This window comes from Halanaerobium congolense (assembly GCF_004366375.1).
In the GTDB taxonomy this organism is placed as follows: Bacteria; Bacillota; Halanaerobiia; order Halanaerobiales; family Halanaerobiaceae; genus Halanaerobium; species Halanaerobium congolense.
Genome location: NZ_SOEF01000019.1, coordinates 1 through 57671 on the forward strand (window position 1 = coordinate 1; position 57671 = coordinate 57671).

The 57671-nt window shown below is 30.7% G+C and carries 58 protein-coding genes (1 of these 58 running past the window's edge); 9 read left to right on the plus strand and 49 right to left on the minus strand.

Annotated features, from left to right (window positions below):
- Positions 1-433: 433 nt before the first annotated feature.
- From C7954_RS07865 to C7954_RS07915, 11 genes are all read right to left on the minus strand, one after another.
- The gene (locus tag C7954_RS07865; protein ID WP_134059346.1) at positions 434-1423 is read right to left on the minus strand and encodes a sugar phosphate isomerase/epimerase family protein; all 990 of its coding nucleotides are present in this window, start codon (positions 1421-1423) and stop codon (positions 434-436) included.
- Between the two features lie 57 nt (positions 1424-1480).
- Positions 1481-2626, minus strand: coding sequence for a Gfo/Idh/MocA family protein (locus C7954_RS07870; RefSeq protein ID WP_134059347.1), 1146 nt, complete (start codon positions 2624-2626; stop codon positions 1481-1483).
- Positions 2627-2694: 68 nt separating this feature from the next.
- Positions 2695-3642 (minus strand): ABC transporter permease, encoded by a 948-nt coding sequence (locus tag C7954_RS07875; RefSeq protein WP_134059349.1) that lies wholly within the window; start codon positions 3640-3642, stop codon positions 2695-2697.
- Complete coding sequence (locus C7954_RS07880) at positions 3626-5131, minus strand: sugar ABC transporter ATP-binding protein (RefSeq protein WP_134059352.1); 1506 nt, start codon at positions 5129-5131, stop codon at positions 3626-3628. The genes C7954_RS07875 and C7954_RS07880 overlap by 17 nt, the downstream gene beginning before the upstream one ends.
- Before the next feature lie 60 nt (positions 5132-5191).
- On the minus strand, positions 5192-6352 hold the full coding sequence (locus C7954_RS07885) for a levoglucosan dehydrogenase (protein ID WP_134059355.1): 1161 nt from the start codon (positions 6350-6352) through the stop codon (positions 5192-5194).
- A gap of 51 nt (positions 6353-6403) precedes the next feature.
- Positions 6404-7510, minus strand: a complete 1107-nt coding sequence (locus C7954_RS07890) for a substrate-binding domain-containing protein (protein ID WP_134059357.1) — start codon at positions 7508-7510, stop codon at positions 6404-6406.
- A gap of 24 nt (positions 7511-7534) precedes the next feature.
- Positions 7535-8350, minus strand: a complete 816-nt coding sequence (locus C7954_RS07895) for a sugar phosphate isomerase/epimerase family protein (protein ID WP_134059474.1) — start codon at positions 8348-8350, stop codon at positions 7535-7537.
- Between the two features lie 209 nt (positions 8351-8559).
- Positions 8560-9054: a hypothetical protein gene (locus tag C7954_RS07900; RefSeq protein ID WP_089723062.1), complete on the minus strand. Its 495-nt coding sequence runs from the start codon at positions 9052-9054 to the stop codon at positions 8560-8562.
- 16 nt (positions 9055-9070) lie between these two features.
- On the minus strand, positions 9071-10072 hold the full coding sequence (locus tag C7954_RS07905; protein WP_089723061.1) for a LacI family DNA-binding transcriptional regulator: 1002 nt from the start codon (positions 10070-10072) through the stop codon (positions 9071-9073).
- Positions 10073-10390: 318 nt separating this feature from the next.
- Positions 10391-10702: a hypothetical protein gene (locus tag C7954_RS07910; RefSeq protein WP_089723060.1), complete on the minus strand. Its 312-nt coding sequence runs from the start codon at positions 10700-10702 to the stop codon at positions 10391-10393.
- Between the two features lie 158 nt (positions 10703-10860).
- On the minus strand, positions 10861-12099 hold the full coding sequence (locus C7954_RS07915; RefSeq protein ID WP_134059363.1) for a hypothetical protein: 1239 nt from the start codon (positions 12097-12099) through the stop codon (positions 10861-10863).
- Positions 12100-12413: 314 nt separating this feature from the next.
- Between C7954_RS07915 and C7954_RS07920 the strand changes: the two genes are divergently transcribed.
- The 4 genes from C7954_RS07920 to C7954_RS07935 are packed head-to-tail and all read left to right on the plus strand — an operon-like array spanning position 12414 to position 16537.
- Positions 12414-13217, plus strand: a complete 804-nt coding sequence (locus C7954_RS07920; protein WP_243833660.1) for a tyrosine-protein phosphatase — start codon at positions 12414-12416, stop codon at positions 13215-13217.
- A 17-nt stretch (positions 13218-13234) separates the two neighbouring features.
- On the plus strand, positions 13235-14347 hold the full coding sequence (locus tag C7954_RS07925; protein WP_134059366.1) for a polysaccharide biosynthesis/export family protein: 1113 nt from the start codon (positions 13235-13237) through the stop codon (positions 14345-14347).
- Positions 14348-14358: 11 nt separating this feature from the next.
- A complete protein-coding gene (locus C7954_RS07930) occupies positions 14359-15840 on the plus strand; it encodes a GumC family protein (protein ID WP_134059369.1) in 1482 nt (493 codons plus the stop codon).
- Positions 15821-16537: a CpsD/CapB family tyrosine-protein kinase gene (locus C7954_RS07935; protein ID WP_134059372.1), complete on the plus strand. Its 717-nt coding sequence runs from the start codon at positions 15821-15823 to the stop codon at positions 16535-16537. Before C7954_RS07930 ends, C7954_RS07935 begins: the two co-directional genes overlap by 20 nt.
- A gap of 172 nt (positions 16538-16709) precedes the next feature.
- Here the strand turns inward: C7954_RS07935 and C7954_RS07940 are convergent, their stop codons facing one another.
- Positions 16710-17726 (minus strand): hypothetical protein, encoded by a 1017-nt coding sequence (locus C7954_RS07940; protein ID WP_134059375.1) that lies wholly within the window; start codon positions 17724-17726, stop codon positions 16710-16712.
- A gap of 249 nt (positions 17727-17975) precedes the next feature.
- Between C7954_RS07940 and C7954_RS07945 the strand changes: the two genes are divergently transcribed.
- Positions 17976-18230 (plus strand): AbrB/MazE/SpoVT family DNA-binding domain-containing protein, encoded by a 255-nt coding sequence (locus C7954_RS07945; protein ID WP_073160842.1) that lies wholly within the window; start codon positions 17976-17978, stop codon positions 18228-18230.
- A complete protein-coding gene (locus C7954_RS07950) occupies positions 18223-18537 on the plus strand; it encodes a type II toxin-antitoxin system RelE family toxin (RefSeq protein WP_134059378.1) in 315 nt (104 codons plus the stop codon). The genes C7954_RS07945 and C7954_RS07950 overlap by 8 nt, the downstream gene beginning before the upstream one ends.
- A gap of 19 nt (positions 18538-18556) precedes the next feature.
- Here C7954_RS07950 and C7954_RS07955 read toward each other — a convergent pair whose 3' ends face one another.
- The 8 genes from C7954_RS07955 to C7954_RS07990 all read right to left on the minus strand — a co-directional run bounded on the left by C7954_RS07955 (position 18557) and on the right by C7954_RS07990 (position 23435).
- Entirely contained in the window at positions 18557-18979 is a 423-nt protein-coding gene (locus tag C7954_RS07955) for a hypothetical protein (protein ID WP_089717048.1), read from the minus strand.
- Positions 18980-19001: 22 nt separating this feature from the next.
- Positions 19002-19775 (minus strand): type II TA system antitoxin MqsA family protein, encoded by a 774-nt coding sequence (locus C7954_RS07960; RefSeq protein WP_134059381.1) that lies wholly within the window; start codon positions 19773-19775, stop codon positions 19002-19004.
- Positions 19776-19802: 27 nt separating this feature from the next.
- Positions 19803-20174 (minus strand): type II toxin-antitoxin system MqsR family toxin, encoded by a 372-nt coding sequence (locus C7954_RS07965; protein WP_134059383.1) that lies wholly within the window; start codon positions 20172-20174, stop codon positions 19803-19805.
- A 275-nt stretch (positions 20175-20449) separates the two neighbouring features.
- A complete protein-coding gene (locus C7954_RS07970; RefSeq protein WP_133618123.1) occupies positions 20450-20599 on the minus strand; it encodes a hypothetical protein in 150 nt (49 codons plus the stop codon).
- 5 nt (positions 20600-20604) lie between these two features.
- The gene (locus C7954_RS07975) at positions 20605-20805 is read right to left on the minus strand and encodes a hypothetical protein (RefSeq protein ID WP_133618122.1); all 201 of its coding nucleotides are present in this window, start codon (positions 20803-20805) and stop codon (positions 20605-20607) included.
- 44 nt (positions 20806-20849) lie between these two features.
- The gene (locus C7954_RS07980; protein WP_133618121.1) at positions 20850-21062 is read right to left on the minus strand and encodes a hypothetical protein; all 213 of its coding nucleotides are present in this window, start codon (positions 21060-21062) and stop codon (positions 20850-20852) included.
- Between the two features lie 182 nt (positions 21063-21244).
- Positions 21245-22384, minus strand: a complete 1140-nt coding sequence (locus tag C7954_RS07985) for a YecA family protein (protein ID WP_089717044.1) — start codon at positions 22382-22384, stop codon at positions 21245-21247.
- 187 nt (positions 22385-22571) lie between these two features.
- Positions 22572-23435 (minus strand): hypothetical protein, encoded by an 864-nt coding sequence (locus C7954_RS07990; RefSeq protein WP_134059385.1) that lies wholly within the window; start codon positions 23433-23435, stop codon positions 22572-22574.
- Between the two features lie 481 nt (positions 23436-23916).
- Here C7954_RS07990 and C7954_RS07995 point away from each other — a divergent pair, with 481 nt between their 5' ends.
- The 3 genes from C7954_RS07995 to C7954_RS08005 are packed head-to-tail and all read left to right on the plus strand — an operon-like array spanning position 23917 to position 25807.
- Complete coding sequence (locus C7954_RS07995; RefSeq protein WP_134059387.1) at positions 23917-24936, plus strand: hypothetical protein; 1020 nt, start codon at positions 23917-23919, stop codon at positions 24934-24936.
- Positions 24923-25462, plus strand: coding sequence for a replicative helicase loader/inhibitor (locus tag C7954_RS08000; RefSeq protein WP_134059389.1), 540 nt, complete (start codon positions 24923-24925; stop codon positions 25460-25462). Before C7954_RS07995 ends, C7954_RS08000 begins: the two co-directional genes overlap by 14 nt.
- A 3-nt stretch (positions 25463-25465) precedes the next feature.
- A complete protein-coding gene (locus C7954_RS08005) occupies positions 25466-25807 on the plus strand; it encodes a hypothetical protein (protein WP_134059391.1) in 342 nt (113 codons plus the stop codon).
- 41 nt (positions 25808-25848) lie between these two features.
- Here C7954_RS08005 and C7954_RS08010 read toward each other — a convergent pair whose 3' ends face one another.
- From C7954_RS08010 to gatY, 29 genes are all read right to left on the minus strand, one after another.
- Positions 25849-26028 carry a YvrJ family protein gene (locus C7954_RS08010; RefSeq protein WP_089723294.1) on the minus strand — a complete coding sequence of 60 codons (180 nt, stop codon included), beginning with the start codon at positions 26026-26028 and terminating at the stop codon, positions 25849-25851.
- A 176-nt stretch (positions 26029-26204) separates the two neighbouring features.
- Entirely contained in the window at positions 26205-26342 is a 138-nt protein-coding gene (locus C7954_RS13660; RefSeq protein ID WP_166667697.1) for a hypothetical protein, read from the minus strand.
- Positions 26343-26576: 234 nt separating this feature from the next.
- On the minus strand, positions 26577-27491 hold the full coding sequence (locus tag C7954_RS08015) for an NAD-dependent epimerase/dehydratase family protein (RefSeq protein ID WP_134059394.1): 915 nt from the start codon (positions 27489-27491) through the stop codon (positions 26577-26579).
- Between the two features lie 62 nt (positions 27492-27553).
- Complete coding sequence (locus C7954_RS08020; RefSeq protein ID WP_134059397.1) at positions 27554-28825, minus strand: MraY family glycosyltransferase; 1272 nt, start codon at positions 28823-28825, stop codon at positions 27554-27556.
- Positions 28826-28835: 10 nt separating this feature from the next.
- The gene (locus tag C7954_RS08025; RefSeq protein WP_134059400.1) at positions 28836-29459 is read right to left on the minus strand and encodes a sugar transferase; all 624 of its coding nucleotides are present in this window, start codon (positions 29457-29459) and stop codon (positions 28836-28838) included.
- A gap of 59 nt (positions 29460-29518) precedes the next feature.
- Complete coding sequence (locus C7954_RS08030; RefSeq protein ID WP_166667698.1) at positions 29519-30688, minus strand: glycosyltransferase family 4 protein; 1170 nt, start codon at positions 30686-30688, stop codon at positions 29519-29521.
- 40 nt (positions 30689-30728) lie between these two features.
- Positions 30729-31673 carry an NAD-dependent epimerase/dehydratase family protein gene (locus C7954_RS08035; RefSeq protein ID WP_134059406.1) on the minus strand — a complete coding sequence of 315 codons (945 nt, stop codon included), beginning with the start codon at positions 31671-31673 and terminating at the stop codon, positions 30729-30731.
- Positions 31674-31693: 20 nt separating this feature from the next.
- Complete coding sequence (locus C7954_RS08040) at positions 31694-32761, minus strand: hypothetical protein (protein WP_134059409.1); 1068 nt, start codon at positions 32759-32761, stop codon at positions 31694-31696.
- Between the two features lie 305 nt (positions 32762-33066).
- A complete protein-coding gene (gene asnB, locus C7954_RS08045) occupies positions 33067-34944 on the minus strand; it encodes an asparagine synthase (glutamine-hydrolyzing) (protein ID WP_134059412.1) in 1878 nt (625 codons plus the stop codon).
- Positions 34945-35005: 61 nt separating this feature from the next.
- Complete coding sequence (locus C7954_RS08050) at positions 35006-36115, minus strand: glycosyltransferase (RefSeq protein WP_134059416.1); 1110 nt, start codon at positions 36113-36115, stop codon at positions 35006-35008.
- A gap of 511 nt (positions 36116-36626) precedes the next feature.
- Positions 36627-37571: a glycosyltransferase family 2 protein gene (locus C7954_RS08055; protein WP_134059419.1), complete on the minus strand. Its 945-nt coding sequence runs from the start codon at positions 37569-37571 to the stop codon at positions 36627-36629.
- A gap of 11 nt (positions 37572-37582) precedes the next feature.
- Positions 37583-38884, minus strand: a complete 1302-nt coding sequence (locus tag C7954_RS08060; protein ID WP_134059422.1) for a nucleotide sugar dehydrogenase — start codon at positions 38882-38884, stop codon at positions 37583-37585.
- 50 nt (positions 38885-38934) lie between these two features.
- Positions 38935-40635: a UvrD-helicase domain-containing protein gene (locus C7954_RS08065; RefSeq protein ID WP_134059425.1), complete on the minus strand. Its 1701-nt coding sequence runs from the start codon at positions 40633-40635 to the stop codon at positions 38935-38937.
- On the minus strand, positions 40614-42662 hold the full coding sequence (locus C7954_RS08070; protein ID WP_134059428.1) for an ATP-dependent nuclease: 2049 nt from the start codon (positions 42660-42662) through the stop codon (positions 40614-40616). Before C7954_RS08070 ends, C7954_RS08065 begins: the two co-directional genes overlap by 22 nt.
- Before the next feature lie 73 nt (positions 42663-42735).
- Complete coding sequence (locus C7954_RS08075; RefSeq protein WP_134059431.1) at positions 42736-43068, minus strand: hypothetical protein; 333 nt, start codon at positions 43066-43068, stop codon at positions 42736-42738.
- 95 nt (positions 43069-43163) lie between these two features.
- Positions 43164-43463 carry a hypothetical protein gene (locus C7954_RS08080; protein ID WP_208320678.1) on the minus strand — a complete coding sequence of 100 codons (300 nt, stop codon included), beginning with the start codon at positions 43461-43463 and terminating at the stop codon, positions 43164-43166.
- Positions 43464-43473: 10 nt separating this feature from the next.
- Positions 43474-43938, minus strand: coding sequence for a hypothetical protein (locus C7954_RS08085; protein ID WP_134059437.1), 465 nt, complete (start codon positions 43936-43938; stop codon positions 43474-43476).
- 105 nt (positions 43939-44043) lie between these two features.
- The gene (locus C7954_RS08090; RefSeq protein ID WP_134059440.1) at positions 44044-44331 is read right to left on the minus strand and encodes a hypothetical protein; all 288 of its coding nucleotides are present in this window, start codon (positions 44329-44331) and stop codon (positions 44044-44046) included.
- A gap of 97 nt (positions 44332-44428) precedes the next feature.
- Positions 44429-46228 (minus strand): hypothetical protein, encoded by a 1800-nt coding sequence (locus C7954_RS08095; protein WP_134059443.1) that lies wholly within the window; start codon positions 46226-46228, stop codon positions 44429-44431.
- Positions 46229-46253: 25 nt separating this feature from the next.
- On the minus strand, positions 46254-47411 hold the full coding sequence (locus C7954_RS08100) for an FRG domain-containing protein (protein WP_134059446.1): 1158 nt from the start codon (positions 47409-47411) through the stop codon (positions 46254-46256).
- A gap of 18 nt (positions 47412-47429) precedes the next feature.
- Complete coding sequence (locus C7954_RS08105; RefSeq protein WP_134059449.1) at positions 47430-48878, minus strand: MOP flippase family protein; 1449 nt, start codon at positions 48876-48878, stop codon at positions 47430-47432.
- Between the two features lie 19 nt (positions 48879-48897).
- Positions 48898-49755 carry a sulfotransferase domain-containing protein gene (locus tag C7954_RS08110; RefSeq protein WP_134059452.1) on the minus strand — a complete coding sequence of 286 codons (858 nt, stop codon included), beginning with the start codon at positions 49753-49755 and terminating at the stop codon, positions 48898-48900.
- Positions 49739-50878, minus strand: a complete 1140-nt coding sequence (gene rffA, locus C7954_RS08115) for a dTDP-4-amino-4,6-dideoxygalactose transaminase (protein WP_134059454.1) — start codon at positions 50876-50878, stop codon at positions 49739-49741. Before rffA ends, C7954_RS08110 begins: the two co-directional genes overlap by 17 nt.
- Before the next feature lie 18 nt (positions 50879-50896).
- Positions 50897-51964, minus strand: a complete 1068-nt coding sequence (locus C7954_RS08120) for a TDP-N-acetylfucosamine:lipid II N-acetylfucosaminyltransferase family protein (protein WP_134059456.1) — start codon at positions 51962-51964, stop codon at positions 50897-50899.
- Complete coding sequence (locus tag C7954_RS08125; RefSeq protein ID WP_134059458.1) at positions 51961-52674, minus strand: GNAT family N-acetyltransferase; 714 nt, start codon at positions 52672-52674, stop codon at positions 51961-51963. The genes C7954_RS08120 and C7954_RS08125 overlap by 4 nt, the downstream gene beginning before the upstream one ends.
- Complete coding sequence (gene rfbA / locus C7954_RS08130; RefSeq protein WP_134059460.1) at positions 52674-53561, minus strand: glucose-1-phosphate thymidylyltransferase RfbA; 888 nt, start codon at positions 53559-53561, stop codon at positions 52674-52676. The genes C7954_RS08125 and rfbA overlap by 1 nt, the downstream gene beginning before the upstream one ends.
- An 18-nt stretch (positions 53562-53579) precedes the next feature.
- Positions 53580-54686: a dTDP-glucose 4,6-dehydratase gene (rfbB, locus tag C7954_RS08135; protein WP_134059462.1), complete on the minus strand. Its 1107-nt coding sequence runs from the start codon at positions 54684-54686 to the stop codon at positions 53580-53582.
- Between the two features lie 1243 nt (positions 54687-55929).
- Positions 55930-56862 (minus strand): 1-phosphofructokinase, encoded by a 933-nt coding sequence (pfkB, locus tag C7954_RS08145; protein ID WP_089723369.1) that lies wholly within the window; start codon positions 56860-56862, stop codon positions 55930-55932.
- Positions 56859-57671 carry the 3' portion of a tagatose-bisphosphate aldolase subunit GatY gene (gene gatY, locus C7954_RS08150; protein ID WP_134059480.1) on the minus strand. 51 nt of this gene lie beyond the right edge of the window, so 813 of the gene's 864 nt are visible here — the last part of the coding sequence; its start codon lies beyond the right edge, outside the window; it ends in the stop codon at positions 56859-56861. The genes pfkB and gatY overlap by 4 nt, the downstream gene beginning before the upstream one ends.

The window sequence follows — 57671 nt, forward strand, 5'->3', positions numbered from 1 at the left end:
ATCTTGGTTTTCCCGTTCAGGTTATACCGCGACTTACTAAAACTAGTTTTAGTTTTAGACAAATACAGAACTCCTCCGGTCAATTATTCCATCTTGCTGTCATTCCAACCCTAATCACATCTGCAAATCCAGCCTAGATTGCATGGTTGTTATGCCGGCATTGAGCTTCTTCGTTTCTTAGGCGAATCGCCATTTACAGATGCCACCTCTGGTTCACATAATGTTTTGGACTAACAGCACGTCTCAGACTCTTCAGATTCCACCTCACGGTGAACACCCTGTCATTGTTGACTTCTACATGATACATGCCACAACATAGATAGGACTTTCACCTATTATCAGAATAATTTACGGAGCACACCAAAAAAAGCAGTTAGCGAAGCGATCAACTAACTGCTTTAGAATTAATTATTAATTTTTAAAAATTGAAAAATTACTTCTCCATCGAATCATCAAAGGCCAGATTAGAAGGATCAAAGTCAACATTGCGGACAAAGCGGAGAGCTTCTTCAGCTCCATAGATCCGATCCATACCGCTGTCTTCCCATTCAACAGAAAGAGGACCTGTATAATCCATCTTATTTAACTCTCTAATAATTTCATCAAAATCTACAGTCCCATGACCCAGAGATCTAAAATCCCAGCCGCGGCGGCGGTCACCAAAGGGAAGATGAGATCCTAAGATTCCTTCCCTTCCATTTAAGCTGACAGCAGCATCTTTCATATGCACATGATAAATTCTTTCACTAAAATCTCTCAAGAATAGGTGAGGGGTCATTCCCTGCCAGATTAAATGACTGGGATCAAAATTAATCCCAAACTCAGGCCGCCAATCAAATTTATCTAAAAGTTTTTCTGTGGTGTAAAAATCAAAGGCAATCTCAGTTGGGTGGACCTCTAAGGCAAATTTAACTCCATTTTCTTTAAATACATCTAAAATTGGATTCCAGAGCTCAACTATCTGCTCAAAACCTTCTTCAATCATCGCTTCTGTTGTCTGAGGAAAAGAATAAAAAAACTTCCAGATTGGTGAGCCTGTAAAACCAGTTACTACCTCAACCCCTAAATTTTTGGCAGCAACCGCTGTTAATTTCATCTCTTCTACCGCCCATTTTCTTATCTCTTCCGGCTGACCTGCATATTTTTCCGGAGCAAAATTGTCGAGCCGAGGGTCATAACGATCACCAACACACTGACCGGCTAAATGATTACCAATAGCCCAGACTCCCAAGTTATTTTTCGCCAATATTTCAAGCTTTTCTTCAACATAAGAGCTGTCTTCGGCTGCTTTTTGAACATCTAAATGGTCACCCCAGCAGGCAATCTCTAAACCATCATAACCAATTCCACTCATTATTTGGGCCAGTTCTGAAAATGATAGATCTGCCCACTGACCTGTAAAAATAGTTACTTTACGTCCCATTTTCCACACCCCTTAAATAAAATTATCATTTATCGTCTTATAGTTTTTAAGCTTCTCTTAGACTTCAACCCATTTTTCTTCTCTGGAACTTTTTAAAATTGCTTCAGTAATTTTGACTTCCAAGGCTCCATCAGCAAAAGTAGCAAAATCATAATCAGCAGGGTCTCCTGCCGCTAAAATACAGTTATAAAAATCCTTAATCGAATTTTTTAATCCTTCTGACCAACCTTCAATATGACCGCCCGGATAATAACAATCTTTTTTAACCTTTTCAGATAAAATTCCAGGATCTTTTAGTAAAATTTCATTTGCTTTATCTCTATGACCAATAAATAATTGATTGGCATTTTCTTGCGACCAGGAATAAGTATTTTCACTTCCATTAATTTCAACAAATAAATCATTTTTATGGCCGGCACTAACCTGAGAAACTGTGAAATTTCCAACAGCTCCATTTTCTAATTCTAATAAAACAGAACCATAATCTTCTGTGTTCACACTTATTTTGTCAAATTTAGCTTCTTTGGATTTATTTTTTTCAAATGTTTTGTTTTCACCTGCAGGCTTTTTTCTATATGGGTGAATGATTTTTAGGTTAGAAAATACTTTTTTTATTTTTGAGTCAGTTAAAAACTGAACTAAATCACACCAATGTGATCCAATATCTGCAATTGCTCTTGATTCTCCACCAGCTTCAGAATTAACTCTCCAATTATAATCTGTATCGTATAATAACCAGTCCTGAAGATAATAACCCTGTACAATATTAATATTTCCAGCTTCATTCTTAATCTTATTTTTCATTTCTTTAACTAATGGATAATGTCTGTAATTAAAATTAACTCCATTATAAACATCACTATCTTCTGCAACCTGGGTCAGCTCTTTTGCCTGTTTATAACTGACAGCAAGAGGTTTTTCAGAAAAAACATTTTTATTAGCTTTCATAGCAGCTATATTAATTTCACAATGCAAAAAGTTTGGAGTACAATTGTGAATTGCATCAATTTCTTCATTTTTAAGTAATTCTTTGTAATCTCCATAATATCCAGGAATATTTAATTCTTCAGCTCGTTTTTTGGCAAGAGCAACATCATTTTCTGCTAAAGCGATCACTTCAATAAAATTCAATCTTCTCATAGCCTCAATATGAGCCTCTCCAATAAATCCACTACCAATAATCCCGACTTTTATTTTTTTCATATTGAAAAATCCTTTCTTAAAAAATATTAATTTATCTATTTTTGAAAGTTAATTGATATTTAGTTTCACTATTTCTTTTTACCTAAGGCTACAGCAAGAATAATAATTAATCCTCTAATAATCATTTGTTGACTAACATCAAGCCCAGCAATTATCAAACCATTATTAATTACTCCCATCAGTAAAGCTCCTACTAAAGTACCAATGATTGTACCCATTCCTCCAAACAAACTAGTACCACCAAGAATAACTGCAGCTATTACTGAAAGTTCATCTCCTTCTCCAAAAGTATATCTTCCTGACTGCATTCTCCCGGCATATAACATACCGGCTAAGCCAGCCATTAAACCAGATAATGCCATAACCTTAAATTTAATTAGGGAAGTTTTAACACCAGTATATTTTGCTGCTTTCTCGTTTCCCCCTACTGCCAGAGTATGTCTTCCAAAAGTGGTTTTATTATAAACTACATATCCTATTAAACCGATTAATATCATCCAGAAAAATAATATCGGTATTAGTCCTATATTACCAGAACCAAACCAAAAATTATAAGTATCATTTAAAATAGGTATGGGTTTAGTATCAGTTAACCACATGGCGGTTCCTCTAATAGTTCCCATCATACCCAGAGTCACAAGAAAAGATGGAATACCAATTTGGGAAACAAAAAATCCATTTACAACTCCGAAAAACATTCCAGTTGCTAATCCTACAATTAATGCAATAATTATTCCTAAGCCAGCATCCAATACTAATGCAGTTGATAATGCAGAAAGAGCAGTGATAGAACCAACAGATAAGTCAATTTCTCCAGCTGAAATTACAAATGTCATACCTATCGCCATAACTGAAATAATTGCTGTTTGTCTAAAAATATTAGCAATATTAAACACAGATAAAAATCCATCTTTATACAAAGTTATTGCGAAAAATATGAAAACAAATGCAAAAGCAATAAAAACAATATTTTGTTGCCAATCAAACCGAAATCTTCCTTTAATTTTGGATTGCATGTTGTAAATCCTCCTCTGATCTAATTTCTGATCTTTCAAAACTATCAACCACTTTACCTTCACTCATAATTAAAATCCTATCACTTACTGCCATAAGTTCTCTTAATTCAGAAGATATAACTAATACTGATTTGCCCGAATTTGCAATTTCTCTAATAATTTCCATAATTTCAGTTTTTGCTCCAATATCAACTCCAATAGTTGGTTCATCTAATAAATAAATTCGAGGTTCAGTTGCCAACCATTTTGCTAAAACAACCTTTTGTTGATTACCACCAGATAAAAGACTCACTTTTTTATGCATACTATCAGTTACAATATTCAATTTATCAATATAATTATTAGTAATATCTTTTCCAATATTATTATTAATTAATAACCGAGATTTTGTCTCATCAAAAACTGTTAAGAGTATATTTTCCTTAACACTATGATCTAAAATTAATCCTTCTTCTCGCCTATCTTCTGGAATTAATGCAAATCCTTTGTCCATAGCATCTTCGGCATTTTTTATTGAAATTTCTTTTCCATCAAGTAAAATTTGGCCAGTTTTTTTATCATCTAAACCAAAAATTGTTTCAACCATTTCTGACCTACCACTACCCATCAATCCAGCTACACCAAGTATTTCTCCTTTAAATAATTTGAAGTTGACATCATTTAAATTGCTTTTGAAAGAAGAAAAATTTTTAACTTCAAGAACAGGTTTATCTTTTTTGAAACTATTTTTTCTAGGTTTCCATTCAAATTTTTCTTCTAAATTTTTTCCAACTATATATTCAATTAACTTATCCATATCTATTTGGGATGTTTTTACCGTAGTGATTTTTTTTCCATTTCTTAATATAGTAATTCTATCTGTTATTTTAAAAATTTCTTCCATTCTATGAGAAATATATATTATAGATACATTTTTTTCTTTTAATTTATCAATAAAATCAAATAATAATGTGGTTTCATTTTCCGAAAGAGCTGCTGTAGGTTCATCCATAATTAATATCTTTGCATCTTTAGAAACAGCTTTAGCTATTTCTATCATTTGGGCATAACCTACACTCAATTCACTAATTCTAATTTTTGGATCAATTTCTAATTCAAGATCATTTAATAATTTTTTTGTTTCTTCAATCATCTTTTTATCATTAATTAATTTTGATTTGTTTTTCTTCGGTTCATTATTTAAAAAAATATTCTCTGCCACAGATAAAGTTGGTACTAAACTTAATTCCTGAAAAATAATAGAAATCCCATAGTTTTCAGCATCATTTAGATTTTTTATATCTACTAAAGATCCTTCAATATAAATTTTCCCCTCTTCTTTAGTATATACTCCAGTTAAAATCTTCATTAATGTAGACTTTCCTGCACCATTTCCACCAACAAGAGCATGTACCTCACCATTTTTTAAATTAAAATTTACATCATTTAAAACTTTTGTTTTGTTAAAAGATTTCCCTATATTTTTCATTTCAATAATGTTTTCACTCATAAGAACATCCTTTCTTAGATGGCCGAAGAGGTAAAACCTCTTCGGCCATGGTAATAATATTTATACCGAAACCCAACTTTCTTTTGAAGCTGATTTTAAAATTCCATCAGCAATAACATCAATTCTATAACCGTCTTCAAAGTTAGGAGAGAGGTCAGTATCTTCTACAATTGATTTAATAAATTCATAAACTTCAATAATTTTAGTCTCTCCATATCCAATACCAAGAGCTGGAATAGGCCAGAGATTTTCTCCGTAAGGATGTGCAGGACCTGTATAAAGAGTTTTGTATCCTTTTCTTTCTGAATCCTGATCGGTAAAACAGACTTGAAGTTCATCTCTGCGTTCATAATTAAAGTAAAGTGACCCTTTTTCACCATGTATTTCAAAGGTAAGGAAGTTATTTCTACCCCATGCGTTTCTAGTAGCTTCGATACTTCCTACAGCTCCATTCTCAAATTTTAACATTGTCATAAATTCATCATCTACATCAACCGGCTTTTTCTCTACATTACTTTCACCTTTTACTGTACCAAGATTGTCAACTCCACCTGCTTGAACTGGACGTTCTTTAATATAGGTTTTAGTAACTGCATTCACATCAGAAATCTCACCAACTAAATAGCGGGCAAAGTCCAATACATGTGACCCTATATCTCCTAAAGCACCTGAACCTGCAATTTCTTTTTGAAAACGCCAGGAAAGTGGTGATTCTGGATCTGCAGACCAATCCTGTAGATAAGTTCCTCTAAAATTCAGAATTTTTCCTACTTTTCCGTCTTCAATAAACTTCTTAGCTAGAACAACAGCTGGAGTTCTGCGGTAATTATAAGCAACTGCATGTTTTACTCCTGCTTTTTCAACAGCCTCATACATCCTCTTAGCTTCCTCTGCTGTTCTAGCAAGAGGTTTTTCAGAAATTATATGCTTTCCTGCTTCAGCTGCAGCTACTGCAATTTCTTCGTGAAATTTATTTGGAGTACAGATGTCAATGATATCTATTTCAGGATCATTAACAGCTTCTTTCCAATCAGTTGTATATTTCTCGAAACCAAAACTTTCTGCAGCCTGTTTTGCAGTTTCTTCATCAATATCAACCAAAGTCTTTCTAACCGGCATTGCTGGAGCAGGTGAAAAAAACATCGGCATACCTGCATAAGCGAGTGAATGAGCCTTTGCCATAAATCCAGCACCTATCATAGCAACATTTAATTTTTTCATAATATTTTATTCCTCCTATATATTTGATTAATAAAAATATTTTCATTCGTTTTATTCATATTGATTTTTAATATTTTCTGGGGCTTCACTATTATAGACTGTTTTCCAGCTTTCAAGTAAGTTTTCTCTAGTTACTCGAAGGGCTGGTACAGCATAATATGGTTCTACATCTTTTTCTAGCAAGGCTTTTCCAGCAATAATTGCCTCAGAAACTCCCTGCCAATAAGGTATTTGTGCTCCCAGTCCTTTGATCATACCACCTCTAGCCATATCTAAAGCTACATTTTCTCCTAGGTCAATAGTAGTGATTTTAAGATCACTTCTACCCATTGGACGTGCTGCTGATAAAACACCTTCTGCGGGAACATCCCATACAGCAAAAATTCCATCTAAGGTTGGGTTTCTTGTTAGCATCGATGAAGCTACATTTGATGCTTCTGATGGATTATTAAATCCACCCTCTTCCACTATTTCAATATTTGGATAATTTTCTATAATTGTTGTTTTGAATGCTTCATATCTCTGAGCTGTTACAAAGAAATCAGCATCATGATATACTATTCCTACTGTTCCTTTTCCATTTAATTCTTCAGCCATAATTTCTGCAGCAACAACTCCATTACCATAATTATCAGCAGAAACAACACTTGCATAGTCTTCACCAGGAGTAAAGCCAGCTGGAACATTATCCATAAAAACTAATTTAATGCCTGCATTGACAGCAAGTCTAAAAGCATTTGCAGTTGCTGTTGGATCAACTGGAATACTTATAATTACATCCGGTTGTCTTGCCATCACAGTTTCAATATCAGAAGTCTGTTTTTCTACGCTAAATTGTGCATCAGTTACTGCAACAACTTCAATATTCATTTTCGAAAATGTCTCTCGAAGGGCATTAATCTGTGCTCTTGACCAGTCATTACCTGCATAATGCATCACAATAGCAGCCTTATAATTACCTGATTTTATTTCTTTTAGTTCATCCTCACTTAAAGAAAGTGTCTTAGCAGAAGTGGCCTTATTACCACGAGGACCATTACTGTAAATTTCTCTATCAGGTAATTCATCAGTTACTGAGATGCCTGCTGCAAAAGTTGTGCCACCAATTACCAATAACAGAACCAATATTAAACTGATAACCTTAAAATTATTTTTCATTTTTTCCTCCCTCTCCCTATTGTGTTATTCTAAACCTAATTCTTCTGCAAGATATTCCTTAGTTATTTTTGCCCCTTTTTTAGGATCTTCATGACTATCTAATTCAATTGTAATCCAGCCTTCATAATTAGCATCATTTAATATTTTTAGCATTTTTGAAAAATCTTGAGTACCTTCACCCAGTGGAACAAATTCTCCATCTTTTAAATCTTTAAAATGAATATATACAATTCTATCAATATATTTTTCTATAACCTTAATTGGATCTGCTCCTCCAGCTTCAAGATGAGCAGTATCTGGACATAATTTAATTTCAGAATTTTTCATTACTTTATCTAGTTGTTCTGGGCCTTCACATGTAGTACCTAAATGAGGATGATATACTGCAGTCATTCCATATTTATCTGCGATTTCAGCAGCTTTATCAAGCCCTTCCCCTAAAGCTTTATAATCTGACTCTACTACACCACCACTTCTTATTGCTCCACCTCCTAAAACAAGATACGTACCACCTAATTCTGAAGCTAATTTAACAACCTCTTCAATTTTATATAATTCTTCATCTAAAATACCTGGATAAATAAAGTTCGCTCCCGAATAAACCCCTATAAATTCCAAATTATTTTTTTCTAACAGCGTTTCAAACTCTTCTTGCTTATTAGCAAAGTCCATGAGATTGCCATCAAATATTTCAAACCCCTTATAACCTAAATTACCAATATCCTCTAAAGCTTCCTCTGTAGAGCCATTTGCTAAATAATAAGAATCTTTAATTGAAGTAACTCCTGCAGGATGGCCAACTACTCCTCCCCAGGTATTTGTTTCATAACCTAATTTAATCATTAATAATTCCTCCTAATTTTTCACTTATTATTGACAAGAGCTTCTTAGCATTTACATATTACTGTTTTTTAAAAAATGAAACTACATTATCACCACCCCCTGAATTGTAATCCATTACATATATTAATAAAATTTTTTTTTAGTATTCAATTTAGTAGTAATATATAATTATAGATGTATTCGATTACATCTAACAAAAGTATATACTATTTATTTTGATTTGTCAAACTATTTTCATAATTTTTAAAGTTAAATCTTTGTTTTCGAATCTGATCAACAAAATTCTCGAAGGGTTCGTAATAATTTGATGAATTAAATTTTACTTTGACTACTGGATCTTCTGATGAATCAGTAATTATTTTAAATTGTCCTTCCAAAAGGCAAATGTCTAATTCTATACTGCTGATTTTGTCATAATATAAATGTTTAATCCTGTATCCTAAATAATTATCAGTAATTTCTTTAAAACCTTCTTCTAAAAAAATTATCCCGTGGGTTGTAGCTACTAGTAATTTAGCCGATTTATATACTGACGATTCAATATCTCTCTCATTTAGATGTTCTCTTTTTATAAAAATTAGATCTATTATATCTTCTTTTTCAGTAAAAATTGATTTTTTAGAAATTACTTCCTTAAAAATATGATGAACATCATTCTTAGCTTCTAATATAGAATTAATTTTCTGCTCTAAAGACTGCATAAAACACCTCCTTCATTTAAATATTTTTATATCCGCAAGAATCCCTAATAATCAATTTGCTTTCCAATTTTATTTTATTATTTTCAAGTTCTTTTTTTTCTAATATATCAAGTAATAATTGCATAGCTTTTACACCAATTTGATACATTGGCTGACATATTGTAGTAAGAGATGGCTCATAAATAGAAGCTATTTCAATATTATCAAATCCGACCAATGCGAGATCATCAGGTACTTTTAATCCATTACTTTTAATAGCTTTAATAGCTCCAATTGCCATCTGATCACTGTCAGCAAAAATTGCTGTAGGTGGTTTATCTAATTTAAGTAGTCTTGACATATTTCTATAACCTGATTTATAGCTAAAATCACCTGTATTAATTAAATCATCATAAACTTTTAAATTATGATCATGAAGCGCCTTTTTATATCCTTTTAATCTGTCTTGACTTAAAATTACATCTTTAGGACCTGAAATATGTGCAATTCTTTCATGACCCAGTTTTATTAAATGCTCTGTTGCTTTATAAGCTCCTTCAACATTATCAATAGAAACAGTTGGTACACTTTCTTCATCAATATATTCACAAGCCAGCACCATATTATACTTTTCTGAAATTTCTCTTATTAATTCCGAATCTATCCGTGCAGTTAAAGATATTACCCCATCTGCATATTTTTGATCCAAATTTTTTAAATACTCTTTCTCTAAACTCAAATCATTTTTTGTATCTCCCAATAATATCTTATAACCATTTTTCATCGCCACAGATTCTATTCCTCGCACAATTTTAGAAAAAAAGGGATTACTTATATCTGGTAAAATAACCATTATTATCTCTGTTTTCATTGTTCTCAGATTTCTAGCTAATACATTCAACTCATAATTTAGTTCGTCTGCAGCAGCTAAAACTTTCTTTTTTGTTTTGTTACTTACAGCATCAGGATTAGAAAACACTCTAGAGACTGTAGCATCTGATACATTTGCAAGTTCTGCAACATCTTTCATCGTTGTCATAAAATCATTCCTATGCTTTAGTATTTATTTAATTACTGTAATGTATTCGATTACATCTGATAAAATTATATACTAATTATTTTGATTTGTCAAATAATTTTTTAAACAAGTTTGTGTGAAGCATTTGTGGGAGACTTTTCCTCACAAAGACATAATCCTATATTTTCTTTACTGATAATCATTTTTCAAGCTTAAATTTTAGTTAATATCAGCTGATATATTTTTTAGTCCTTTAACCCAGTCCTGACCTGATTTTGGTCCTTTTAGAGCGGGCATTGTTGCTCATAGCACTTCATATTTTGATTTTAAATACTTTTTCTAGACATTATTATATGCCTTTCTTAGATCATCTGTTTTAAACTCCCAGCTGATTTTATTTAAATGCTTTTCTAAAGTGTTATTTCTATCTGCTATTATTATCTTTGCTAAGTTTCTTGCTCCTTTTCTAGACCACCTCATACCTCTTTTTTCAAACCTGTTAGCTAATACTTTATCTATATTATTTTCTTCTATATTATCCAGTAGTTTAGGTACCAATTCTGAATTACCAAGTTTTTTAAAGAATTTCTTATTTAAATGACATTTATCCAAAAATCTAATTTTTATTTGAAGTATGTATTCTCCATCCATTCAGCTCTTTTTAAGCTTGTTTACAGATAATTCTAAAAACTTTTTTATAAATTCTTGAATTAAGATTCATTTTGTAATATTCTTAAATCAAGTTCCAAGGGTCTTACTCCTTTCTTTTATTTTACACTAACGTTCTAAGAAATTATTTTCAGAAAAATTTACTGATAAAACTTATAGGTAACAGGCTGTTTTAGCTGAGCTGGTCCCTGGCGGTCGGATTCCCACTCTTTTGCTTCATCCCAGTTGGTGGGCAAGCTGTGGGGGCTGACTAAGGCTTCGACCTGCAGATACCAGGGCTCAACTTTCATTACAACTTCAGCCTGACTGGGATCTGTGATTCCCCATTTAGAAATTCGGTGTTCATAGAAATTTCTGGCCTGACCGTTCTGCCAGTAGGTCATTATTCTTTCAGCTTTAATTTCTCCTACCAGTTCTGTCCCCTCTGGTTTTTGCTCAAGGTAACCAAAATCACCTGAAGCCAGCGGAATATGAGCTACAAAACCTTCCGGGCTTCGGGTATAATCAAAGCGCAGTTTACCCAGCAGTTCTGTAACATCTGAAAAAGCAAACTCTACCATAAAACCGGTGCGGCGGTCAGTTTCATTTTCCCGCTCGTTCTCTATTTCTTCGTATAAGAAACCTGCCCTGTAGCCGTGCCAGTTTCCACCTAGATAAATATTATAGCCGTCTCCACTGCAGCCTAAATGGCTGCCGCTTCCCGTATATTCTCCGGCAGAGTGGCGGAGAGCCAGTTTACCAGCTCTGGCTTCAAAGTCTAAAAACTTCCAGCTATCTCGATAATAGAGATAGTTTTCGATCCAGTTGCTGCCATCTCGGTCTCCATAATCCCAGTTAATACCGGCAGCATGATAGCCCAAACCGGCTTTAGTTTCATAATCAAGGGTCAGTATCTGCCCATTATAGCCGGTTTCTGCATCCTCGAAACGCAGATCTTCAGTTCCCGGTACATGATCAAAATAGGAAATTAAATCTGGTTCTGGAAAACGAAGATAGCGAATTCTACCGGTTTTTAAGCTGAGGCTCAACCTGCCAAGCTCACTGTTGTGAAAGGCATATCCTTCCAGATAAAGTTCATCAAAATTGGGGTCAAAACCCGACAGAGTGTCAATCTTTTCATTTGAACGCAGAATAGAATTAAGACGCAGTCCAGGTGCCAGATCAACATTGGTCCGAAGCTGCAGATTACGTAAATTAAAATGGTCATCCCAAAAATGGGCTCCCATCCCTAAATCCCAATGGCCGTTAAAAGTACCAGTGTGAGGCAGCCACCAACCTTCTGTTTCTTTTCTCTTCAGGTTCTCAGTAGGAGCGGCCGCCGCAGAAGCTGTAAAAATTATTAGAATTAAGCTGAGTAATATAACAATAGTTTTTTTCATAAATTATTCCCCTAGTTAGCTGATAATTAAAAATCCCTGACAGACGAAATCAAAAGCAGATGTTCAGATAGAAGAAATAAACTTTAAAAAATATTTTTAGTAAATTAAATGAAATTTGCTAATCTTTTCTAAATTACACAATTATATTATACTTAATTATATAGTTTTTTGCAATTATTTCAGCAATTAAAGAACTATTTTTTAATTTTCCAAAAGTTAGCAGCCGATTATCCAAAAATATTAAAATCAATCTCTGCCATATCTTGTTAACCATTTATAGTTATGCTATAATAAGTACTGATATTTAAGAAAATATGGTGATAATAATGATTGACCTACATTCACATATTCTAACAGAAGTTGATGATGGAGCTGCTGCAGCTGAAGAATCCCTGGCAGTACTTAAAGATATGGAAGCTAAGGGAGTAAAAAAGGTTGCTGCTACCTCTCATTATCCACTCTATGAAATAGATAATTATAAGGAGTTTATTTTAGAGAAACTGCAGCAGCTGCGCCAGCAGGCAAAATTAGCCGGACTGGAGATTGAAATTCTAAGCGGTTCTGAGATTTTAATCGACCGCAAAACAGCAGAATTATTTTATAGAGATCAGCTTCTGACAATAAACGAAACTGACTATATATTATTAGAGACTTATCTTAATTCTTATCCAGATTACTTTCCCGATTTAATCCATGACTTAAAAGCAATGGGTTATCAGATTATAATTGCCCACCCGGAAAGATATCCCTACATTCAGGCCGACTTTACCCTGCTTTACCAGTGGGTTGAGGAATATGGACTGAATTTAATGCTCAACAGCTCCTCTTTTATTAGTGAGCACGGCAGCAAAACCAAAGAAACAGCAGAAAAAATCTTAGAACTTGGTCTGCCACAGCTGATGGCTTCTGACACTCATGGAATTAAAAAAAGAACCTTTAGCCTGGATCAGGGGCTAAAAATAGCAGAAAGCTTAAAACCGGGCAGCAAAGAAATTTTTCTTAAAAATGCTGAAGCAGTTACTAAAAATCATGAACTTGAAAAATTTGAAATTAAAAGAGAAGAAAAATCAATTCTGAAAAAGTTCTTTTCTTTTTTTAGCAGCAGTAAAAATATTTAAGTGGAGGAGGAAGCTTTTTGAAAAGAAGAATCATCTTAATTACAGCAATTTTATTATTTTTTATTACAGCCCCAATTATAGCCCAACAGTATAAGCTAAACGTTGGGGACCGGATCAATATCTCAGTCTGGGGGCATCAGGATTTAAGCAAAGAAACAATAATCGATCCAGATGGAAGAATTTCTTACCCCTTAGTCGGCTCAATTAAAGCTGAGGGCAAAACAACAGCTGAAATTAGAACTGAGCTGCAGGAGGCTCTCAGTGAATACATAATTAATCCCGAAGTTAGTGTTAATCTAATCTCCTACAGAAAACTAAGGGTAACGGTGATGGGAGAAGTACGCCAGGAAGGCAGCTATGAAATCAGAGCTGACAACCAGGTTCTGGATGTTATTTCTTTAGCCGGTGGTATTACCGAAAATGCTGAAGCTGAAGCTGCAGTTCTGCAGCGCCAGGGTAAAAAACTAAATGTTAATTTAAAGGAACTCCTCAGAGGTAATAATTTAGAAGATAATTATCAGCTGCAGAATGGGGATCAGATTTTTGTACCCAAACAAGAAAGGTTAACCGCTTCTATTCAGGGGGAAGTTAAGGCTCCTGGTCAGTATGAATTAAGTTACGATAAAGAAATCCGCTTAAATGACTTTTTAGCTCAAGCTGGAAGTTTAACAGAAAATGCAGGCGAAAAGATCCGCTTAATTTCAAATGACAAACCTATAGAATTTGACGTAGAAGATACACTGGCTGCCAAGAAGAAGGCTAATCCAATTGTTCAGGATGGAGATTCCATCTATATTCCCTCTGCTTTAGAGGAAGTAACTATCTTAGGTGAAATTGCCCGTCCAGGCAGTTATGAGTGGAACGAAAATATGAGGCTGGCTAATTTAATAGCTCGAGCCGGTAATACTAAAGATCGAGCTAATTTAGAAAAAATTAGGTTGGTCCGTAATAACAATGAAATTCAAGAAATTAATATGCAAAAATTCTTTGAAGAAGATGAACTCACTGCAAATCCAAAATTGCAGCCAGGAGACTTAGTTATGCTTGGTGAAGATGATTCAGTGGATTGGACCAGAGTCTTCTTTATGTTTGGTGGGTTCAATAAAATTAAAGACTTCTTTGGTTGGTAAGGGGAGAAAATATGAATTCAGACAGCAAATACATAGTTCAAAACCGAAATGAAAAAGAACTTAAAGAATATATAATGATGCTCTGGTATAAAAAATGGCTGATTATCGCCCTAATGTTTGCAGCTCTAATCGCCTCCTTTTTTATAACTTCTCAGATGCAGCGCATTTATCAAACCTCAACTATGCTGATGGTTCAGACGGAAAGTGGTCCGGAAAATCTCTTCAGTGAGGAACTTTCTTTTGTCGGTAAAAATGATAAATTAATCAATACCTACAGCAGGATTTTTACCAGCCGCCGCATTATGGAGCAGGTAATTAGGGATGTAGATTTAAAAAATGAAGAAGGAGAATATATTCCTGCCGGTGCTTTACGGCAGAATATTTCGATTCAGGCCGGTCAGGATACTGACTTAATCACGGTCCAGGTCAATTACCACGACCCTAAACTGGCTCAAAAAATAGCCAATTCTGTTGTCGAAAATATGCAGCAGGAAACCAGGGAATTAAACCAGGCTTCACTTAAAGGAGCCTCCGATTTTATAGATTCACAGTTAGCTAAAACTCAGAAACGCTTATCTGAACTTGAAGACAAACTTTTGGCCTACCGGGAAGAACACGAGCTTTTAATGCCCGAAACTCAGGGAGAAAATCTGCTGGATCGTTACGCAGAACTAGAGGGCCAAAAGGCTGAAGCAGAATTAATGCAGCAGGAAGCCGAAATTTCCTTAGCTGAAATAAATCAGAAATTAGAAGGGATAGATCAAAAAATTATCAGCTCAGAATCTATCAGCCGCAACCCAGAAATCAATGCAATTCAATCTAATTTAACCTCTCTTTACACTGAGTTAGAGGGGCTAAAAACAAAATATACAGCAAAACATCCAGAAGTTAAGGCTGTTCAAGCTCGAATTGATAACTTAGAAAAAGCTTTAAATAACAAGACTGCTGAGATAGTCAGCGGCAGAACTGAAACAAATAACCCACTTTATCAGAATTTAAACAGCCAGATAATTCAGCTTGAAGTCCAGCAGGTTACTTCTGCTGCCAGAATTGAAGTCTATAATCAGCGGCTGGCTGAAATGGAAGCAGAATTAGATAAGTTCCCTCAGGCAGAACTTAATTTCTTAAGGCTGCAGCGGGAGAAAAATGTGGCCGAAGAAATTTATCTACTTTTAAGAAATAGGAAGGAAGAAATTAATATCCAGCAGGCAATGCAGACTTCTGATATTTTTGTCATCGACAATGCTTATCTGCCCGAAAATCCGATTAAACCTAATTTAATGCTCAACCTGGCAGTTGCAGTTTTGCTGGCTCTAATGCTTTCGGTAGGAATTATCTTCCTCCTTGATTATTTAGATAACACTATTAAAAATGAAGATGATCTGCAGCAGATTTCAGATTTACCTGTGCTGGGGATTATCCCGGACTTAGACGAAATAGATCACTATAAAAATTACGGGGAGGGGGATCAGAATGACCAAAAAGAAGAATAAAAGCCAGGAAATAAAAAGTGATAAATTGGTCGCCTTACATCATAAAAAGTCTCCAGCAACTGAGGCTTTTAGAACTATCCGCACCAATCTGCAGTTTATGAGTCCTGATAAGGAATTAAAGGTTATTATGGTTACCGGTTCTGAGGCTGGTATTGGTAAATCAACTGTTGCCAGCAACTTAGCTCTAACCTTTTCAATGACTGGTCAAAAGACTTTATTGATCGATACTGATATGAGAAAGCCAATGCTGCATAAACTTTTTGATCTTCCCAATTTCCAGGGCTTGAGCTCTTATTTAGCCGGAGATCAGGATGAAATTGAAGATTTGATTCAGGAATGTAAACACAGCGGTACCTTTTTATTACCCGCCGGTCCCATTCCCCCAAATCCTTCGGAGATGCTTAACTCCAAAAAAATGGAGGATTTAATTAAAAAATGCAAAAAAGAAAATGCAATTACAATTATTGATGCACCACTCCTGCTGCCGGTTACAGATGCTCTGCTTTTATCACAAAAGGTTGATGGAGTGATTATGGTAGCCGAAACTAATCAGACAAAAAAAGAAGTCTTTACTAAAGGAATAGAAAGACTACAGCAGGTTAGTGCCAATATTTTAGGTACTATTTTAAATAAGTATCCGGTTAATAAAAGTTCATATTACACCTATGAAAATTATTATTACTATGGTGAAGAATAATTTAAAGCTCTTACTTACTTCTTAAGAAGTGGTAAGAGCTTTTTTTGATCTTAATTATCAATTTTTTCTTATCTATCAACATTATATAATATCAGGAAATTATACCTAATGGTTTGTTGGGGATAATATTTATAGTTTAATAATTTCCGCTATCAACGAAATTTAACCTGCTTCAGCCCCGATTTAATTCCGCCGGACTATAACCTTTTAAAATCCACTGCTTTGTATTATTATGAAAATCATTGATCAGCTTAATCAGTTCATCTTTTTCTTCGAAAATATCAATTCCAAAATTCTCAGCTAAAATACGAATGATTTCTGCAGTACTGATGTTATTATTGATCATCAGATAAAAGCTAAAAAGAACCTTTTCAGCTTCCTCATCGGGCAGCTTATAATCACTGATTAATTTCTTTTTAAATCTTCTCTGAGCAAGGTTCCAGCTGGGATGACCTTTTTGATAGGCATTCTCTACTTCTTTTTTAGAGGGAATATAATAATCTAGATCACTGCGGCTTTCTCTCTCAATAAGAATGTCAGATGCGTCTTCAACAGCACCTAAAACAAAAAATGGTCCAGCACTATAAGCTAAAACTGAAAATTCTCCGTATTCTACAACTACATCTAAGGGATCAATTCTCCATTCAGGAGTCAGAAATCTCTCTAAAGAGTTATATAAAAGCTCAGGAGTTAAAACTCCATAATAGACTGCACTACCAACTGCATATTTAATATAGCTGTCATTTAAACGAATTTGTTTTTTAATGCTTTTTTTATTTAAAATAGCTTTAATTTTACTTCTCAATTTTTCTGGTATGAGAAAAAAAGCGGTCTCCTGATTCTGACCTAAAAATACAACTCCCCGGGCCTGAAAATATTCTGCTATATGAAAAGTAAATTCATTAACTTCAATATAGGCTCCGGAATATCTTTCACACTGCATAATTATTTCTTTCAAAAATTCAGTCTGTTCTGAACCTAAATACTGAATCCAGGACTCCAAATTATCAGCAATTCTTTTAATCAATTCTTGAATAAGTTCAGCTTTATTAAGCTGGCTAATACCATGAAAATCCCAGAGCTTTCTCATCTCGTTCAGCTCATTTTTTGTTAAATTTGATAATAATTGATTATAGCTGGCATCCGGTTCAATATTATCTAGTTCGTCAATCCAGAAATTTTCTTTCATAAACAAGTCCCCCATTAAATTTTTATTTTACAATAACCCTACAAATTTTTAATTTGAGATTTTTTAATCTTATAATTTTCTATGCAAAATCTCTTTCTCTATCTATTATACAACTTTTAATTCTAACTGGCAAAAAAACTAAATATTTTTTAATCATAAAAAACTATCACATCATGATTTGATTTAAGAGTTTTTACAGTATATAATATAAGTATGGGTAAGACCCATAAAATACAAGGTGGTGATAAAATGAGTGATAAGTTAGTTGTCAAAGTAGACTCAAGAGGGAGAATAACAATTCCTAAAGAAGCCCGTAAAACTGCAGATATAGAAGCAGGAGATGTTCTTTTTATGAATCTCAGTCCAGGTAGAGTAGAATTAACCAGAGCAATTGAAGATCCACTTGTAGAATTAGCGGCCTATGCTGAAAAAGAATATAAAAAGGGTAATACACAAAACTTAAGAGATTTTGCTGAAGAAGAAGGGATTAAATTAGATGAATAATTATTCTGTTGAAATTATTCACTTAGTTAAAGAGGACTTAAAAAAACTTAGACATCAAAAAGAAGCTGCTGTTAATCAGATTATTTCTTTAGAAAAAGAACCAATTAAAAAAAGCAAATCTTTATCTGGAACTCTAAAAGGTTTAAGAAGTTTTAAATTTACTTTAGCTGATGGTCAATATAGGGCTATTTTTAAAATTTTAGAAGATAATAAAGTGTGCCTGCTGATCATTGTAGGCAGCAGACAAAATATCTATTTAGAAGCAAAAAGAGGAGTTAAAAATCTTAAAAAGCAGGGATTAAGATAGCCATTGAGTATAGGAATGACTATAATCCCTGCTTTTCTTCCTGAAAAAATGGTGGAGTGATTATAGTTAAGTCATCATCCGCATTTGTTATATTACCAATAAGTAAAGATACTTTTTCTAATACAGGAGCAAGAATATCCCTATTTTCATCAATTTCCTTTTCTAGTTTATCAATATTTAAATCATCTTCAAAGTCCTCATTAAGTTCATACATTACATTTAGTTCTACTAAGATTTTATAAAACATTTCTGGATAAAAAAACACTTTTCTTCTAAAGGTCAAATAAACATAATCCTCATCATAATCTATTACCTCAAACTTATCTGCTATCTTAAGATCTATATTTTGTTGATTAAATTCTTCGTTTTCCATTCCTAAATAATTAAAATCAATATTTAATAAATTTATCTTAGGATATCTAGCTAAATTAATAAAACTCATAATATTCCCCCTCAACTAAAAACTAAATAGACTTATTTTTACTTTTTTTATTTTTTATTTTATATTTAACTTTTTCTTCAGACATAGATTTTTGATTCCAAACTACTGCTGGTGATGTTTTATATCTTAAAATTGAACTTTGAATTTCTTTTTTTAATTTACTTTTATCCTTTTCAGCTTTTTCAGCAGCATATTCTTTAGTTATTAAAAAGAGAAGATATTCAGATATACGCATTTTATCTTTTTCAGCTTTCATCTTAATTTTTTTATATAATTCTCCCGGTAAAGTAACTTCTACTTTATTTTTATTAGCTATCATTTCTTCAAGTCTTTTACTCAGCTTTTTAATAGTTTTATTGCTGAGATTATCTGAGTTGTTTTCCAGTAAAATTTTAACATTAGATGGCTCTTTAATTAATCTTAGTTGATTATTATGGGTTTGATCGGGTAAAGAACCTCTTTCATATCTGTGATAAGTTATTTCTCCCCAGCCTAATAGTCTGCTTATTTCTTTCTGAGTTAATTTATATTTTTTTCTAATATCTTTTATTTCTTTAACTGATAAAATATTTTTCTTTTCTCTAAATTTATCAAATGCTCTTTTTTGATTTTCTCTATCTAATTTTTCATGAAAAAGTTTTGTTTTGCAATTCTTACACACAGCTACTTTAGCATTTATTTCAATTTCTTCTTGGTTTAATATATTTCTGCTCTCTTTTACTGATTCAATATCATATTCCACAAAGTTATCACATTTATCACAAAATAATTTATCAACATCTTTTGATTCTTGCATTTAAAACCCTCCTCGCTTTGTAGTCAATTATTTATAAGGAAAATCAATAGGATAATCTGCTTCATGGAAAGATAAGCATATGACCTGTTCTCTACCTCTAGTTTCAACCCTTATTTTTATGTAAAATAATGTTTTTCCCAGAGCAGTATTGATTTCCCTGGCAAAAAACCACCAATCATAATTGTTATAATTTTTATAATCAGGTTCAGGCCCTTTCCAATAATCTTCAACTTCCAAATTTTCTATATAAAATTTAGCAATATCTATAGTTAAACCGTGTTTATATAATGAATTTAAATTCTTCTCTCTATCTACAAAATGAAAACCATTAATTTTTCCTATAACTTCTCGCATCCGGGATAAAAAATTATTAATTTTTGATTTTTCTAATAATGACATAATTTAATACCCCGCTTTCCAACTACATTATTATCACTTCATAATAATTATACTACTTTTAACCAGATTAATCAATATATATTATCATATGATAATATGATTTTTGGTTTTATATTAAAGTTACCGGAAATTGAAAAGTGTATTCCTGGAAGTTGCAAACTAAAATTCCCTATTATTGCAGGATAAAAACCCCCATCTCAACTAAGTGTGCACTTTGTTGCATAAAAAACCCCGACAGCTAAGGTGCCACCAGGGTTATGATCTGTTTATATTATTTAATGCTTTAAAAAATCTATTAATTCTGCCTCCGAATTTGTGGTTACTATTTTTTCACTTAAATCTTCAATTTTACTTAACTCAGCCTCATTAATCAATTTAATAATTTCATTATCTGCATCACCAAATTTAGCCTTAATTTGCTTCATCAGAATTAATCTTGCTTCTTCCTGTTTTCCCTCAATTTTTCCTTCTTCTTTCCCCCTTTTTCTATTTTCTCTCTTAATTCTTTCATCTTTTCTTTACCGTCTTTATCAGACATATTAACAACAGTTGTGTTGTAACCCAGGCTCCCAGCATTAAAAGCTGCCCTATAAAAGGACAGTTCTAAATAACGATTTTTCTTTTTTAGCAAAAATTGGTTCCGTAAACGGTAGCTGCACATTCTATTTAACTATTTTACTGCTTTAATGCTTCTTCTAATTCCTTTAAATCCCTAATCTTAGAAATTCTTTCACTTAACTCTTCTAATTTACTAATTTCTGCCTGATCAATTAATTCCATGATTTTATCATCAGAACCTTCAAAATTACCTTTAACCAATGTCTTAAATAATTTTCTTTCTCCCTTTTTTTCTCCCTGTTCCTCTGCATACTTAAATATTCTAACCATCTTGTAATCCCTCCATATTTCTGAGATTTCCTGATCACTATTCATCAAAGGTAAAAAGATTAAGTCAAGATAATTTATCAAAATCTATTATACAACTTTAAATCATAACTGGCAAAACGAATTAAATCTGAAATAGAAATTTTTGCTTCTTCCTCTAGATGAAGGATTGACCTATAACTTGATCAATTTTCCTTGCCCAAACAGCATTTCTTATATTTCTTGCCGCTGCCGCAGGGACAGGGATCATTTCTGCCCACCTGCTCACCTTTTACAACTGTCTGTTCACCTACTGAACCATCCTTATTCTTTTTCGGCAGAGGCTGCAGGTGTTTTTTCTCTTCTTCAAACAACTCCTCGGGAGTATGACCTTTTAAGATCCACATTCTGGTATTGTTGTGCAGATCATTCAGCTGCTGCACAAAGTTATCGCTCTGTTTCTCATTTTTAAACTCATAATCACTGGTAAAATCCTGCAGGATCGAGATTGTACTAAAATCATTTTTTATATCCATCATCATCTCCCAGAGTATATCTTCAGCTTCAGCCTCTGAAATCGAAAAATCACTGATCAGCATTTTTTTAAATTTTCGCTGCACAGAATTTAACTTTTCCTGTTCATTGCTGCCGGCATAGAGTATATCCTTTTTTCGTGGTAAATAATAATCAACATTTGATCTCATTTCGATTTCATCAATTATTTCTTCCGGGCTGATAACCGCTGGATAAAGATAATAATAACTGTAGAGTTTAATTTTATCAGTTGAGCGATATGTTTCATCTATTAAGTTTCTCAGATCAAGATAATCTATATCTTCTTTTATATCATAGTATTTCTCATAAAAATCATAAATTTCTCTTCCACCCAGGGCACCATAATAAACTAATAGGCCGCTGACAAAAGTTATGATTTCTTTGTTTTCCTTAATTTGTTTTTTAAACTCAGATTGATTTACAATTTCTTCAATTTGTTCTGCTATATCAGCAGGAATCCTGACAGAAGTTTCTTCTTCATCATCGATTAGATCAAGAATACCCCTGTAATAAAAATTATATAATGCTTCGGGTAAAACATCTCTAAAGCTGACATCAACTCTTTCATTTTTTGTCTGTGCTTCAATTACCTTTTCCAGAAATTTAATATTTCTTGGAAGTTGATACTGCAGCCAGTCTTTTAGCTGAGCTTTAATCCGTTCAGCAAGAGCATCTATTAATTCAGCCTTGTTTAACTGACTGATTCCACCGAACTGCCAGTACTGTCTGATTTCAGTTAGTTCATTTTTAGTTAAAGTCGCTAAGAAATCTTTTAAATTCTGCTGCTGCATATTTTAGCCCCCTGTATTTGTCAAAATTATTTATTTACATCTCTATTATACAACTCTAGGTCATAATTAGTAAAACTGTTAATAAAAATGCCCTAATTAAAGGACATTGATTAATAAGTTTATTATTCTATTTATTTTAGCAAAAATTGGTTCCGTAAACGGTAGCTGCACATTCTATTCAACTATTTTACTGCTTTAATGCTTCTTCTAATTCCTTTAAATCCTTAATCTTAGAAATTCTTTCACTTAACTCTTCTAATTTACTTATTTCTGCCTGATCAATTAATTCCATGATTTTATCATTAGAACCTTCAAAATTACCTTTAACCAATGTCTTAAATAATTTTCTTTCTCCCTTTTTTTCTCCCTGTTCCTCTGCATACTTAAATATTCTAACCATCTTGTAATCCCCCCATATTTCTGAGATTTCCTGATCACTTAAAAATTTATCGCTCAATACAAAAGTCATTGCAACAAGATTATTTTTTAAATTGCTTTCTACTTCCAGTTTTTTCTCCAGCTCAATAGTTTCTTTGACTCGATCAACTATTTTCTGATCACTATTCATCAAAGGTAAAAAGATTAAGTCAAGATAATTTATCTTTTCCTTATTTTCAATTTTTGCTTTTAATTCTTCCAGTTTCTTTTTGCCATCTTTTTTAGACATATCTACAACAGTTGAATTATAACCGAGACTGCCGCAGTTAAATCCTGCTGTTGAATCTGTATAGCCCTTAATACATAAAATTATCGTCCGAATTCTATCTCTATACCTATTATATAACTTTAAATCATAACTGGCAAAACGAATTAAGTCAGAAACAGAAATTTCTGCTTCTTCCTCTAAGTGCAGTATTGACCCGTCTTCCAGCATAAAGTTTAAATCCAGTAATTTTAAATTTGTTTCAATCTCAGCAAATTCAGTTTCCAGATAAGAAGCAATTCCAGGCAGCTCCACCTCTAAAAAATCAGCAATATCATTTTTAAAGAGATTAAAAGAGTCTTTAAAAACAAAATCATAGTTATGAGCCGTCACATCAAACTGCTGCATTAAATTTCCTCCTCTTCTAATATTTATACTATATAAAGTATATCATAGAATAAATTGGAAATAAAGTAAAATTATTATTTTGGTGATAAATAAAAAAGGAGAGCTAAAAGCCCTCCAACATTAAACTAAGCAATGCTTAGTCTCTATATTTATTTAATCTACTATTACGTTCATAAAAAGGGGATTTAAAATTATCATCTGTGATAGCTAAGTTATAATATTTCTCGCCAAACAAAAATTCACCTCGTATTTGGGGTTGTAGATGATAAAATAAGACAATACATCTACAATATTTACAATAATAAATAATATATGTATTATTTAGAAATAATTACATTTCACCCTTAAAATATTTTCCATTTGATGATAAAATATTCATATCATTAATAGAGGCTGATCATCGTTTCAAAATAAAAAGAAAGGAGATATTTTTTTAAAATAAATTGTGAAAATATTCTTAATAAAAAGAAAGGATGATTTGATGTCTTATAATAAGATACAGGATAATTTTTGGATTGACGAAAAAGTAAGAGGCTGGGATTTTAAAACACGGATGACTGCACTTTACCTCCTAAACAATCAGCACAGGTTTTCTGAAGGTCTTTATCACCTTCCCCTAAGCTATATTGTAGAAGATACTAAATTAACGAAAAAAGAAATAGATAAAGCACTTAAAAAGCTCTGCTCTGATAACTTTATTAAATATGACAGAGTAAATTCTATTGTTTTGATCATTAATGCTTTAAAATATCAACCGTTACAAAATATTAATCACTGTAAAGCAGCATTAAAAAAATTAGAACAGCTGCCTAAATCGCCTTTATTAAAAGAATTAATTGAAAAAGCTAAACTATATAATCCCAAGTTCTATCAGCTCTTAAAGAAAAAAAGTCAGAACATAAAATTTCTCCAAATAGCTTTTCAAGAAATTTCAAATAATGACCTTAATTTAACTCAAACTAAGGGCCTTAGTTTAGATCTAAATAAGGGGCTCAAAAGAGAGCAAAAAGATTCTCAAGCTCAAACTCCAACTCCAGTTCCAATTCTAACTCAAACTCTAGATAAAAAGGCAGAAATAATTTTTAAAGATAATCAAAACCCAGAATTAAAAAAATTAGAAAAGATGACCTGCTATTTAATCGAGTTAATAGAAAATAATAATCCAAGAGCACCTCTACCAGCTAAAGATCCAGCAGACTCTCGTTTTAAAAAATGGCTCAAAGAACTGGAAAAACTTCATCGCCTGGGTCCTGTAGGAGCAAATGCAAATGAAAAAAAAGGTTACAGCTTCCAAGAAATCGAAGCTATTATCAACTTCAGTCAGCAGGATCAGTTCTGGAAAAATAATATCTTAAGTGCCCGTGCTTTAAGAAAACAAATAATTAAATTGGAAAACAAGATGAAAAGTTCTAAATACTCTCAATCTAATCAAAAAACTGATATGTTAAAAAACCTATATTTAGCTGCTAAAGAGGAGGAAGATAACAATGGAAAAAACTGAAACTATTAAAATTCTTAGTTACTTAAACAGCTGCTATACTAACCGCTTTAAGTTCCCGAAGGTTAATGATGAAAATGCTAATAAGATGATGATTGAAGTCTGGTATGATTTCTTAAAATACTATGAATACCCGCTGATCACAGCAGCTCTCAAAAAATTAATTATCAATCATCCTAAATGGCCTCCTACACCTGGTGAAATAGTTAAAGAAGCAGCTAATCTAAAAAAACCTGGATCTGCTAAAATTACAGGAGGTGAAGCCTGGTATCTGGCAACAAAAGCTGTTCATCAATACGGTTATTATAATTCTCAAAAAGGAATGGATTCTCTACCCGATTCAGTCAGAGAGGCGGTTCGCAACTTTGGCGGCTTTGCAGCCCTCTGCCACAGTAAAGATGATAGCTTTACCAAAAATCAGTTTATAAAAATCTACCAGGAAGTTTATCTTAAAAATGAAGATACAGCCTATTTACCACCAGCATTTAAAGAAAAACTGCTGCTAATCTCAGAAAATGATGAGGTGTAAAAAATGTCTAAAAAAATATATACAAAAGCCCAATTATATGACCTGCTCTGGAATAAGGCTGAAGAAATAGAAAGGATTCCGGGAGCAAGAGATCTTAATAGTGATCCTAATCTACCAAATTACCAGGTCTTTATTGACTGTTTTGGTGAATTTAGAAAATCAGAAAAGTTAAAAGTGTTGGTTATGGTTTTTCAAGAACTGAATAGAAGAAATACCTGTTTCTGTAATGACAGCTGTGATTGTGATCCAGGTGAATGTGATAAAAATGTTGTAGATTGCAAAGCAAAATTAGATAAAATTGATGTTATTACTTATTTTGGACTCTTTGATACAATAACTTTTTGATCACTCCTGCAGCCTCTTTTATAAGGGGCTGCCTCTTTTAATTAGATATTTTTCTTCTTTTTGATTCTCTTGAGCTCAGCAGATTCGATATTGCTGAGTAAAATTAGAGTATCAATAGATTCTTTAAGCCCTCTAATCAAAGTTTCAAAGCGCAGCAGTAGATAAATAGATAAAACCATTGGAAAACCATAAGAACTGATTAATGTAAATAACTGCTCCATAATTCATTACCCCTTTCTGAACTTATGTTTACTTTAATTTTATCATTTAAGTTGAGAAAGAGGAAGGATGGTTTGTAAAATTTAATAGATTTTTCTTTAAGTTTTGATCTATCAGCAGCCCCTATCTAATTTCTACTTTAGATCTGCTTCTGCTGAATTTAATATTACTTATCCCTTTATTCTTTTAATTTATTACCCAAATTTTCTTCTATAAAATCATCGTCAACATATTTAAAAGATTGAGGGGCAGTAAAATTATTTATACTGTCTTTTGAAATCGCTTTGTTATAAAGATTTAATTTATCAATCTTCATTTTAATACATTTGTTCTCTTATTTCAACTCTATTGTCATAGAAAATTAATAATTTAAAAGTAAAAAAATCACTAAGTACAGACCTGATATAATTTTTTTAGCAGGGCGACAACCCTGCGGTTTCTACCCACAAAGCTCCCGCCTTAAAATTTATGAAAGTATCTCCACAATATCTAAAAAAATAACTACTGTATCATCTACAGCAGCACCCAAATTAATTTATTCAAATATTTATTACTCTTTTGTGTAATAATCATAAGTTTGTTTTAAACCAGATTTCAGGTCAAACTGAGGCCCCCAGCCCAGAATTTTTTTAGCCTTAGTATTATCTAAAGCTGAATGCCTTATATCTCCTGGTTTTGCCTCTTTATAGCTCGCTTCAAGCTGATAGGCTGATAATTCATTTAAATCTTCTAGCAGCTGATTTACACTGTTTTGGACCGCTGTGCTGATATTTAAGAGCTGATTGTCAGCTTTATCTAAGGCTAAGTAATTAGCTTTAACCAGATCGTAGACATGGATAAAATCCCGGCTCTGTTTACCATCACCAAAGATTACTGGATCTTCTTCTGCTAAGAGCTTATCTAAGAAGATAGAAACTACTCCACCTTCTCCTTTGGGATCCTGTCTTGGTCCATAGGCATTGGCATAGCGAAAGATAGTATATTTTAAATCATATAATTCAGCATACATCTTGAGATAATGCTCGACTGTATGTTTTGTTATTCCGTAAGGTGACATTGCTTTAACTGGATGTTCTTCAGCAATTGGTAAATGCTCCGGCTCTCCATAGACTGCTGCCGAAGAAGCATAGATTATTTTTGCTGCTCCATACTCTCTACACATTTCTAAAAGATTGATAGTTCCTAAAATATTATTTTCTGCATCAAAGATAGGGTCTGCAATTGACTGCTGCACATCTATCTGAGCTGCATGATGAATAACATGGCTGATCTTATTTTCTTGAAATACTTTTTCTAAGTTCTGGTCTCTAATATCAAGCTGATAGAATTTAGATTTTTTGTTGATGTTTTCTTTTTTGCCTGAGCTTAAATTATCTACTATTATTACTTCTTTCCCCTGTTCAATTAGATAATCAGCTATATTGGAGCCGATAAAACCGGCTCCACCTGTGATTAATATCTGCATTGATTTAACACATCCTAAGATTTAATTTTAATCTAAAAAAACCGCAATAGGGTAGTATACTCTTACTTCAGCTTATAATAAATCTCATCCAGTTTCTCTACAGTTTCCTTAAGCTCATCCTCATAATCCCGGAGTACATAATCTAAATTATCGAGCTCAGAATTATAGACATCAAAGACCTTCTCTAAAAGTTTTAAAATATCATTTAAGCGGTCTTCTATCTGCTCATCATCTTCCAGCTGATATTCAATTTCCTCTATTTCTGTAAAATAAAGAGGCAGCCTTCTGCTCAATATCTCTTCTAAGTCCGATATTTCCTCTTTAACGACAGTTAATTCTCCATTGGCTAATTTATACTGCAGCTTATCTCGAATCTGATAGAGGCTCAGCTGAACGTCTTTTAAGAGTTTTACATTTACCAGATTATTTTTCCTCTGCCCACTATTTTTTAACTCTCTAAAATAGATTAAAAGAGCAAAGAAAACTAAGATAATAATCATAAAAGACTGAGTTGTAGCAATTTTAGTTAATAAAAAGGCAGTTAAACCAAAGCTGAAGCTGATTAAATAGAGTATCTGCCGGCTCTGTTCCTCATTTAAACCGCTGTCTAAGAGTATGTGGTGTAGGAGCCTTGAACGAAGCTGAGTAAGATCAAAGTCCTTTTTAAAGATCAGCTGATAAAAGACAATTAAACCATTGATAATTGGAATCCCCAGCAGCATTGCCGGTAAGACTAAGGAAATAAAGGTAATACTTTTAACAGCACCGATGATAGAAATCAGTCCCAGCACTGCCCCCACAAACATACTGCCTGAATTACCGAGTTCCCAGTTTTGATGATTGCGGGCTAAGTATTTAATAATAATTAAACCCAGCAGTAATAATGCTGCTGAAACAACTGTCAGGTAGCGGCCTAAATCCCAGGCAATAATTAAAATAAATAAAGATGAAATAATAGCAATACCTGAGGCTAAACCTTTTAAGGCATCAAGTAAGTTTAAAAGATTGATCATTAAAACAAACCAGACTAAGGTTACTGGAAAACTTAATTCTTCAAAGTAGATAAAACCTTCAAAGGGATTGGTTATGTAATTAACTCTGATCCCAAAATAGACGAGATAAGCTACTGCTAAGACCTGCAGCAGTAGCTTTGTTTTAAAGCTAAGATCTTTATAATCATCTAAGAGCCCGACAAGATAAATTAAAGTTAAGGCTGATAAAAGATGAAAACTGGCTACCTTCTCGACTCCTAAGACTAAAAAGCCAGCAATAAAAATTAAAAAAACTAGTGCTCCACCCAGAGGTATCTTATTTCTTTTAGCTGAATTCTGCATAAAAACCACCTTATTTTGATTTAAATAATTTTTCTAGAAAAGTTTCTGCTTTGTCATCTGCTTTTTGGTGTTCATATATATCTTCTCGCTTTAGGACCTTAATTCCTGTTTTTATTATTATTTTTAGATCCAGCCAGAGGCTCTGGTTTTCTACATAGTATTGATCTAAGGCTATTTTATCTTTAAAAGTACAGTGATCTCTGCCGTTTATCTGGGCACAACCTGTTACTCCCGGTTTTGCCTGATAAACTCCTTTGTTTTTTCTGGCCTGGTGAAATTCTTTTTCTGCCAGAATTAAAGGTCTTGGTCCCACAAAGCTCATTTCTCCTTTGATGATATTAAAAAGCTGTGGCAGCTCATCTAAGCTCGTTACTCTTAAAAAGTTACCAAAGCTTGTTATGTAATCTTCTCTATTATCTAAATCACGGCTTGCTTTATTGTCTGGTGTGTGGTGATACATTGTTCTGAATTTGTAGATTATAAAATCTCTGCCGTACTGTCCTGTTCTTTTTTGTTTGAAGATTGCTGGCCCGTGTGATTCTATTCTAACAATTAGAGCAATTATTATCAATAAAGGAGATAAAATGATGATTAATAATAGTGAAAGTATTATGTCAAATATTCTTTTGGTCATTTTATCATCCTTTCTTTAGAAGAGGAGTTTAGTAAAATAATCACTTTCTTATGTCTCAATTATTTAAGATTTAATAGTTCCTGATATAACTTATCAGTTTCTTCCACCATATTTTCTACAGTCCAGCTATCATTAACTTTCTTTTGAGATTTTTCACCCATTTCATTTCTGATTTTTCCATCTTCAATTAAAAGTTTTAACTTTTCTACCATAGCTTCAGTATCTTTCATGGGCACAATATATCCATTTTCACCTTGATCTACTATTTCCCAGGCTCCATCTACATCAAAAGTAACAATTGGTTTTGCAGTTGCTGCTGCCTGAACTAAAACTCTTGGTAGGCCTTCCCAGAGTGAAGTTAAGATTTTTATATCAAAGATTGAAAAAACATCAGCTATATCTGTTCTATAACCGGTAAAAATTATATTGTTTTGAAGCTTTAAATTTTTAACTTTTTCTTTTAATTGATCAAACTGAGATCCGTTCCCTACTATTAAAAATTTAACTTCTGGATGATCTGCTATTATCTTCTCTGCTACTTCTATATAATATTTATAGCCTTTGCGGGGTTCAAGTTTTGAAACCATTCCCACTACAAGATCATCTTCAGCTATCCCTAATTCTTTTTTTAATTTATTAATTTTATCCTGATGATTATTGCTGGCATCAATAAAATCAGAAAGTTCCATTCCGCTTCTAATGGTTAAGTAATCTTCTGCCTTACCTACATTAGCTTTGATATATTTCTGCTTCATATCTTCACCAACAGTTATAAATTTATCGGTAAATAAGCCGCAGAATCTTTCTATATTTTTAAAGAATTCTCTTTTATGAACAGGTATCTGATCAGGAAAGGTAATTCCATGGACTCCGTGAATAATATTTTCTACTCCAGCCATTTTTGCAGCTAATCTACCTAAGACTCCTGCTTTAGCAATATGGGTATGAACAATCTGATAGTTATTATCTTTGATAATTTTATAAATCTCCATTAATGCTTTAAAATCTTTGACAGCATCAATTTCTCTAACTAAGCTTTCTACCTGATGAACATTGATGTGATTTTCGATAGATATCCTTTTTAATATTTCTGATTCTGTTTCTTTACCTGTTAATAAATCAATCTGATATTTATCTTTATCTAAACCATTGATCGTAAATAAGGTGTTTTCATCTGCCCCTCCATTTACTACTCTGGTTATAATATGTAAGACTTTTGTTTTTTCCATCTGCATTACTCCTCGTTAAACTAAATATAAATTATGAAAATTATTTATATAATTCTTTTAAGAATTCAACTTCTCTTGCCAGCCCTTCTTCAAACTCAACCTCAGGTTCATAACCGAGCAATTCTTTAGCTTTAGATGTATCGGCTGAAGTATGTTTTACATCCCCTTTAACAACCTGCTGGTATTCTCTATTGGCTTCTTTATCGATCAATTCTTCCATTAAATCAATAGCCTCATTTAAAACTACTCTTTTACCATCTCCACCAATATTAAATATTTCGCCTTCAACATCACTTTCTGCAGCTAAGATATTGGCTTTAACTATATCATCTACATGAGTAAAGTTACGAGACTGTTTACCATCGCCAAAGACGGTTAATTTTTTATCTTCTAAAATAGCTTTTATAAAAATATGAAAGGCCATGTCCGGTCTCTGTCTTTCCCCAAAGACAGTAAAGTATCTTAAGGATACTGTTGGTACATTAAAATTCTGATGGTATAGATATGCTAAATTTTCTCCTGCTAATTTAGAAACCCCATAGGGTGAAACTGGCTGTAATCTATTAGTTTCCTGCATCGGTAATTGATCTGTATCTCCATAAACTGATGAGGAAGAAGCATAGACAAACTTCTTTATATTACTTTCTTTTGCTGCTTCTAATAACTTTTGGGTGCCTTTGACATTATTATGTGTATAAATCTCAAAGTCTTCTCCCCAGCTTGATCTAACACCTGCCTGGGCTGCCTGATGGAATATATAATCTACATCTTTTAGTAATTCTTTTAAGTCAAGTTCATTTATATTTTCTTCAATTAAAGTAAAGTTTTGATGGTCAATAAATGAATTTATGTTGTTTTCTTTTAAAGAACGATCGTAGTAATCTATAAAACAATCAACACCTATTACCTGGTGTCCTTCTTGAAGTAATTCTTCTGTTAATGTTGAACCAATAAAACCTGCTGTACCTGTTACTAATGATTTCATGTTCTCATTCACCCAGCACCTTAGTCATCAACTATTGATATCACATTAAAATATGGACTGATTAAAATAAATATCAAGATCATAAAAGTCATTTTATGCCTGATAGCTGTACCAAAATTTGCAGTAACCACTGCATAGCCCAAAACTCCAATAGCTAAAAATATTAATAATAATAGAATTCTTTTATTATAAATCTTATCACTTATAACAAAATTTCTTAAAGTATATAAAATAATACCTATCAACATAGTTGATTCTAAAAAAGCAAATATGATAAATATATTTGAACTTATGTCCCAGATAAAAGGTGCAAATAAAAAGTACAAACTTCTTATAGGTAGATATATTATCATGTCAAAGATATTGTTATAACTAATCCACTCTAAATAGGCTGCTCCACCTGAAGTTCTATATTCCATTTCTCTGGCAATATAATCAAAACTTAAAAGCGGAAAGATATTAGCTTCAAGTAAATATAGTACTCCAAAAAAACTAAAAGCTAGTCCTAAAATGGAAATAATTTTATAAATCAATGCACTGTTTTTTACTTTTTTCCAGATAAAATAAACTATAAAAATAAAAATGAAAAGAGGTAAGTTCTGTTTTCTAAGATAAAATATAAAAATAAAATCTAAAAGAAAAATCAATTTATTTAAAATTATATGTTCTTTAAATTTAAAAAATTGTTTAATTAAATTAAGTGTTAAAAATATTATTAAAGCATCTCTCATGTTGATGGAAGTAAATATAATAAAACTAGGCCAAAAAACTGAAAGAAAGGCCGCTTTCAAAGCCATTTCTTTATTGAAATCTGTATATATAGAAATATCATAAACTTCTCTGGCTATTAATACCCCAAGCAAGGCATTAATTATTCTGATATTTATTTCATAGGAACCCAAAATAGTATATATAAAAGATACAAATAGAGAATAACTTTTAACAGATGTACTTTCAGATATATTATAAAATAAATTTCTGAAATTATATAAATTATTTTTAATTAACAAAGCAGTACTCTGAAACTGGCCTGTATCCCAGCCATAGGGTAATAACTCAAATGAATAATCTAATATAATAAAAATCATTCTTAATGTAAATGCTATAATAATAAATAAATATAATTTATTTTTTGTTTTTGAATATTTATATACAAAAAAAGTATATATTAATATCATCAAAATTATTACATTTATATATTCTAATTGGAATAATATTATTCCAATTAGAATTGTTGCTAATAAAATTAGTAAATATTTTAGGTTTTTTTTCATTTATTAATAATGCTCCCATTTTTATCAATATATTTAAAACATTTCTTAAATTTACCTTATAATGGTTGATTTAAATTTTTAAGAAAATATCTTTTTTATCTTATCCGCGCTATTGAAATTTACAAATATTCATGAAGCCATTTTTCGAAAACAAACAAAGACCATAATTCTCGAGAACGATTTACTTTATTTGTAAAATGATCATTTAAAATATTTTCTATATAATCATAATTAAATAATTTTTCTGATCTTATTTGTTCTTCATTCAGTTCATTTAACAAATTAGATTTAAGTTCATTTTTAAACCATTTGTCAATAGGAACTCTAAACCCATGTTTCTTAGCGTTAAATAGTTTATCAGGAATTAAATCACTAAAAGTATCTTTTAGTATTATTTTTTTATTTTTAGTATTTATTTTATATTTAGCTGGTATTTGAGCTGAAAGTTCAATTACATCTTTATGAAGCATTGGCACTCTCGTTTCCAAAGAATTAAGCATGCTAGTCCTATCAACTTTATGAAGCATATCACCTTCTAAAACAACTTTTAAATCTGTATATAAAGTTTTATGTAATTCATTTTTCATATCAACTTCATCATAATAATCCTCTATAAAATCTAAACTATCTTCTTGAATATATTGCTTTTGAAATAATTGTTTTATTTCTTCATTTCCAAAACCCAAACACATTAAAGACTTGCGTTGATCAAAAACATTTTTATTAGAATTATTAATAACCTTTCTAATCTTTCTAGTAAAACTAGTTGTGTCAGGCAATTTATAAATGATTTTTTCAATGATATTTTCTCTTAACCATTTGGGTACTTTATTATACAAATTAGAATAATAATTGATTAAATATTTATCATATCCTCCAAATAATTCATCCCCCGAATCTCCTGTTAAAACCGTTTTAACATGACCACTTGCAAAATTAGATACCATATATGTCGGTAAATATGATGGATCTGCAAAAGGTTCATCAATATTCTTTAATATTTTATCTAAATGTTTCAAGATATCTTGATGCTCCAGATACTTAATATGATGATTGGTATCATGAAATTCTGCTGCTATCTTCGCCCTTCCACTTTCATCAAATTGTTTATCTCTAAACCCTATAGTAAAAGTATCAATCTTTTTATTAGATAATTGAGAAGCAATTCCTGTAATAATTGTTGAATCAATACCGCCACTTAAGAACGTTCCTATTGGTACATCTGCAACCATCGCTTCTTCAACAGCCTTAAACATTGTCTCTCGAAGCTTATTTTTACAATCATTATAATCTCTAATTAAAGATTCTTCATTATATTGAACATTCCAATATTGTTTTTGCTCTATTTCTTCATTTTTATTAATTTCAATATAGTGACCTGGTTTTAATTTATAAACATTATTGAAAATAGTAAGAGGAGCAGGTATATAAGTCAATCTAAAATATTGATTTAAGGCTTGTATATTAATTTCTTTCTTTAAAAGGTTTGTAGATAAAATACTTTTTAATTCAGAAGCAAAAATAAAAAAATCATTGTTTTTATGATAATATAATGGTTTTTCACCAGCTCTATCCCGAGCTATTATCAATCTATCACTTTTTAAATTATATATAGAAAATACAAACATACCATTCAATTTGTTAAAACTATTTTCTTTATATTCTTCATAACAATGTAAAACTACTTCTGTATCACTATCTGTATAAAAAGTATGCCCTTTATTTAATAAATCTTTTTTTAAAGATTTGTAATTATATATTTCTCCATTAAAAACAATTACTAATGTTTTATCTTCATTAAAAATTGGTTGAGAGCCTGTATCCAAATCAATTATAGATAAACGCCTCATTCCAAGCCCTATATTATTATTTATAAAAGCCCCATCCTCATCAGGCCCTCTGTGAATTATTTTTTTGTTCATTTCTGAAATGATATTTTCTATTTTATTTTTATTAAATCTATTTTTAAATTGATAAAAACCATTTATACCACACATGTAACAATCTCTACCTTTCTTATCCCCGATATATAAACTTTCAATTAAAATCTAGGTATTATTACTTTTTTAGAAGTAATCTTTTATAAGTAGTTACCAGTGAATCTACCATTTTGTCCAAATCATAATTATCTGCTCTTTTTACACATTTTTTTACTATTTTATTATAATAGTTATCATCTTTAATTAATTTATTTATTATATCAGCAAGTTCTTTTTCATTCCCCTGCTCAAATAAAAGTCCAGCACCTTTTACAACTTTTCTCAAACCACTAACATCACTTGCAATAACTGGTTTACCTGCTGCCATTCCCTCAACTGCAGCCAACCCAAAACCTTCCCAAAAAGAAGATAAAACTACAATATCAGATGTTTTCAAAATTCTTTCTATATCATTTCTGAATCCTAAAAAATGAACTCTATCATTAAGGTTCAGATTTTTCACATATTCCTTATGTTCATTCAATAACTTTCCCTCGCCAACTAAAAATAGATGTACATTATTATCTAATTGTTTCAACGCTCTAATCAATGTCTTCTGATCTTTTTGCTCAGAAAAGCGTCCAACCATCGTGATAAATATGTTGTCTAAATTACATGTAGAACACAATTTTTTTTTTGAATATACTTCAGCTTCGTTAAATTGTTGAATATCAATTCCATTTTCTACAATAATGAATTTAGTCTTTTTCTCTACTCCTAACCAGTCAATTAAGTTAGTTTCTGTCTTTTGACTTATTGAAATTACTTTATCAAATTCTTTATAAATTAATTTCTCAATAGGTCTAAATAAAATATAATCTCTTCTTCTATAATGAGTGTTATGTTCAGTAAATATCAATTTAAATTTTCTATTGAATAATGTTTTTGCAGCCAAAGTAGCCCAATACAGAGTAGGAAATAGGTGAGCATGGATAATATCAAAGTCATTATTTTTGATAAATTTTCTAATTAATATAACATTTATCGGACTATAAATATTATCTGCCCTTATAACATTTATCTTAACACCTTGTTTTTTAAGACTTTCTGCAAACACATTATTTTTATCTGTTAAAAGTAATAATTCTGCTTCTATATTTTCTTTTTTGTTCAAAATAGGAAGAGTATCTTTTATTAGCTTTTCTGCCCCACCTGAACCTAAATTATTGATTATATGTAAAATTTTCATATTTAATTCTCCAGTTTATTAAATCTGAATCCCATATTTTGATTTTAATATTTCATAATTCGCATCTAAATCTCGCGAATAAAATTCAATATTTAATTTTTCTAAGACTTCTAAAATATTTTTTATCTGCTCTTTAGATAATCTATTTTTCCAGGTAGTTAATGGATCACTATTTTCTTTTTTTACATTTGAATCAGAAACAGTTGTCTGGCTTAGTATATTAATCTTATTATATACTGTTATCTATCAAATTAATTCATTAACTGACTCTTTAACTAGACTTTAGTAAGTAACAAGCAAAGTATTAATACATTTTTCCCATTCTTTCAGAGGAATTAAATAATCATAACACCAGGTTATAGCTATCGGAATTGTTTCTAAAAGTTCAAGTAGCCAGGTTGTACCCCCCTAGGGCTTCCAGTTATTACTAAATTTTGAGGGTTGTCTATTATTGATCCCAGGTTCCAAATTTTATTTAAGCCAGTTTTCAATATAATCTTAATTATTTTGTTCATATATTAAATTTCTCCTTTAAATTATGTAAATTAATATCAATTTCAAAAATTGATAAAATAAAAATAACCAACCCTTTATAGTTAACAATATTATTTTTTATCATTTTTTTGGAAAATATTTTTGCTTTATTGTAACTATTGTTTTTATAATATAATTTCGCCATTTCAAAATAATAATTATCATAAAGTTTCTTTTTTTCTTTTGGAAATTCATTCAATTCATTTTCCCACTTACTTAAAAATATTTTCCAACCTTTTTCCTTACTATTAATATTTCGACTAATTTTATTGTCATGTGAACTAAACTTAACTAAAAATTCATCCACATAATCAATATCATAATTTTTACTTATTCTCAAAAACATATCATGGTCTTGGCGACTTAATAATTCAATATCAAATAATCCTACTTTTTGAAAACAGATTTTTTTTACTAAAGCAGTTGGAGTACCTATATAATTCATTTCCAACATATCTGTATATATACTTCCATTAACTAATTTAATTTTCTTTTTATGATAAACTTCCCCCGTATTATTTTTAAAACTATACATTCGACAATATACTAATCCCAAATTATTATTATTTTTAAACACTTCTATTTGCTTTTTTAATTTTGTGTTAACCCAAATATCATCATCATCTAAAAATGCTATATACTCACCTTCAGAAGTTTTTATCCCAGTATTCCTAGCAGCAGAACCACCTTTGTTCTCTGTATGTTTCAAATAAACCAAATTATCATTATCGGCATACTTATCCATAAACTCTTCAGTTTCTTTCCTATACTCACTATCTTCATCATTATCATCAACTACAACAATCTCTATATTATCATAAGTTTGATTTAAAACACTATCAATAGCTCTACCCAACATATCAGGCCGCTTATAAGTAGGAATAACTACACTAACTAAAGGATTCTCTTGTTCATTACTCATTAATAAAGCACCTACATTCTCCAATAATTATATATTTTCTCAGCTTCAACTTTATCAAAAATAGACTTAACATCAATAAATACAGGTTTATCAATATCATCCTTATAAAACTTTTTAAATTCTTCTAGTTCCATTTCATTATACTGATCATGATTTACTGCAACAACTACAGCATCTGCATCACTAATATTATTAATATCCTGCAGTTCTATTCCATGTTCTCTCACTGCCTCTTCTGGATCAGCAATCGGGTCTGTCACCTTAACATTAACATGATACTCTTCCAATCTATTAATTAAATCTGCAACCTTACTATTTCTAAGATCAGGTACATTTTCCTTAAAAGTTAAACCCATTACAAGAACTTTAGATCCATTCACCTTAACATTGGACTCAATCATTTTCTTCACAATTTTTTCAGCAACAAAATTAGACATCTGATCATTAATCCTGCGCCCATTTAAAATCAACTGTGATATGTAGCCAAGTTCCTCAGAGCGATATGTTAAATAATAAGGATCAACTCCAATACAGTGTCCACCTACAAGACCAGGATAAAAATTGAGGAAATTCCATTTGGTCCCTGCAGCTTCTAAAACTGATTGAGTATCGATATCCATCTTATCAAAAATCATAGATAACTCATTCATAAAAGCAATATTAACATCACGCTGGGAATTTTCAATTATTTTTGAAGCTTCTGCTACCTTAATAGAAGGAGCTCTATGTACTCCAGCTTTAATGATGCTCTCATAAATTTTAGCAATAACTTCTAAACTCTCTTCATCCATACCAGAAACAACCTTAACAATAGTTTCAACAGTATTAACTTTATCACCAGGATTAACTCTCTCAGGTGAATAACCCACTTTAAAGTCTTTACCACAAATTAAACCTGATTCTTCTTCAAGTATTGGTACACAAACTTCTTCTGTAACTCCCGGATAGACTGTTGACTCATAAACGACAATTGATCCTTTTTTTAAGTTTCTCCCCACTGTTCTACTTGCACCTGTTACAGGGTCTAAATCTGGAACATTGTTTTTACCAACAGGAGTCGGAACAGCAACTATATGGAAATCTGCCTCTTTTAAATCCTTCTCATCAGCAGTATATTTTATATTTGAAATTTTAGCTAATCGATCTCTGCCAATTTCATTTGTTGGATCTTCCCCATTTTTGTATTTACTTATTTTGTCTTGATTGATATCAAATCCGATTATATCTATTCCATTTTCAGCAAATGCCACAGCTAATGGTAGACCAACATATCCCATTCCTGTGATTGCTATTTTGATGTTGTTAATATTCACATAAAAACCTCCAATTTGTATGTTGATATAATTTTAAATATCTATAAGATTTAAACTACATCAACTCTAAACCCAACTTCCTCCAACTTCTCTTCTTCTCTATTATCCAACCCAGGCAAATTAACAAAGAGATTCTTCTTCGTTCTACTCAAAGCGACATAATAACGTCGATGTGACTCTGTATTTTCTAAATCAGTATCACAAATAAAAGTCATAAAACATTCTTTTTCTTCTGATGGGATAATTAACAGTAAATTATCAAATTCGGCACCCTTTGCTTTATGGATTGTTCTATAAAAGCTGTTATCATTTTCAAGATTTATAGTCAGTGCAACTTCATTATATTTCAAATTACTATATAAATCATGTGGCCCACCACTATTTCCAATTCGCCTGCTGATATCACTGGTATCAAAATAATTATAAAGATAATCATTATGAAACTTTTTAAGAGTTAAATTTTTATATTCATCATAACAATTAATTAATCTCTGTAAATTTCTAAATCCATCTTTTTCAGTAAAATTACTGCTTTTGCGATAGGCTCTAAGCATATATCTTAAACCATCTTTAAAATTTTTATCTGCCGCAGATTCCACAGCTTTAATTATATTGAAAAGTAATTCCCGCCTTTTAGAATTGCTATCCTCTGTTAATAAATCCCTTAAGCTCATAACTTCTGGATATTCTTCCAGCTTAAATCGCATCATATTAGTGGCTTTATTTGTATAACTTAAAGTATAAAAATCTTCTTCCAGCAGGTTATCAACATACTCATAAGCAGAATTAAAATTCCCTGTTAGAATTTTAGGAACTTCTCCACTTAAATTATTAGGACTGCTCTGCTGAAAATTACCATTAGATCTCAAATTATTTAAAACACCAATAATCTCTTCGGTACTCCTGCGGTTATCTTCAATCTTATATAAAAGCATATCATTTAATTCAAAATTTATAAAACTTTCTACACTGGATCCTAAAAATTCATATATTGATTGAGCAGTATCTCCAATTACACCAACAATAGTCTCTTTTTTTGCCAGTTTTTTTATAATTTCTGTCTGAACAGGAGTAGTATCCTGAAATTCATCAACAAAAATATATGGAAACTTCGCTCTTAATATTTCTCTAACTTCATCATATTTTTTAATAATTTTATGGCTTAAAAATAATACATCATTATGACTGAGGAAACCCTGCTGCCAGCACAATTTTTTATACTCAATTATTGAATCAAATTTGACCGCAGATTCATAAGGAAGTTTTAATTTCCACTTTAACTCTTCATCCTCAAAATAAGTAACTGTTTTCTGCATATCTTTCTGCAGCTGTGCATAATCTCCTACATACTGATTTGTTTGTCTTAACCATTCCTTTAAAATGCTAATTCGAGCAATAAAATCCTGATGACCATCAATTTCAGCAATATTTAAATTGTATTTATCTTCCAGAAGCCAGCTATAAGGCTTAATAACATTCTTATATAAAAAACTGTGTATGGTACTAATTTCAACATAATCCAAAGAATTTTCAAGTCTATCAGCTAAGGTTTCAACTCCAATATTAGTATAAGTAATACAGGCAATTTTTCTGGCTTTTTTCAATCGTTTAGAATTTTTTATCACATTTTGAATATGATTAACCAAAAATCTGGTTTTACCTGCTCCAGGACCAGCACAGAGTTTAAAATGGTTTTCTGTTCCAATTAATTGATCACTGTCTTCTAATTCTATGGCTCTGGATAAATCCATTTTATCGCCTCTTTTATATAATCAGGAATCTTAATTTCTAAATCATCACTTATTAATTTAAATGCTAATTCCTGGGCCACAACTGCCTTACTGGTAGAATCTAAAAATCTGCCAGCTATTATATGTTTTCTGAGTTCATCAGCTTCTAAATTAGAATTCACCAGATCCTTCTTAAGTTTCTTTTTGAATTTATTTTTATTCATCACTTCCAGTATATCATCAATTGAAGAATCTGATTCAGCTAATTCCATAATTTTTTCAATTTCATCTTGATTGCTCATGGATTCAGTTATTAGATCTTTATTACAAGGATTACTTAAAAGTAAATCATACTCAAAAGTAGAACTTTTACCTTTCTCCTGAGTATAAATCCGGATATTACCATCAGATTCAGAATATTTATCAACTGTAGCATTCGAACATTCCTTATATTCAAATTGATCGTCATTATTAACTGCAAAAGGATTACAGCTTTTCCATTTAGCATTTTCTTCATTTTTTCTTCTCACTGGATCAAGGTCTGTTATACAGGCTACTTTTTTATTTAAAGCAGCATCATTTTTCTCGAGATCAAAAAGTTTTAAGAAATGTTTAAAATGCCTGCCGCCTAAATTTACTATGGAAATATGTTTATCAATTAAATCTTTATCCATCTGCTTTGCAAATTCTGGAACTAACAACGACTCTGAAATACCTTCAACAAAGATTAATGCTTCTGCAAAAAACATATCTGATTTTGTTACATCCAAAAATCTCTCGATATATTTTTTAGAATCCTGGTCATCTTCTTTTTGACTAAAAACTCTACCTGGATAAGAAATTTTGACGCTTATGTCATTTTTGTTTAAAACAATTAAATCATCTAAATCGACAGCTGCGGTTATATTAGGAGAATGAGAGCTAATAAAAATTTGTCTTACCTCATCTTCCTGATTGTCATTTAAAAATTTCAAAAACAAATACTGCATATTAGGATGAAGATGTGCTTCTGGCTCCTCAATTGCCAGTATTGAATATATTTTAGCATTACTCCCCAGATAATCTCCAGAGGCATCTTTCTGCATTTTTGCTAGCAGCAGAGAAATATAAATCAAATTATTATAGCCAAGACCATTTTGATCTGCAGGGATCTGAATACCTGTTTTATCTTCTATCATTAATTTTAAAGCAGAATACATTTCTGTATCTAAAAGTTCTCCTGCAAACTCTGGTTTAGAACCATCAAAAGAAGCACCAGTTTTGTCAGCATATTTCAAAATTTCCTCTTTACCTGCTTCCATTCGCTGATGAAGCTGTTTTAATAACGGCTTAGTATCTTGATTAAATTTATTTTTGTTTTTCCTAATTTCTTCTTTCTTTTCTCTATCAGATAAGTCATTATCAGTTTTAATGTCATAATCCATAAAGAAGTCAATTACTTCTTTTAGTAGAGTTTTGCTGCCGCTATATAAATCTCTTTCCACATCACGAATAGGTGATAAAAACTGAAAATCAAATTTTTTTAAATCTGAACTATCCAGTCTGTTTTTATGATCAGGATTTCCGACATATCTATTATATTTGTATTTGCGCAAAAATTTTGATTCAATCAACTGCCAGTAATCATTTGGATTACTGCTGGAAAGATTATTTATTTCTTCCAGGTAATTTTCCAATTCTTTTTCTGGTAGATAATAGTGGTATGTTATTTTTGCTTTATAAGGGCTTTCTAAATCAATTAACCAGTCAGAAACTGTAACAAGATCATCTGAATAGTTTTCTTCAGCTTCAGATTCTTCTAAAATAGCAGTAATCTTTATTTCTGGTGGCTTTTCTTTTAATTCAGCAATTGTTATATTTTTAGAAAAGTCATTAATTGACATGGATTTGCTAGAGCTGTGGTCAAATAAGATTGACAGAGCATTAATTAAGGTTGTTTTACCAGAATTATTTTGTCCAATTAAAACATTAATTCCTTCATTAAATTCTATCTTGATTTTTTCTTTAAAAACTCTGTAATTTTCAAGATTAAGCTCTGAAATATACATTTATATACCACCATTCTTAAAAAGCCAAAATATTAAATCTCAACAATTATTATGTTTAATTTAGAAATCATATTTATGCTAATTTATCATCATAATACTCATCCCAAACCTCAGCAGCATCTTTAATTGTTCCTTGAGCTATTATCTTCTCACCAGCTTCAACCTTTAAACAGCTGGCAAGTAATTCGTCATTAGAATCCATTGAAATCAAAGAATAACTGTCAACTAAAAATTTAATTTCATCATTAAACAAGCTTTTATTGTCAGCTAAAAGAACATCATAAATAAAGCCATCGACTAACTTTCCATCTTTCCAAATTCCTTCTTTAGCTTTTACACCATCAGGTTGATATTCTATACCCTCTCCATTTCTTTGATGATCTTTAAAACCACCAGCAAAAATCAAATTACCTTCCCTATCAAAAATTTCAGCACTGCCTTCAATTACAACATTAGCATCAAATTTAGCCCCACATAATTTTTTGCCTTCACTATTATAAACTATAATATGATCATCTCTTTATTCTGCTCTAACTCCTGGTCTTTTTCTTTCCTTTTCTGCTGAACTTCCAGCTTATAAAGATAATAGGCAATAATTACTGAAACCATTATACTTACAATAGAAAGATATAAGCTGAGATAATCGCGTAATTGAATTTCTGCAAAGAATTCTCTTCCCAAACCAAAAGAAAAGTATGAAAATATTTCAGGAAGATAATTGATCACAGAAAAAAGAAGCGGAATTACTACAATAGGTAATATCATTATTAAAATTGCTGTTAAAATAATTTTTAGAAACAAAATATCACCCTTAAATTTCTTTCATCCCGGCTGCTAGTCTCTCCAAATTATCCAATGCCTCTTTGGTCCCAATAACTGCATCTTCTAAATCGCGTTCTAGTTCGCGACCAGATGTTCTAGGGTATTTAGAGGAATAATCAGCATCATTTCTATAATCTCTTAATTCGCTAAGTGTTTCGCCGATGTCCTTTTTTATAGAATTAAGCCGTTTTCTATATTCCAGATCAAAGTGATTAGTATGTTTTAACTCATTAATTAAACGGCTGTGAGAATTTCCGCTATCTTTTAATTGAGACTCAGTTAAGAGTTCCGCTTCAATAGCAAAGTTTTGGCAGAAATGATATAACCCGTAATAAGCTCTGCTAATTCCTGTCCTGATTAAATATTCATTTTCCTGACTAAAATCACCATCATTAAAAATTTCTTCTGCATAATCAATATAATGTTTACAGTCAAAGATAAAATCAAGTGACATGAAAAACAATCCTCCCATCAAGGTCATCACTGTGATCAAAATACCAATCATATTTAAACTTTTTAAATTTAGCCCTGGCTTCCGCAACAAACAACTCCGAAGTATTTATATAAACAGCCAGATAATCAAAGTCCGCAATCTCAGGATCAGATTTTTTAACCAGAGTAAGTTCCATATTGTCAGCAAAAGCTTCATTGATTTTTCAGCTGCTTTTAATAAGAAAGTTAGTAAATCACTTTTATCCGTTAGATAGTCAAAAATTTCACCAGAATTTTCTAACTGATAGCAAATCCCCAGAGATTCCAGCTGATTATTATCTATTGAAGGAGCCTGAGGAGAACTTTCATTAATTTTATTTGAATAATTCTTCTTATCCAGACTAAAACTTTTCATAACAGCTTACCCCTTTTTCCTATGCTAATTTCAATTGGACTGTCTTATCTGCTTCTAACTATTTATATATAATTCAATGTTAATAGTAAATCACCTGCTAAAGTAAGTCAGAAATCGCATCTTTAAAATCATTAAACTCTGACTTCATTTCCGCTTCCGTCAACCCAAGTTGTTCTTTATAAACTGAAAAATCTTTTTCTAAAAAGTGATGTTCTAAATCCTCTATTAAACCCTTTAGCTCCAGCTTATCAAACCCACTTATATCTTTCTTCTTTGGAGCTTCACATTCGTCTAATCTCATTAGCTTAAAAATCAACAAAATCAAAAACTCTTTAATATAATTAAAACGACCAAAAAACCTTAGATCTGTATCTTTAGCTTGATAGGAGATTTCTCGATAATTAATAATCAGCAGTAGAAGGTTTCTGAAATCATAGGGCATTATAATTTTATGCTTTAAATTTGGGTAATTATCTTTTATATTATCCCAGAAGTAATTAAGCCATTCATATTTTTCAAAATAAATGCAGCAGGCTCCAGCATATAAACTAAGTGAATATCTATTGCGAACTTTAAAATAACTAAGAGCTTCCTTAATCTCTTCATTAATTTGTTTCTGCTCAATTATTTTTTTGTCAGCATATTGATTAATCTCATCTACATATTTCTGGAATTTATTCTGCCATTCAACTAAAGTTTTCTTATCGAAAATTAATTGTCTTTCTTTACTGAGTTCCTCTTCTAAGCTTCGTATTTCTTTCATTTTATCATCATCAGAATCAAGAGAATTTGAATAGCAAATTGATTTATATTCCGGAACTTCTATAATTAATCTTTGACTTAATTCTTCTATTAACTTTGAAAAGGCTTTTTCATTTCCACTTTCTACAGTATAATAAATAATCTTCCTGATGTAAGAATTTAAAAGCTCAAGTTTATTTAAATTTTTATCGAGCTGCTCATCATCAACTAAATAGAAATACTCTCTATACCAGCGAATTGTCAGCAGAGTTAATTTTTCTGGTTCTTCACTTTTATTAATTTCCTGCTTATAAAGAGTTGTTATTTTTCTTAATAAATATTCCAGCTCAGGATTGCTTTTATCTTCAGCTTCTGAATCGACCTGATCAGCATACTCATAAATTTCAGCTGCAATGAACTCAGTAATAATTTCAGCTAAATACTGTGATTCATAATCATTTTCTTTTATCTGCTCGTAAAAATAAAACCACTGGTTAATTAAAAATTTATAAATTCTAATGCTATTTTTTTCTTTTCTCCGAATTAATTTATAACCGGAAAATATTTCACTGTGTTGTTGAAAAAGATTATCAAATTTTGATTCAATCTTTTCTTTGCTAACCTTCCCAACTTCGCTCAGAACAATTTTCATTTTTGCATCTAGATAATTCATCTCATCTGACAAATTTCTATCTACTATTTCTTTTTCTGATTCAAGCTTCATTTTTTTATCAATATTCTCAAGCAGCCAGTTTTTTTTTGAAGAAAAATTAACAAAAAAACCAAAAGCTTCTTTAAAATAGTAAAGCACTGCTATTGTAAAGCCAAAGCTTATAAACCCTAAAAAATTCAGTTTATTTAAAAATAATCTGTCATCTCTAAATACTAAAGCAATTATGATTACAGATAAATTAGCTAAATTCAGTTTCAACATTAACTTTATAATTTCATTTTCTAAAAATATTTCCTGTAAAACATCACTTTGGTATTTATCACTTAGTCTATTTGCTACTTCAATACTTAAAGGAAGAAAAATAGCAAGAATAGAAACACTTAAGGAGGCAGAGATGGTGTAATAAGTTGAACTAAATGAAAGGATATCTAAATCAAATAGTAAAGCAATTTGGTTTTGAAGTATCAAAGAAAGCTCTTCCATTATAATCTAACTCCTAATATCAATTTTAATCAGGTGGATAATATACCATCCGACCACCAATTGCCAGCCTTTCCTGATCAACAAATTCTTTAATATCCCAGGAATCATCAATTTTAGTCTTCAGGTCATCACTCAGCTCCAACGCCGGCTCACCAACTTCTGTTCCATAAGCAGCAAGTTTAGTCAGCCACCAGTCTTTAGATTTAATCACACCAAAATTATCATAAGCTTTATCAAAACTATCTTCACTAAAAGAATCGCCAGTTTTAATTTCATCTATCAGCCCACTTAAAAGCTCCATTGACCGATCATGAAAAAGTTCCCTGCCGCCATCGAAAAGTTCATAAATTTCTGCTGCAAATTCAGGGGTTCTTTTGAAATATAACTTTTCAAAGCCGTGGTCAGCTGCTAAATCATAATTAACTATATCACCTAACTTCATTGTATCGATAAAATAGCCCCTCTGCTTATAACAGCGGGTAAAAGGTTGATAACCAATTGGAAGCACATCCTTAACTTTCTTTTCAGCTTTAAGATTAATAGTTAAATCATCTACCCTTTTATATAAAACAGCATGAGAACCAAAATCATTTTCTCTAATATCTCTTTTGCTAACAGGCTGATATTTTCCATTGCCCATATGTTTACAACAGGCAAAGAATAATGCTACTGCAAGATCATCCGTTATATCTAGATACTGAGTTCTAATGCCATAATGTTGAGCAATTACATAAGAAAATATATCACAATAATTCCAATCTAAATTATGTTTTAATTCATTAATCATATTTGAAAAAGCTATTATTTTTAATTGAGCAGTAAAGAATTCTAATTCTCTTTCTGCTTCTGTCTCTAATCCAGCAAGTTCTCGCCCTAAAGAAGATCTGCATTTAGATCCATTATTTTTTCTGCTGTAATCTTTTGCTTCACCCCTATAAAAAGTTTTTATAGGAGAATTCATTCCATATTTAACTACTATTCCATGAGGATATCTGACTGTACTACCATTGGTAAACAAATCTGCATATAAATCTTCTCGTGCATTACGTCCTAAAGGAAAAACATCTTTACTAGCCATAGTAGCTCTTCTTGCAGTTGATACATTTTTGTTTCGTTCTTTATATTCCTGCTGCAGTGCTATAGTTCTCTTTAACTTATCAAGTTTAATAACTTTTTTAGTCAAAATATAACCTCTCTTTTTTTATTTCACAGCACTTTTCAATCTCTTAATCTGTTCAAAATATTCTTTGCCGTCAATAATTAAAAAGATAGCTGCATAAACAACAATTCCAGTAATTACATTAATAGCTAATTGAATTGGCATTTGTTCAATATTCGGTGTTACTAGATAAGTTTTAGTTAAATATACAATTATCATCATAAATATGGTGTATAAAAATGACTTCTTAATAAAGTTAACCAAATCCAATAAACTCATATTAATCAAACTACCAGTAATATAAAAACTAATCCAAAAAGCGTAAAAACTAAAAATTGCAACTCCAGCTGCAACTCCTATAATTCCCCAGTTCATACCAATGAGCATCGCAACTGCTAAATTACTAACAGCAAACAAATTCCATTTAAATGAAATATCTGATCTTCCTTGAGATAATAAAATAGTCCCTAGTGTTGTTCCTAATGATTGTAAAGCACCCGTAATACTAAGTATTTGAATTAATATAATTACCGGAATCCAATTTTCACCATAAATACTTAGGATAAACTCAGGAGCGACTATAAATAATCCTCCCATCATTGGAAAAGTTAAAAGTGAAATTAACTGTAAAACTTTAAGATAATATTTTTTTATTGATTTTTGATTATGTTTTATTTGAGAAAAAGCTGGTAAAAATGTATTGCTTATTACACCACCAATTTTTTGAACCGGAATTAACATCATTTTATAAGCCAATGTGTAATAACCAAGTGCTTCTGAACCTAAAAATCTACCTATTAATAAATAATCCAGATTACGATTAAAATAATTCAAAATGCTCGAGCCAAAAACATAAACACCAAAATTCAATAAATCTTTAATCTCTTTAAAATCAAATCTAAAACTAGGAACCCATCTATTAAATAATATTATTAAAATTGTATTAACAATATTTTTACTGATATAACCTAAAACTAAAGACTTAACACCAAAACCATTAACAGCTAAAATAATAGTAATAATACCATAGGAAATTGTTGAAATGATATTGATATTAAAAAGCTCTTTGAATTTCATTTCTTTTCGTAATAAACTCTGTTGAATAAAAGAGAAAGAAACTACTGTAAAAACTATAGAAATAAGTCTTAATAACGGAGCTAAACTATTTTGGTTAAAAAATAAAGCAACTAAATCTGCACTAAAAAAGACAATCCCAGTCATTGTTATCCCAACAAACATATTAAACCAAAACAAAGAAGAAAGACGTCTTTGATTTAAATTTTCACCCTGAATAATTGCAGGTGAAAGACCAAATTGATTCATCATATTAATTAAAGCTATAGTAGTTTGTATCATTCCCATAACACCAAAAGCATTGGGAGATAATAATCTTGCTAAAATAGCTGTTATTATAAAATTTAGTCCGGTTAAAGAAACACTGGATAAACTATTCCAGATCCCTCCCCAGAAAGTTTTCTTTTTTAATGACATATTTCACTCCTGAAAATAATTATTTCTTAGAATAAAATTCATATCCTAACTTTTCCATTTCTGAAGAACAAATATTTTCTATATTTCGAATTACTTCTTCTGAAAATAATTCTGTAATCTCTTTATTTTTATTTTCACCTTTAGGTTGATATTGTTTGTCTACTAAATGAGAAATATCATTTTGCTTTTTTATATTTAAATCTTCACAATATCTTTGAATTGAACTTGTTTTATCTTCTATAAAATCCTCATAGCGAATTAAATAAATAGAATCTTTATTTTCTAGAAATAATTTAACAGTATAAACCCAATTATATGCCATAGAATAGGGAACTTTATTAGAAGGATTATCCCCTAAAACTTTACCATTCACAAACCATTTCCAAGGATTAATGATTTTCATATCATCTATTTCTTTGGTATCTATTGGTAAACTACTGGGAGAAATATTAACTCTATCCAAGACACTCCTGACATTATCAACAGGATGTCTTGTAATTAAAACTATTTTTGACTTTGGAAATATGTCTTTTATTTTAGAATACAAAAATGTCAAATTAGGCTCCTTGACTAATTTTTTAGCAAAGCGATGAGGGTTTTCACTAATAAACTTTTCAAGTTCAATATTTCCTTTATATAATTCTAATTGTTTATACCACATTTCTGGTATATCTATAGTTTTTGTTAAACCACCATAAACTGCAATTAAGCTTGAAATAACAGATGTCCCAGTTTTTGGATTTCCAATAACTATGAACTTAGGATTAGAGCCAAATTTTAGTTTCAAATTATAAACAGGGTTGAAAATTTTATAATAAATTTTATTAATATACTTATTAATTAATTGTCTTCTCCCCATTTTAATTAACTCCATCATAAAATTCAATTATTTTTTCAGCAATATATTCAATATCTCTATCTTTCAATCCATAATACATAGGCAAACGTACTAATTTTTCACTCTCACTGGTAGTAAACTTATCTTCACCAACAAACTCACTGAATTTTTTACCAGCTTTAGTAGAATGCAAAGGTATATAATGAAAAACAGATTGAATATCATTTTCTTTTAAATAAGAAATCAGTTTAGTTCTTTCTTCTAAACTTTCCGTCTTTATATAAAACATATGGGCATTGTGTTCACAGTTATCTGGAATATATGGTAAACTGATCATGTTTTTTTCTTCCAATGGTTTCAATAATTTATAATACAAATTCCAAGATGACACCCTATTATTATTAATTTCTTCAGCTTTTTCTAATTGAGCATATAAATAAGCAGCATTTATTTCACTGGGAAGATAAGAAGAACCATGATCCTGCCAGGTATATTTGTCTACCTGACCTCTGAAAAATTGACTTCTATTAGTTCCCTTTTCTCTAATAATTTCAGCTCTTTCTTTGAATTTTTCATTATTAATAATTAAGGCTCCACCTTCACCACTAGAATAATTTTTGGTTTCATGAAAACTATAACAACCTAAATCACCTAGTGTTCCCAAATATTCATCGTTATACTTCGACATAACTCCCTGAGCAGCATCTTCAATAACATATAAATCATACTCATCAGCAATTGAGTTAATCTTATTCATATCACAACTTACACCAGCATAATGAACCGGGACTATAGCTTTAGTTTTATTTGTTATTGCCTGTTCTATTAAATCTGCATCCATGTTCATTGTCTCTGGCTCAATATCTATAAACTTTATTATTGCTCCTCTTAATACAAAGGCATTAGCAGTAGAAGTAAACGTATATGAAGGCATTATAACTTCATCACCTTTTTGAATATCAATTAACAAAGCTGCTAATTCTAGGGCATGAGTCCCAGAAGTTGTTAAAAGAGCTTTTGAACAGTTAAATTTATCTTCCATCCATTTATGGCATTTTTTTGTAAAAGGACCATCACCAGAAATTTTATTGTTTTCTTCAACTGCTTCTTTAATATAATCTATTTCTTTATTGATGTGAAGCGGTACATTAAAAGTTATCACAATTCCATCTCCTAATTTCTAGCTATTAAAAATATTACTCCATTCTTCTATGAATACATCAATATTAAATCGAAAATCAATCTTTTTCCTATTCTTTTTTGCAACTTCAGAATCAATTTCATCTAATAGATCATTATTAGAATTATTAAATGAAAAAACTTTAATATCATTTTCTTGCATAAAATCCCAGGTCACTATATCATCTCTAATATAGACCTTTTTACCAAGATAAAGCAAAGTTAAAATGTTCCCCATAGCTTGCTGTCTTTGATGATTAAAAATTGCTATATCAATATTACTCAGCAATTTATTATAAGTTTTTAAATCCATAAACTTAGTTAATGGAACAAAATCTTTACCAAATACTTTTTTGCCATATTTAATAACTTTCTTTTTTTGATCTTCTTTGCCATATGATAAAGGACAAATTATTTTTATCTTTTCATTTTCATTTTTATTTTCTTTTATTTTATCTAAAATTTCTACATGATTATTACTGGGATCAGCAGAATTGCCAACCTGTATAAAAATATGTTCTTTATTATGAGTATTAATTTTAAAATTAGTCTTAGGAATATTATAGCTAGGTATATTACTTAAATAACAAATACACTTATAATAATTAGCTTTTGTTTTATACCACTGTTGAGCTAATTTATAGTCACCCTTTATATAAGTAATTATCCCTTCAATATTTTTAATTACATAAAATATCATATAATTATAAATTTTACTTTTCAATTTTCTTTTTTTTAGACGTTTTTTATAACTATATAAATCTCCCCCCCATAAAATCCATTTACACTTTTTTAAAAGCCAGGGGTTAGTAAATAATATAATAAATATATTTCTATTAAATAAACCATGTAAAAAAATATTATCAGTTAAATATAAATCTTTTAATATCTTTAAATAATCTTTTTTGCTGTGATATTGAAAAATGTTTTTCTTATTATTATAATAAGAATTTTTATTATTTTTTGATAAAATAATAAATTTATGTTTTTGAAAATAAAAGTATTCTTCTATAAATCTAATATATGGCTCAATAAACTTATCATCATTCATTATATGTAAATGTTTCATATTAGATCCTTATTAAATTTATTGATTTTATAATACCAGCTATTGATTTTATTTAACTTAAAATTATTTTTATAATAAAAGTTTAGTGCATTATAATTAGTTCCCTGAGTAGATACAATTAATCTTTCTATTTTTTTTTCTTTTAAAAGTTTATAAGCACTACTTAATAATTTACTCCCAATACCTAAACCCTGATTATTTTTTTTTACACCGAGCAAACCAATCTCTGCAGAATCATCATTTAAAAATTTTAAAGTAATAAAACCAATTATTTTGTTTTGATCATTTCTTTCAATTATACAACAATCATCAAATGTACCTAAAACACTTTTTTTTACCCAAAGACTATAAAAATTACTAATTTTTTGGTTTGTTAACCTCTCAAATACATCAAATCTGCTTTTTTCAAAAACATTTGAAGCAATTAAACAAACATCATCTATATCTTTTTTTTGTGCAATTTCAAATTGGCTTCTTTTATAATTATAATTACTTAAATTTCTAACTAATGAAATTTCTAAATTAATAAAATTAAATTTTTTTGATTCTAAAAAATTAATTATTTTCTTTTTATTAATTTCAACCTTAGACTGTATAATATCATAATCAAAAAAATTATGCTCTTCAGCTTCAAAATTATCATTTTCAAAATGTAAGTCAGCAATTTCAAGATCCCAAAAATCACTATCCCATTTAAGTCTGTTTAACATTAATATCGCCTCAAATATTTATTCTCCGTACATAAATTAGTTAGATATTTCCCATAGTCAGTTTTAATTAAATTATCAGCAAGATTTAATAATTCTTCATCATCAATCCAGCCATTACGATAAGCAATTTCTTCAACACAAGCAATGTAAAGACCCTGTCTCTTCTGTACTGCTTCAACAAAATTAGCTGCATTTAATAAACCATCATGAGTTCCAGTATCTAACCAGGCTAACCCTCTACCCAAAAGTTCTACATTAAGAGTACCATCTTCCATATATAATTTATTTAAATCAGTTATTTCTAATTCTCCTCTATCAGAAGGAGTAAGTTTCTTAGCTTTTTCAACAACAGAATTATCATAAAAATACAAACCAGGAACAACATAATTTGACGTAGGATTATCTGGCTTCTCTTCTAAAGAAATAACCTTCTGCTCTTCATCAAATTCAACAACTCCAAAAGATTCAGGGTTAGTAACATAATAACCAAAAATTGTAGCTCCATCATTTAAGTTAGCTGCCTTCTTAAGTTTTGGTGTGAAACCCTGACCAAAAAAAATATTATCTCCCAAGATTAAAGAAACATTATCATCACCTATAAAATCTTCACCAACGATAAAAGCCTCTGCCAGACCATTTGGTTCATCCTGAACTTCATAAGAAAGTTCTAAACCTAAATGGCTGCCATCACCAAGTAATTCTTCAAACAATGGTAGATCTCTTGCTGTAGAAATAATTAATATTTTTCTTATCCCAGCTAGCATTAGAACAGAAAGCGGATAATAAATCATTGGTTTATCATAGATCGGTAAAATTTGTTTTGAAATTGATTTTGTAGCTGGATATAATCTGGTTCCTTTGCCCCCAGCTAAGATAATACCTTTCAAATTAAATCCCTCCAGTTTTTATATATCTATATACATGTCTTCATAGTAATTTTTATAATCACCTGAAGTTATAAGCTTAAGCCAGTCCTGATTATCTAAATACCACTTTATAGTATCAACAATTCCATCTTCAAACATAGTAGTAGGTTCCCAGCCTATTTCTTTTTTTATTTTACTGGGATCAATAGCATATCTTTTATCATGTCCGAGTCTATCTTTAACAAAAGTAATTAAATCTTTATTTATATTATTAAATTCTGTATTAGCAACTTCTTCATATTCATCATTTTCTTTTAATAGCTCATTTATTTCTTCAATTAAAGTTTTTACAATCTTAATATTAGTTTCCTCATTATTTCCACCTATATTATAAACTTCTCCAGCTTTCCCTTTTTCTAAAACCATATCTATAGCCTTACAGTGGTCTTTTACATATAACCAATCTCTAACATTTAAACCATCACCATAAACAGGCAATTCTTCTCCATTTAAAATGTTATTAATCATTAAAGGAATAAGTTTTTCTGGAAATTGATAGGGACCATAGTTATTAGAACATCTGGTAATTAAGGTAGGTAAGTTGTGTGTTTCATTATAGGAGCGTACTAACATATCTGCACTGGCTTTAGAAGCTGAATAAGGACTGTTAGGTTGAATATTAGTTTCTTCTGTAAAAAACCCATCTTTACCTAAAGATCCATAAACTTCATCAGTTGAAACCTGCAGAAATTTAACATCACCATTATATTCTCTTTCTCCAGTTTCCCATTTGTCTTTAGCTATGTTTAATAGATTCTGAACTCCTAAAACATTTGTCTTTAAGAAAATTTCTGCATCTTCTATTGAACGATCAACATGAGATTCTGCAGCAAAGTTTACTATGTAATTAATTTCCCACTGATCAAAAATATATTCTACTAGTTCAGTGTTATTAATATCTCCTTTTATAAAAGTAAGCTTTTCCGGATTATTATTTAAATCTTCTTCTATATTTGCTAGATTACCGGCATAAGTTAATTTATCAAGACAAATAATTTTAATATCTTTATGCTTTTTATCTAATATGTATTTGATAAAGTTACTACCGATAAAACCGGCTCCTCCGGTGACTAAATATGTTTTCATTTATTATCACTTCCAAAATAAAGTTTTAAATATAAAAAAATAGCCTCTTACAGTCAAGCACTAATCTTAAGTACTCAAACATAACAAACCACAATAAGTATTTCTATTAAATTTTTTCTCCACCGCAACACGCTGATGACTGTGTTGCAGTGAAATAGTTTGTTACATCGCTTCTTAATATTTAAGCATCGCTTAAATATTTCTCATATGTTGTTTTAAAATGTACAGTATGTCAACAAAAGTATATCTAAATCTTTATTAGTGACATCGAATGTCATTTCCTTAAATTTACATTATATTTTGCTAAATATTTCTTAATTTACTCTTGTTAGTTATTTTAATGCATTTTTAATCTAAAATCAACAAAATCAGTGAATTTTTTCCCTTATTTCTTATTTTAATACACCAAAGAACTAAATACAATGAAAATTTATGTCTTATTTTGTCGAAATTAGGTGAAATAATAGAACGATTGTTTTGAATATCATATATGGTTGCACTGCGAAAAATCCTAATTAAGAATTTCCGACTTATATAATCCCTATCAGGATAAGCTTCTCAAATTGATATAATATCAAAAATCGACTTTTCGCAGTGCAACCATATATTTTTTATAAATACCTTTAAAAATAATATTTATATTTTAAGATCCTTAAAACTTCCATATTACATACTGGATCAGATATGAATTACAAAAACGAGCAGAAAAGTCTGCTCGCTACTTGAAAATTTTTTTACTATAAATTTCAGATTCTGTTATAATTAATTAAAATTATTATAAATACTATAATTCTTAACTCCATAAATAGCTGATTCTAAAAGTTTTGAACCTCTTAACATACCACCACTATTATATTTTTCCATTAAATCGTCATAAACTCTATTACTGAGGCTTTACCACCCTTTTGACTAAACACACAGAGATTTACTCCGAAACCTGCCCAGGCTGATAAAGCTTCCTTAAATATTTGAATAAATATATCTCCCAAGTCATTAAGCCATTCATTGAAGATTGCGATTAAGAATTTGCCGTATTCTTTTGGACTTACTAATCTAAATATTACATTTCCCTCTAAAATTATTGGTTTCCGGATAGAATTCTGTTTTTTTAAGATAATAGCAATATTCGCAGTCTAAATTACATACTGGGTCCATTGGAAAAGCCATATATTAAAATTGAATTTTTGTGCTTTCATTATCTAAACTTTCCTGTTATTTTTAGCTAATTTATAGAATACCCTTTTTACTTATTGACTTTAATAACTCTAATTTTTTTTATATATTTTTTTACTTTATTCAACTCAACAAAACCAGTCTTTTTTTCCGCAGCATTTGCCACTCCACAGGCATTGGCAAATTTTAACATTTCTATAATATTCATTTTTTCAGCTAAAGCTACTGCCAATCCTGCAGTAAGACTATCTCCAGAACCAGTTACATTTACAGATTCTATTTTTGGAACCTCAACTTTATAGATTTCTTTTTCGGTTATATAGTACATACCTTCTTTACCTAAAGTTAATGCAATATTGTTAGCACCGTGTGACTGAAGCTTTTGGGCAGCCTTTAATAAATTGCTTTCAGAATTAATATTAAAACCTACAATATTTTCAATTTCACTTTTATTAGGCTTAATAATATAAGGGCCACCTGCAGCGCCCTGCAGTAATGCTTCTCCACTGGTATCTAAAATAACTTTTTTATTATTTCCTTTAGCTATTTTTATTATCTTTTGGTAAAAATCTGTTCTAAGTCCGGACGGCAAACTACCGGAGATAGCTATTACATCAAATTTATTAATCTTCTTTTGATAATTATTTAAAAATTCTTCTTTTTCTTCAGTAGTAATTTGGGGACCATTTTCTAGAACTTCAATTGAATTATTATTTTGGTCAATAATATTAAGGCAGCTTCTTGTAATACCTTTAATTCTTGTGAAATCACTATCAATTTCTAATTTCTCTAACTCATCAAAGATAAAATCACCAGAAAAACCCCCAATAAAACCTAAAGCCGTAACTTCTCTGTTTAATAAATTAATAACTCGGCTGACATTGATACCTTTTCCACCAGCAGTGGCCTGATAGTCTCCTGTGCGTTGAACAGTATTTTTTTTAATTTCTTTAATATTATATCTTCTGTCAACTGAAGTATTCAATGTAATTGCAGCTATCATTTTAATAATCCTTTATTTTCACTACCGCAGAGCTTTATTTTCTGCTTAACCAGCTTTTTCATATTTTCTTTGCCAGGTTTTAAGTATTTACGAGGATCATTAGCTTCTGGATTTTTGCTAAAGTATTCTTTAACTGCATCGGAAAAAGCAATTTTTAACTCTGTAGCAATATTTACTTTTGTAATTCCCATTTCTATAGATTTTCTAACATCTTGATCAGGAACTCCAGAAGCTCCATGTAAAACTAAAGGTATATCCACATTATTTTCTATAGCTTTTAAACGTTCATAATCAATTTTAGGATCCTTTTTATAAAGACCATGAGCTGTACCTATAGCAACTGCTAAAGAGTCAATTCCAGTTCTTTCAACAAAATCAGCTGCTAAATTGGGGTCAGTTAACTCAGATTCTGCATCACTTATTTCAATATCATCTTCTTGACCGACTAACTTACCAAGTTCAGCTTCAACACTTACATCATACAACCTTGCAAATTCAACCACCTCTTTTACTTTGGCGATATTATCTTCATAATCCAAAGCTGAAGCATCAATCATAACCGATTTGCAGCCTAATTTTATTGATTCTTTTATATCTTCAATATTTTCATGATGATCTAAGTGAAAAGCAATTGGAACAGTTGATTCTGCTGCTGCACTTTTCATTATATTTACTAAATAACGCGCTCCTGCAAATCTAATGGTTCCTGGTGTTGCTGCCAAAATAATTGGTGAATTTAATTCTTCTGCAGCTTCAACTACAACTTTTGTAGTTTCCAGGTTGTGAATATTAAATGCCGGTACTGCATA

What these genes read in the sequence shown, in the direction of transcription:
- C7954_RS08000 (WP_134059389.1), top strand. Translation starts at nt 24,923, where the DNA reads ATGGAAAAAACTGAAACTATTAAAATTCTTAGTTACTTAAACAGCTGC.
- asnB (WP_134059412.1), bottom strand. Translation starts at nt 34,944, where the DNA reads ATGTGTGGTATAAATGGTTTTTATCAATTTAAAAATAGATTTAATAAA.
- C7954_RS08050 (WP_134059416.1), bottom strand. Translation starts at nt 36,115, where the DNA reads ATGAAAATTTTACATATAATCAATAATTTAGGTTCAGGTGGGGCAGAA.
- C7954_RS07980 (WP_133618121.1), bottom strand. Translation starts at nt 21,062, where the DNA reads ATGGTTAGAATATTTAAGTATGCAGAGGAACAGGGAGAAAAAAAGGGA.
- C7954_RS07960 (WP_134059381.1), bottom strand. Translation starts at nt 19,775, where the DNA reads ATGCAAGAATCAAAAGATGTTGATAAATTATTTTGTGATAAATGTGAT.
- C7954_RS07935 (WP_134059372.1), top strand. Translation starts at nt 15,821, where the DNA reads ATGACCAAAAAGAAGAATAAAAGCCAGGAAATAAAAAGTGATAAATTG.
- C7954_RS08125 (WP_134059458.1), bottom strand. Translation starts at nt 52,674, where the DNA reads ATGTTAAACAGACTTAAATGGGATAGTGATTTTTGGGATCTTGAAATT.
- C7954_RS07995 (WP_134059387.1), top strand. Translation starts at nt 23,917, where the DNA reads ATGTCTTATAATAAGATACAGGATAATTTTTGGATTGACGAAAAAGTA.
- C7954_RS08035 (WP_134059406.1), bottom strand. Translation starts at nt 31,673, where the DNA reads ATGAAATCATTAGTAACAGGTACAGCAGGTTTTATTGGTTCAACATTA.
- C7954_RS08030 (WP_166667698.1), bottom strand. Translation starts at nt 30,688, where the DNA reads ATGGAAAAAACAAAAGTCTTACATATTATAACCAGAGTAGTAAATGGA.
- C7954_RS07950 (WP_134059378.1), top strand. Translation starts at nt 18,223, where the DNA reads ATGAATAATTATTCTGTTGAAATTATTCACTTAGTTAAAGAGGACTTA.
- C7954_RS07985 (WP_089717044.1), bottom strand. Translation starts at nt 22,384, where the DNA reads ATGCAGCAGCAGAATTTAAAAGATTTCTTAGCGACTTTAACTAAAAAT.
- C7954_RS07940 (WP_134059375.1), bottom strand. Translation starts at nt 17,726, where the DNA reads ATGAAAGAAAATTTCTGGATTGACGAACTAGATAATATTGAACCGGAT.
- C7954_RS07890 (WP_134059357.1), bottom strand. Translation starts at nt 7,510, where the DNA reads ATGAAAAATAATTTTAAGGTTATCAGTTTAATATTGGTTCTGTTATTG.
- C7954_RS08070 (WP_134059428.1), bottom strand. Translation starts at nt 42,662, where the DNA reads ATGTATATTTCAGAGCTTAATCTTGAAAATTACAGAGTTTTTAAAGAA.
- C7954_RS13660 (WP_166667697.1), bottom strand. Translation starts at nt 26,342, where the DNA reads ATGAAGATTGATAAATTAAATCTTTATAACAAAGCGATTTCAAAAGAC.
- C7954_RS08085 (WP_134059437.1), bottom strand. Translation starts at nt 43,938, where the DNA reads ATGTCACTTGATTTTATCTTTGACTGTAAACATTATATTGATTATGCA.
- pfkB (WP_089723369.1), bottom strand. Translation starts at nt 56,862, where the DNA reads ATGATAGCTGCAATTACATTGAATACTTCAGTTGACAGAAGATATAAT.
- C7954_RS08120 (WP_134059456.1), bottom strand. Translation starts at nt 51,964, where the DNA reads ATGAAACATTTACATATAATGAATGATGATAAGTTTATTGAGCCATAT.
- C7954_RS08090 (WP_134059440.1), bottom strand. Translation starts at nt 44,331, where the DNA reads ATGAAAAGTTTTAGTCTGGATAAGAAGAATTATTCAAATAAAATTAAT.
- C7954_RS07865 (WP_134059346.1), bottom strand. Translation starts at nt 1,423, where the DNA reads ATGGGACGTAAAGTAACTATTTTTACAGGTCAGTGGGCAGATCTATCA.
- C7954_RS08095 (WP_134059443.1), bottom strand. Translation starts at nt 46,228, where the DNA reads ATGGAAGAGCTTTCTTTGATACTTCAAAACCAAATTGCTTTACTATTT.
- C7954_RS08040 (WP_134059409.1), bottom strand. Translation starts at nt 32,761, where the DNA reads ATGATTTTTATTATATTAGATTATTCATTTGAGTTATTACCCTATGGC.
- C7954_RS07915 (WP_134059363.1), bottom strand. Translation starts at nt 12,099, where the DNA reads ATGAAAAAAACTATTGTTATATTACTCAGCTTAATTCTAATAATTTTT.
- C7954_RS07930 (WP_134059369.1), top strand. Translation starts at nt 14,359, where the DNA reads ATGAATTCAGACAGCAAATACATAGTTCAAAACCGAAATGAAAAAGAA.
- C7954_RS07990 (WP_134059385.1), bottom strand. Translation starts at nt 23,435, where the DNA reads ATGCAGCAGTTTGATGTGACGGCTCATAACTATGATTTTGTTTTTAAA.
- C7954_RS07965 (WP_134059383.1), bottom strand. Translation starts at nt 20,174, where the DNA reads ATGTCATTATTAGAAAAATCAAAAATTAATAATTTTTTATCCCGGATG.
- C7954_RS08015 (WP_134059394.1), bottom strand. Translation starts at nt 27,491, where the DNA reads ATGCAGATATTAATCACAGGTGGAGCCGGTTTTATCGGCTCCAATATA.
- C7954_RS08025 (WP_134059400.1), bottom strand. Translation starts at nt 29,459, where the DNA reads ATGACCAAAAGAATATTTGACATAATACTTTCACTATTATTAATCATC.
- C7954_RS08065 (WP_134059425.1), bottom strand. Translation starts at nt 40,635, where the DNA reads ATGGATTTATCCAGAGCCATAGAATTAGAAGACAGTGATCAATTAATT.
- C7954_RS08020 (WP_134059397.1), bottom strand. Translation starts at nt 28,825, where the DNA reads ATGCAGAATTCAGCTAAAAGAAATAAGATACCTCTGGGTGGAGCACTA.
- C7954_RS08005 (WP_134059391.1), top strand. Translation starts at nt 25,466, where the DNA reads ATGTCTAAAAAAATATATACAAAAGCCCAATTATATGACCTGCTCTGG.
- C7954_RS07945 (WP_073160842.1), top strand. Translation starts at nt 17,976, where the DNA reads ATGAGTGATAAGTTAGTTGTCAAAGTAGACTCAAGAGGGAGAATAACA.
- C7954_RS07885 (WP_134059355.1), bottom strand. Translation starts at nt 6,352, where the DNA reads ATGAAAAAATTAAATGTTGCTATGATAGGTGCTGGATTTATGGCAAAG.
- C7954_RS07870 (WP_134059347.1), bottom strand. Translation starts at nt 2,626, where the DNA reads ATGAAAAAAATAAAAGTCGGGATTATTGGTAGTGGATTTATTGGAGAG.
- C7954_RS08105 (WP_134059449.1), bottom strand. Translation starts at nt 48,878, where the DNA reads ATGTCATTAAAAAAGAAAACTTTCTGGGGAGGGATCTGGAATAGTTTA.
- C7954_RS07880 (WP_134059352.1), bottom strand. Translation starts at nt 5,131, where the DNA reads ATGAGTGAAAACATTATTGAAATGAAAAATATAGGGAAATCTTTTAAC.
- C7954_RS08055 (WP_134059419.1), bottom strand. Translation starts at nt 37,571, where the DNA reads ATGAGTAATGAACAAGAGAATCCTTTAGTTAGTGTAGTTATTCCTACT.
- C7954_RS08010 (WP_089723294.1), bottom strand. Translation starts at nt 26,028, where the DNA reads ATGGAGCAGTTATTTACATTAATCAGTTCTTATGGTTTTCCAATGGTT.
- C7954_RS07920 (WP_243833660.1), top strand. Translation starts at nt 12,414, where the DNA reads ATGGTGATAATAATGATTGACCTACATTCACATATTCTAACAGAAGTT.
- rfbB (WP_134059462.1), bottom strand. Translation starts at nt 54,686, where the DNA reads ATGAAAACATATTTAGTCACCGGAGGAGCCGGTTTTATCGGTAGTAAC.
- C7954_RS08110 (WP_134059452.1), bottom strand. Translation starts at nt 49,755, where the DNA reads ATGATGGAGTTAATTAAAATGGGGAGAAGACAATTAATTAATAAGTAT.
- C7954_RS07900 (WP_089723062.1), bottom strand. Translation starts at nt 9,054, where the DNA reads ATGCAGTCTTTAGAGCAGAAAATTAATTCTATATTAGAAGCTAAGAAT.
- C7954_RS07905 (WP_089723061.1), bottom strand. Translation starts at nt 10,072, where the DNA reads ATGACAACGATGAAAGATGTTGCAGAACTTGCAAATGTATCAGATGCT.
- C7954_RS07875 (WP_134059349.1), bottom strand. Translation starts at nt 3,642, where the DNA reads ATGCAATCCAAAATTAAAGGAAGATTTCGGTTTGATTGGCAACAAAAT.
- C7954_RS07970 (WP_133618123.1), bottom strand. Translation starts at nt 20,599, where the DNA reads ATGAAGCAAATTAAGGCTAAATTTGGTGATGCAGATAATGAAATTATT.
- C7954_RS07910 (WP_089723060.1), bottom strand. Translation starts at nt 10,702, where the DNA reads ATGGATGGAGAATACATACTTCAAATAAAAATTAGATTTTTGGATAAA.
- C7954_RS07955 (WP_089717048.1), bottom strand. Translation starts at nt 18,979, where the DNA reads ATGAGTTTTATTAATTTAGCTAGATATCCTAAGATAAATTTATTAAAT.